This window comes from Solitalea koreensis, from assembly GCF_900182575.1.
GTDB lineage: Bacteria > Bacteroidota > Bacteroidia > Sphingobacteriales > Sphingobacteriaceae > Solitalea > Solitalea koreensis.
This window is the reverse complement of record NZ_FXSZ01000008.1, coordinates 65,094-122,764: the sequence shown is the minus strand read 5'-3', so window position 1 is coordinate 122,764 and position 57,671 is coordinate 65,094. Positions and strand designations below refer to the sequence as shown.

Genomic DNA, 57,671 nt, shown 5'->3' with positions numbered 1-57,671 from the left:
TTGATGCCGCATCACATGTGGGGGTTGCCCGTGATATTGCTGCTTTCTTGCAATCAAATGTGATCCTGCCATCAGTTGCTGATTTTAAGGTTGATAACCATGAATCAAAAATTAGTGTAGAAGTGATTGACACCGAAGACGCACCACGTTACTCTGGTGTTTCCATTAATAATGTTACGGTTGCTGATTCCCCTGAATGGTTACAGAATAAATTGCGTGCCATTGGTCAAAAGCCAATCAATAACGTAGTGGATGTAACCAATTATGTATTGCATGAATTAGGTCAGCCGTTACATGCTTTTGATGCTGATCAAATTAAGGGAGGAAAAGTAATTGTTAAGAAATTAGCGGAAGGAACTCCTTTTATTACCTTAGATGGGATTGAGCGTAAGCTGTCAGCCGACGATATGATGATTTGTGATGAGACTGAAGGTTTATGTCTTGCAGGAGTTTTTGGAGGTATCAAATCAGGCGTAACAGCCGTAACCAAAAACGTTTTCCTTGAATCAGCTTACTTTAATTCAGTTGCTATTCGTAAATCAGCTAAGCGTTACGGACTGAAAACGGATGCGTCTTGGCGCTTTGAACGCGGAACAGATCCGGCAGCAACGGTGTTCGCATTGAAGCGTGCTGCCTTGTTGATTAAAGAAATTGCTGGAGGGACCATTTCTTCTGAAGTTATAGATATTTATCCGGTTGAAATTAAGAATGCAGCAGTTGAGGTTTCTTACAAAAACGTAAAACGCTTAATTGGAAAAGAGATCGCTGCTGAACAAATAAAAGCAATTTTAACCGGCCTGGGAATTGAAATCTTAAGTGAAGATGCCTTAGGGATTAAAGTTAGTGTTCCTACAAGTAAGGTGGATGTAACGCGTGAAGTGGACATTGTCGAAGAAATTCTTCGTATCTACGGATATAATAATATCGAGATTCCTGCATTAGTGAATTCATCACTTTCGTATGCGGTTAAACCTGATCGTGAGAAATTACAAAATGCAATAGCTGAGTTTTTAACGGCAAACGGATTTGCTGAAATCATGTCGAATTCTTTGACCAAATCAGCATATTCTCATCTTACAGCTAATATTAACCAGAATGAGAATGTCGTAATCTTGAATCCTTTAAGCAATGATTTGGATGTGTTGCGACAATCGTTGATTTTCTCCGGATTGGAAGCGGTTGCCTACAATCAAAATCGTCGTCAGGCAGATTTAAAATTATACGAGTTCGGTATAACGTATCGTAAAACGGAGAATGGCTATGCAGAAAATGCTCGTTTAGCTGTTTTTGTAACCGGCCGTTTGGAGTCGGAGCAATGGAATGCGGCCAACGCTATGGCTGATTATTACGCAATCAAAGGATATGTGGATGCGATTCTGAATAAATTGAATGTTCAGGTGGCCTCTTCTGAGCGAATCGTAGATGATCAAACTTCTGAAGGACTTTCATACAAAAAAGGTAAAAATATAATTGTTCAATTTGGTTCCGTTTCAAAAGCTATTCTTAAGAAACTTGATATCGATAAACCGGTGTTCTATGCTGATTTCAACTGGGATTACATTTTGAAAACCCAAATGAATAATAAAGTTGATTATACAGAGGTAGCTAAATTCCCTGCTGTACGCCGTGATTTATCAATGTTATTGGATAGCTCTGTTAATTTTGCTCAATTGAGAGATCTTGCCTTCCAAACGGAACGTAAATTATTAAAAGAGGTTAATATTTTTGATAAGTACGAAGGAGATAAATTGCCTCAGGGTAAAAAATCATATGCATTGAGTTTTGTTATTCAAGATGATGAGAAAACGCTTACTGATAAGCAAATTGATAGTGTAATGCAGAAAGTGATTGCCAATTTTGAGAAACTGGGAGTGGAAATCAGAAAATAGTTTATCACAATAAATGTTTAATTTTAAATGTTGAATTATGAATTATTGTTTAATTCATAAAGAATTGAGTAGTTTTAGCTAATTCGTATTTATTTTATATTCAACATTTATAATTTAGAATTTAAAATTAATTGAAAATGCCTTCTCTTGGTAAATCATTGGATGGATTGCATCTTAAAGTCGAGCGACTCATTACTGTTTGTGAATCGTTGGAGGCCGAGAATGCTCGTTTGAAAGCTAGTTTTCATGAAATGAAGCAACTGGCAGAGGAAAGAGATCAAACCATCGAAGAGTTAGAGGAGAAGTTGAAAGTTGTACGTTTAGCAGGTTCGTTGTCAGGTAGTAACGAAAAGACACTTGACATCAAACAAAAAATTAACGATTTTGCGAAGGAAATAGATAGGTGTATTGCGCTTTTGAATAAATAACCTTAATGATTTAATGCTCAATGGGAGTAATTTCCATTAAAATAAATATTGCCGATAGGGTATATCCATTAAAAGTGGATGTGGCTGAGGAAGAAATTGTACGGAAAGCCGCCAAAGATATAAATGAACGCATAAAAACGCTAACGCAGAATTATGAGGTTCGTGATAAACAAGATTTATTATCAATGTGTGTTTTGCATTATGCAACAACAGCGCTTAAACTAGATAATAAGAATTTAATTCCTGATGAAGGTATAACCGAAAAAATCATGGAATTAGACCATTTACTTGATGCTTTTTTGGCAAAGCAATAAAAAGATATTTAAGAGCAAACAAATAAATTTAACCGCAGTTAAATTTTATATAAATCATTAATGTTAGGCTTATTCAAGTTTAATAGACTGACTATATAAATTTTAGAAGCGGTTTTTTATTTAGAGAGAAAAATGGAAATTATTTTATATGCAGTAATTGCATTAGTAGCAGGTGTCGGGATAGACCGTTTCCTGCTTAGGAAAATGTTCAACACCCAAGAAATACAGGCAAAAAATAAAGCAAAGCAATTTCTTAGAGATGCAGAAGCTCAAGCTGAAATCTTGAAAAAAGATAGATTACTTGAGGCTAAGGAGAAATTCCTTCAAATGAAGGCTGAGCATGAAAAAGAGATTAATCAGAAGAACAATGCCGCTCTTCAACGTGATAATCAAATCAAGCAAAAAGAACAATCGCTTAATCAAAAGTTAGAGAATGTGAACCGCAAAGAACAAGAACTTGATGCGGTTAAACAAAATCTGAATAAGCAATTAGACGTTGTTGAAAAGAAAAAGATTGAAGTAGATGAATTGAAAAATGAGCATGTTACACAGCTTGAAAAAATTGCAGGTTTGTCGGCTCAGGAAGCTAAAGACCAGTTGATAAATCAGCTTAAAGAAGAGGCGAAATCACAGGCAATGGCTTCCGTTAAAGATGTGATTGAAGATGCTAAACTTACTGCTGCTAAAGAAGCCAAGAAAATTGTTATTCAAACCATCCAACGTACGGCAACTGAATCGGCGATTGAAAACACGGTTTCTGTGTTTAATATCGAAAGTGATGAGGTAAAAGGACGTATTATTGGTAGGGAAGGTCGTAACATTCGTGCACTTGAAGCAGCTACTGGTGTAGAAATCATCGTTGATGATACTCCTGAAGCAATTATCCTTTCTTGTTTCGATCCTGTTCGTCGTGAAATTGCACGTTTATCATTACACCGTTTGGTGACAGATGGTCGTATTCACCCTGCACGTATTGAAGAAGTGGTTGGAAAAACGAAGAAACAACTCGAAGATGAGATTGTGGAGATTGGTGAACGTACAGTAATAGATCTGGGCATACATGGCCTACACCCCGAATTGATTCGTATGGTGGGGCGTATGCGTTATCGTTCATCTTACGGACAAAACTTACTGCAACACTCACGTGAAGTTGCTAATCTTTGCGCCACTATGGCCGCTGAGTTAGGTTTAAATGTGAAGTTGGCAAAACGTGCTGGTTTACTTCATGATATTGGTAAAGTTCCAGAAGATAGTCCTGATACTCCTCACGCTTTGTTAGGTATGCAATTAGCTGAGAAATTTAAGGAACATCCTGAGGTTTGTAATGCTATTGGTGCTCACCATGATGAGATTGAAATGACAAGTATGTTGTCGCCAATTATTCAGGTTTGTGATGCTATTTCAGGTGCTCGCCCAGGTGCTCGCCGTGAGGTAGTTGAAAGTTACATTAAGCGTTTGCATGATCTTGAAGATTTAGCACTTTCATACCCAGGTGTGGAAAAAACCTTCGCTATTCAAGCTGGTCGTGAACTGCGTGTTGTGGTGGATTGCGAAAAAGTTTCTGATCAACAGGCTGAAACATTAGCTTTTGATCTCTCTAATCGTATTCAAACGGAGATGACTTATCCTGGACAAATTAAAGTAACGGTAATCAGAGAAAGCCGTTCAGTAGCGTACGCGAAATAAGAATCAAGATCCAAGAATCAAGGATTTATCAAGAATAGATTTAACAAAGGCTCCACTGTGGAGCCTTTGTTATGTTAATGGCTTTACAAGATTAATACCGTCTATATTTTTGGTAATTCATCAGTGTTTGATAATTTTAAATTTTTAATCCTTAACAATAATAAAATACATGGCAACTAATAATATTGAACGTTCGGAGGTAGACTTATACTTTGACAAGTATGCTGAAAGTCACCAGAATGGCACTAACAAATTAATCCATTGGATATGTGTGCCCAGTATTGTGTTTAGTTTGCTTGGTTTGATCTGGAGTATTCCGGTTCCTTCTTTTTTTTCAACCTATTTAAATTGGGCTTCGTTCGTAATCGCCTTTTCATTGTATTATTACTATAAATTGTCACCTGCTTTGGCAATTGCCATGCTCTTGGTAGTCGGAGGGATGTCTTACCTGATTGTACATATAGAAATGAATTACGGAATGGTTATGTTACGCTGGATTTGCTTAGGCGTTTTTGTAGTATCTTGGATTTTTCAATTTATTGGACATAAAATAGAGGGTAAAAAGCCGTCCTTTCTTGAAGATTTAAAATTTTTGCTCATAGGTCCAATCTGGTTAATCCACTTTATATTTAAGAAATTGGGTATACGCTATTAATTTCAGTTTGTTGGATTGCTGTTGTTAACTTAAAAATAACAGCAGTGTTACCAATAGATAATAAACGCTTAACATTGCGATAATCTCCCCCCTCTACTTTTGCCACGTACAAAAATAAAACGAGGTAAAAGTGAAAAATTTCTCCATTTTAAAATGTGCGGTTTGCTTAATTATATTGTTTGCAGGTTTGTCTGTTAGCAAAGTAAACGCACAACAAACAGGCAAAATTATAGGTAAGGTTACAGACAAAGCCTTTAACGAACCCTTAGTTGGTTTAGCTGTATCAATTAAAGGAAGCTCAAAAGTAGCACCTACAAATGTCGAAGGACGTTACGGGTTTAAACTTGCTCCCGGCAAGTACACGCTAGTGTTTCAATACATTAGCTATCAAACTAAAACTGTAACGGATGTTGAGGTTCGTGCCGGACAGGTAACAGAATTAAATGTGGTAATGAACGATGCAGCAACAGCCTTAAAAGAAGTTGTTGTTACTTCATCCGCTAAAAAGGAATCTACAAACTCTTTAATCCAGTTTCAGAAAAATACAAATTCAATAGCTCAGGTTGTATCTGCAGAGAGTATAAAAAAATCACCGGATAAAAATACCGGAGAAGTGCTTAAGCGCGTGTCAGGTGCATCTTTACAAGATGGAAAATACTTAGTGGTTCGCGGTCTGGCTGATCGTTACAATCAAGCATCAGTAAACGGAGCCTTAATGCCATCAACAGAGCCGGACAGAAAAACATTTTCATTTGATATTTTCCCTTCGGCAATCGTTGATAATATCGTTATCAATAAAGCTGCTACTCCAGAAATGTCTGGTGAGTTTTCAGGAGGAATGGTGCAACTAAATACGAAGGATGTTCCTGACAAAAATTATTTTCAAGTGTCTTTTGGTTCGGGAACTAATACCCAACTATTGAACAATGTTTTTTACACTTACAAAGGTGGAAAATTAGATTTTCTTGGTATTGATGACGGAACTCGTAAACTTCCAGCTAGTTTTCCAACTACTCAAGTGCTTAAAGGAGGTAGTGTAGCTGATAACGCAATTGCAGGTAGTGAATTACAGGATATTTGGAACTATGCTCACTCAACTAAACATGCAAACATTAATTTTCAAGGAAATGGTGGCTTCAGCAAGTCTATAGGTAACGGGTCGGATGTTTTGGGTGGAATCTTTTTATTAAGCTACAATGCTCAAAGTCATTTTGGAGATATTAAGCGTAATAGCTATGATTTACAAAATATTGTTCAGTTTGATAATCACGATAATCAATACAGTACAAATGTTGCGGTAGGCGGATTAGCTAACCTATCTTATAAATCAGGTAACAATAAATTTAGTTGGAAAAACTCTTATAATATTAACAGTACCGATCAGGTTACCACTCGTATTGGTAAGGAGTTTAGTGGCGATATTACGGCTAATATTAAAAGCGAAGAGTTAAGTTTTACATCGAATCGTTTATTAAGTTCTCAGTTTATTGGAGATCATTTTTTACCTGCCAACGGTATAAAACTTAAATGGAATCTTAACTATTCCTTATTAAATCAAGATGTTCCAGATTTAAGGCGATTGAAATATACAATGGATAATAATGGAAATTATTATGCTAATATCACTCCTTCTTCAGGCAATCCTCGTAATGCAGGCCGATTTTATTCGAAATTAAACGATAATATTTATGGTGCGGGCACCGATGTTTCCAAGAGCTTTAAACTGTTTGGATTAAGCCAACAATTAAAGGTAGGTGGGGTGTTTCAACGCAAAGACAGAACATTTGACGCAAGGGGCTTATCAGTTTCGGTTGCACCAGGTGCGGAAGGAAATCAATTAATTTATACTGGCCCGGACCAAATACTAGATAAAGGTAATTACGGTGAAACTAAATTCTATCTGATTGATTTAACCGCTAATTCTGACTCATATACGGCTTATTCAAACCTTGGAGCCGGTTATTTGCAGTTGGATAATCAATTGGGGGCCAAGTTTAAATTAGTATGGGGTGCAAGATTGGAGTCTTTTCAACAATATTTGAAATCGAAAAACTTGCATGCAATTGATGTTGCCGCTACCGATATCCTACCTTCTGCTAACCTTATTTTTAAACAAAGCGAAAAGGTAAACATTCGTTTGTCTGCTTCTCAAACGGTATCAAGACCTGAATTCAGAGAGATTTCTCCATTCTCTTTCTATGACTATGCTCGCAACGGAGCTTTAACCGGAAATCCAGATCTAAAAAGAACTAAGATCACTAACCTGGACCTTCGCTATGAAATATATCCTAAGGCGGGTGAGTTGTTTACAGTGGGTTTATTCTATAAATTCTTTGATAAGCCTATTGAAATGACTTATGATATTGCTCAGGGTTCACCAACTTTTGGTTACTGGAATGCAAAGAGTGCAACCAATTATGGAGTTGAATTCGATATCAGAAAGCGATTAGAGTTTTTTGCAAGCAAATTCCTGGCTGATTTCACCGTTTTCTCAAACGTATCATTAATCAAAAGTAGTATAGCTGTGCCTGATGGATATATAGGAGAGGTTTCTAGGCCGATGCAAGGTCAAAGCCCTTATGTTGTGAATGCAGGTTTGCAATATGATAACAACCACTCAGGAACCAACGCAAGCGTGTTGTATAATATAATTGGAAGAAGAATTTCTCAAGTAGGAAATTCTGATGTGCCGCAGGTTTGGGAAGCTCCACGCCCATTGCTCGATTTTCAACTTTCACAACACATCAATAAAAAGGCAGCTCTTAAATTCAGTGTAATTGATATTCTGGCTCAAAAGTCTGTTTTCTATTGGGATCAAAATAACATAGGCAAATATACAATAGGTAAAAATCAGCCTATTAACCAATTCCAGTCAGGAACCGGCTTCTCTTTACAATTTAATTACAGTTTCTAAAAAATAAAAAAACAAATTAAACTGATCATGAAAAAAATCGTATTCTCAATTGCTGCAGTTTTATTATTAGGCACAGTAGCTTGTCAGAAAAACAATGATGGTGATATTGCTCCTTCAGATCCTTCATTAGACACTTTGAGAGGTCAAATTACTGCTGACCGTACTTTGGATGCTAGCAAAACGTATTACCTTGATGGGCCTGTATTCGTAAAAAACAATGCTACCCTTACCATTAAAGAAGGTGTGATTGTTAAAGCAATTAAAACAGGTAAAACAAAAGCAACAGCAAACTCATCAAGTTTCCTTGTTATTACCAGAGGATGTAAAATTGAAGCAACTGGTACTCAGACTAAACCAGTTGTATTTACATCTGCTCAGCCGGCTGGAAGTCGTGCAACTGCTGATTGGGGTGGCGTTATGCTTTTAGGTAATGCAAAGGTAAACTCTTCTTTCGGTGGTGTTGCCAGCAGAAGGCAAATGGAAGGCTTCTCTGATAACGATGGCGCTGCTTACGGTCAGGATATTGTTGGAGGAGGTGATAATGATGCCGATAACTCAGGTACCCTAAAATACGTACGTATTGAATTTGCCGGTATCGCGCTTTCAAACAAACCTAACTCAGAGTTGAACAGCTTAACTTTTATCGGTGTTGGTAGTGGTACAACCATTGATCACGTACAAAGCTCATTCAGTGGTGATGATTCATTTGAGTGGTTTGGTGGTACTGTAAACTGTAAATATTTAGTGGCTTATCGTGGTCTAGATGATGATTTTGATACTGATAACGGTTTCTCTGGTAAAGTACAGTTTGGTTTAAGTATTCGTGATAAGGATATTTCTGATACAGGTTTACCGGGTAATTCAAATGGTTTTGAATCAGATAACGATGAACTCGGAACTGATAATGCTCCTTTAACAAATCCGGTTTTCTCTAACATTACTTTTATTGGACCATATTCAATAAATAATGGTGCTAATATTCCAGCTAACCACGTATTTACCAGAGCGGCACACATTCGTAGAAACAGCCGTTTATCAGCATTTAACTGTGTATTTACCGGTTATCCAAACGGTATCTACATCGATGGCGATAAATCTGCTACAGCTGCTTTAGGCAATACACTTGAAATTAAAAACAGCTTTGTTGGTACAATTACCGGAACAATTGGTGGTAATGTAGGTAAAAAAGTCTCGACAAATTCATTGACATTTGATGCTCAGGCTTGGTTTACTACTGCCGCGTTTGGCAATGATATTTCAATCGATAATATTGCTGACTTCAAATTTGCTAACATGTCAGGCGATCTCAAAACAATTGATGCTCGTCCGATAGCTGGCTCACCTTTATTGAATAAAGCTTCATTTTCTAGCAGTGCTAAAATTCAAAACGCTTTCTTCAAGCCTGTAACTTATGTTGGCGCATTTGATGTTAACGATACCTGGTTAACAGGATGGACTAACTTTGATCCTAAAAATGCTACCTACTAAAAATTGAATAGCTGAGGGTGATTTTGCAGTAAAAACGATTTTTCACTTCCTCGTTTAAAAATGAGAAGGGTCTTGCAAATAATTGCAGGGCTTCTTCTTTTTTAGAAGTTCTAAAGATTTAGAAAAAGGTTGAAGCCTCGAATAGTGAAAAGTCTTGCATGTAATATGCAAGGCTTTTTCTTTAAAGTGCGAGTAGTCTTGTTAAAATAACGATTTAGTTTCTATATGAATATTTTAGTAGGAAACAATGGACTATCCGGCTATTTTTTTGTTTTAATCATTGCTTTTTATAAATATTAAAATCAAATTTACGACCATTTGAAATTTAAAGGGTTAGTAATAAATGAGGGTAAAATCATAATTCTTCGGTTCGAAGAGCTTCTAATATAGCCCTCCATTCAAAATAAAAACAATGTTAGAATTCGAAGAGCGGTTTAAAACCTTATTCCATCAACATTTTAAACGACTTTGTCAGTTTTCATTCAATATAGTTAAGGATGAAGATGTGGCGAAAGATATTGTTCAAGAACTTTTTATGAAGTTGTGGAATTTATCCAATTCTGATAAACTCGAAGAAAAATTTGAGCCTTATGCCTATACCGCTGTTAAAAATTTGAGTCTAAATTATCTTAGAACCAGAGAAACTTATCATAAATACCAGGATCAGTTAACGGAGGATACTTTTTCTTTTGATCCTTTCCACGAGCAAGCAACGCTTAATCAAAAAGAACTATTCTATATAAAGTTATTAGCTGCCATTGATAAACTCCCCGAGCAGCGAAGGAAAATTTTTTTATTAAGTAATGTTGACGGCTTAAAATATTCCGAAATCGCTGATCAACTTGGTATTTCCATCAATACCGTAAAGACTCAAATAAAACTTGCGTACCAATTTTTAAGGGCGGAATTTAATTTCGATACTCCTTTGGTTTTCGTAATTATCAGATTGCTGAAAAAAAAATAAAAAAAATCTTTTTGCCTTCACCCTTTTTTTACCCTTCCCTGTAATACTATTAGAGATATGATGGAACACTCAAATAAACCTGTTAATTGGGACAAGCTTATTGATATGCTTGATAGCAATTCAACGCCTGATACTTTCTTAAACTTAACAGTAGAGGAAGAAGAGGTGTTGGATGATGTTAAGTCAATACAAAAAGCAATTAAAGAAACTCCTATACTGGAAAACATAAATGCGGAGAATGAGTGGAAGCGTTTTGTTCGTTTGCGAAATGGGGGTGGGGAAACTAAGGTACTGCTAATGTGGAAACAGTTAAGAAAATTTGCAGCCATAGCAGTATTGATTTTAATTTCAGGAGTTACAGGGTATTATTTTTTGAATGATAACAAAATTGGTCATGCCAAAACTATCGCTAGCATTAAGAAAGAAGGACGCGAAAATGAGAAAGTAAGATTGCTGCTTTCGGACGGTAAAGAGTTGGTAATAGCAGATCAGAAACAAGTGCAAAGTGCAGATGGATTGCTTTTGAATAAAAAGGAATTGAATGAATTGCAGTATTCAAACCCTGAAAATAAATCAGTAGAAGTTTATAATACTTTAATCGTTCCTAAAGGTGAAACTTATAAGCTTTTACTTTCTGATGGATCACAAATATGGTTGAATGCCGATTCTCGCTTACGTTTCCCAGTACAGTTTACAGGAACTAATCGTAATGTTTGGTTGGAAGGAGAAGCCTATTTAGAGGTAGTAAAAGATAAAACCAAACCGTTTTTTGTACATGCTAACGATATTGATATAAAGGTTTTAGGAACTTCGTTCAATGTGAGAGCTTACTCTAAAGACGTACAAACGACATTGTTAGAGGGTAAAGTAAAAATGAAGAGTGGAATAGAAAGTGTGGATCAGGAGATTTTTCTAAACCCAGGGCAGCAAGGCTGTTTTGATACAGAAAACAGAAAGTTGAGTCTTAGAAATGTAGACGTGGACGATTTTGTCGCATGGAAAAATGGTATGATTTACTTTAACAATGAGACATTGGTACAGGTAATGCAAGAATTAGGCAGAACGTATAATTATAGTGTTTTTTACGCAGATGAGCAATTGAAAACAATGAAATTAAGCATGAACATAGACAAGCAAAAAGAGGTCGACGGCGTCTTGCGATTAATTGAAAAAACAGCCCATTTACAATTTAAAATAAATAAAAACGAACGAAGTATAGTTGTGACGCAAAAAATGGATTAAAAAAACGGAAATGCTGCGAACATTCCCGTTTAATGTGTAGTACAGATTTTACTGTTAAGAATCTAAATCAAATGTAAAGAAAAACTTTCAATTTGAAATGTCTTTTCTTTGGTTGCTAATTAATGCTCTATTATTTAGCAGGATAACATGATTGCTACCTTTTAAAGCCCAACACTTTCTTCACAAGGTTATTGATGAATTCATTAACCACTTGCGTTCAAATTTTTAACCTAAATCGTTAATAATATGAATCAAAATTCAGCGCCATGAGGCAGTGCCAATGGGGTTTTAACACTCCATAACTCAACTGGTTGAGTGTGATTAGTTAAGATTATCATTTCAATTTACTGATCCGAATTAATGAAGAAACTTTACATGATGAGCGTGGCTTTGCTATGCTCCACCAATTTTCAAGTAGCACTTTGGGGAGGCATAACCCTTACCGCCTCCACAATTTCTGCCCAGGCACAAGAGGTTACTAAAAATGAGCCTCGTATAACCTTAAATGTGCAAAATATTACGGTTACTGAACTGCTTAATCTGCTTAAATCGCAGGTTAAACTTAAGTTCATTTACAATGCCGATGAGCTCAATAAATTACCACTTGTAAGTGTAAACACAAAGAATGAATCCTTGAGTTTAGTTTTAGCAAGAGTATTCAAGGATACGAGATTATCATATTCTATTGATAATGGTGTTTTACTGATTTCTGCCACCAAGATTTCACAATCTAAAAATTCTTTGATAGAAGCAATATCGGGGATAGTTATTGATGAGGTAAAATCTCCGATGCCTGGTGTAGGCATAATCATTAAAGGTACCAAAAAAGGTACTCAAACCGATGCAGATGGTAAGTATAAACTTAATGCAGAACCAGGTGATGTATTAATGTTTTCTTTCATAGGCTATAACACGACTGAAATAACGGTTAAGCCTAATCAACTTGTTATAAATGCCAACCTTACTCCAGCGATGAATACGATTAAGGAAGTAGTTGTAAGTACAGGTATCTTCAAAAAGGTAGACCAAAGCTTTACGGGTGCGTCCACCACTGTTACCGCTAAAGAATTACAACAGTTCGGAAACCGTAACATTATTACTGCTCTGCGGAATGTAGATCCTTCTTTTAACATTGTTGAAAGCAATTCATTTGGTTCGAATCCAAATCGTTTGCCCGAGGTTCAAATCCGCGGTAATTCGAGCTTGCCAAATATAAATCAATTGCAAGATCAAACTCGTGTGGGTTTAAATACGCCCTTGATCATTCTGGATGGGTTTGAATCTACTTTGCAAAAAATGTTGGACATCAACGAGAACGAAGTTGAATCTATCACAATTCTAAAAGATGCTTCTGCAACAGCTATTTATGGTTCACGCGGCGCCAATGGCGTGGTTGTAATCACTACTAAAGCACCAACGATGGGTAAATTGCGTATTAATTACCGCGCGGATGTTAATGTTGAAGCGGCTGATTTAAGTGCTTACAGTGTATTAGACGCACGTGACAAATTAGCCTTGGAAGAAACAGTAGGTTTGTATAACGCTGCAAGAGCTGAGAATGAGGTGCCTCTTAAACGTTATTACAGCTTTCTCTTAAATGAGGTAAACAGCGGGGTGAATACCTATTGGCTTTCTAAACCAATTAATACCGGAGTTGGTCAGCGCCATAACCTTCGTTTAGAAGGTGGAGACCCAACCTTTCGCTACTCAGCTTCCATTCAGATGAACGACATTGAAGGGGTAATGAAAGAGTCGAATCGCAGAACGTACAACGGTACCATCAACCTTGCTTATACTTACAAAAAGATAAAGTTTAGCAACAGCTTAATGATTGCAAGCGGTAGCTCGGCAAACTCGCCTTATGGCAATTTTAGCGATTATGTAATAATGAACCCCTATTGGAGGGCTTATGATGCCAATGGAAACGTGTTAAAATTCTTAGGTGATCCCGGTAGTTTAGATTATACCAACCGTTGGGGAAGCTTGCCAACTAATCCGCTATACAATGCCACACTGAATGTATTTGATACAGGGAAATCTTCAGAAATTACAAACAATACCTCTGTTGAATTTCCGGTTTTTCAAGATTTAATTATGAGAGGCCGCATAGGTATCACAAAAGGCGAAACACAGACCGATAAGTTCAGGCCAGCCGAACATACCGCCTTTGCTAACTATTCTGATATAGATATCTTTAGAAAGGGGGATTATCATTATGGCATTTCTAACAGTTTGTCATATGACGCTTCCTTAAACTTAAGCTATTCTAAAACATTTGGAAATAACAATACTCTTTTTGCAGGTCTTGATTATAACGTGCGTCAAAGCCAATCTTCAGATTATAGCTTTTTAGCAGAAGGCTTTACCAATGCCAATTTAGACTTTATCTCAATGGCACAACAATACGCCAAAGACGGTAAACCTACCGGCTCAGAAGGTTTGTCGAGAGCGGTGGGTGTAACCGGTAACGTGAACTACATCTTTAACAATCGCTACTTTGCTGACGGATCCTTTCGTGTAGATGGCTCTTCTCAGTTTGGTTCAAAAAAGCGTTTTGCTCCATTCTGGGCAGCAGGTATGGGCTGGAACCTGCACAATGAGGATTTTCTGAAAGATTCAAAGATAATTAACCGATTTAAGCTTCGCGGATCTTTTGGGTTAACCGGTTCTCAGAACTTTAGTTCTTACCAAGCCCTTTCTACATTCCGTTACTATACAGACGATCGATACTTCAATTGGAATGGGGCCTACCAAATAGCATTAGGCAATGAAGATTTGCAATGGCAACAAACCATGAACTACGATGTTGGTTTTGATGCGGAGGTCTTAAACAGACGTGTTAAATTAACTGCCGATTATTACATCGAACAAACAAAAGATCTTGTTTCTTCTGTAAACCTTCCTGCTTCCAACGGATTCACCAGCTATATTGAAAATATTGGTAAAATGGAGAACCGTGGTTTTGAGTTGAAAGCAACAGCATTCTTAATTCGTAACCAAGAAAAAGGTCTTAGCTGGAGTGTATCCATGGCCATGATGCACAACAAGAACAAGATTGTGCAAATATCTCAAGCGCTGAAAGATGCACAAAAGGCAATTGAAAACGCTACAGGGGCGGCTCCAAGCACTTTGTATAAAGAGGGGTATTCTACTAATGCTATTTGGGTGGTTCCTTCATTGGGTATCGATCCTAGTACCGGTAAAGAACTGTACCTAGGCAAAGATGGTTTACCAACCTACACTTGGAATTCTGCGAACCTAATTGCTGTGGGAAATACTGATCCTAAAATTCAAGGTAATTTTAGCAGCATGGTGCGCTATAAAAGCTTGTCATTGAATGTAGCTTTTGGATACCGTGCCGGCGGACAACTGTATAATCAGACTCTGATTAACAAAGTGGAGAATGCCGATTATAAATACAACGTTGATTCTCGCGTTTATGATGATCGTTGGAGAAACCCTGGTGATAATGCAGCGTTCAAAGGCCTGTTAGTTACGACAGCAACCAACAGGACTTCCCGCTTTGTACAGGATGAACGCACCATTAACTGTCAGAATATCAATTTAACATATGACCTTCGGTCGAAGTACCTTATGCAACACCTAGGCTTGAGTAACCTGTCGGTTTCAGGAAGCGTTGCAGACGCATTCTATTTGTCGACAGTTAAGCAGGAGCGCGGAACGCTGTATCCATTCTCCAGACAGTTTTCATTAAGAATTAGTACAATATTTTAATCTAGGACAGGATGAAAAATCTAAAATATATCATTGTTACCGTGCTAGCCTTGATAAGCACATCTTGTAAGGATTTTTTAACAGTAAATCCGAAGACTGAGATGACCAAGGACCTGTTTTTTTCAACAGAGGCAGGGTTTAAAGATGCTTTAAGTGGCGTTTACATTCAAATGAAAGGGAATAATGTGTATGGCCAGGCCATGACCATGACTGCCATTGAGCAATTAATTTCAAGCTGGGATGTAACAGCCAACACTGTTGAACAGAAATTAGGCCTATTCAATTTTACTGATGCAACGGTTGAAAAATCTTTATCCAGCATTTATAGCGGAGAATACAAGGTTATAGCAAGTATCAATGCAATTCTGAATCAAATTGATGAAAGAAAGGATGTCTTTAAAACACCTGGAATGTATGAAACCATTAAGGCAGAGTGTTTGGCTTTACGCGCGTATTGCCACTTGGACATCTTGCGCTTATTTGGCCCTATTCCTACAGACCCAAGCACCGGGAACATGCTTGCCTATGTGACGCTACTTTCCAAGACCCCCAATCAGTTGATCCCATTTGCCCAATATCAGGAAGCGCTAATAAAAGATTTGACTGATGCAGAATTTTTATTGAAGGATATCGATCCAGTTATTAAATACTCTCTGGCCGAACTCAGAAATCCGAGTCAGACCGCAGCGTTTAATCCAGCTGATACCTATTTTGCCTATCGTTATTATCGCATGAACTATTATGCGGTGAAGGCTTTACAAGCACGTGCTTATTTGTGGTTTAACAATAAAGAAAAGGCTTTCGAATGTGCAAAATTAGTGATCGATGCTAAAAGTAATGATGGTTCAGCAAAGTTCCGTTTAGGTACTGCAACCGATATGACCAACAAAGATTATGTGCTCACCTGTGAACACATTTGCGGACTGTATGATTTCAATCTTTATAAAAAATACAATGATTTATATGCAGCCGGCACACTGAAAAAGGGTTCAACGGCCACAACCGTTACTACTCAACTTTATGGAAATACAGGTACCGATATTCGTGAGGCCAACCTTTGGGAATTGATCACTTTAGCCAATCAATCTAAATGCTATGTATTGAAGAAATATCAAATGGTCGAAAAGCCTCAAAACTTGGCAGCTGATATCAAACAGATTCCATTATTGCGAATCAGCGAGATGTATTTGATCGCAATAGAAGCAGGCACTCTGGCAGATGCACAAGCATTATGGGCAACCTTCCGTACGTCAAGAAATATTGCGGTAACTACGTTGCCAGCTGATCCGACGGCGTTAAAATACGAGTTGTTAAAAGAGTACCGTAAGGAGTTTTATGCAGAAGGACAGGCATATTTTGCCTATAAGCGAATAAACGCACCAAAGGCGAACACACTGTTTATTCCTGCTGCAGCGGCAATCAACTACTTAATTCCATTGCCTAAAACAGAAACCATTAACCTTAATTAATTCTGACGAATGAAAAAACTGAAATATTTTGTAGTAGCTCTGGCATTAATTAGTCTGGCTTCTTGTAAAGAGGATGATTATTACCTTTTTAATGACACAGCAAGGTTGCAGTTCGGTCCGGATATTTCCCGGATTTATCAAACCAGTTTTAACCTAGCAGATACATTAAAGCCATTTACTTTCTATTATGAAAATCCGGACGTAAAACAAGATACGGTGTTTTTCGATATCTATGCGATTGGAGGAGTCTCATCCAAAGACCGAAGCTTTACTTTAGAGCAAGTACAGGTTCAGGGTGTCAATAATGCCGTTGCAGGTACACATTATGTGGCTTTTAATGATCCTCTTGTGAGCAAAAATTATGTAATCAAAGCAGGGCAGGTACACAGTTTTGTGCCTGTAGTGGTTTTGCGTGACGCTTCATTGAAAAATTCGAATGTGGTTTTGAAATTTAATGTTGTTGCCGATAAGAATTTTCAATTAGGAGAGGCTAATAATCTATGGCGCAAAATTGACTTAACTGATCGCTTGAGCCAACCTGCTGCCTGGAACGCTTCTGCTTCCCAGTATTATTTTGGAAAATACAGTATAGTAAAACACAGGTTCATGATTGAGAGTACAAGTCAAAAGTGGGATCAGGAATTTATTTCCTTTGTAATGGCTGATTATGCATTGCTTCAATATTACACAGGCACCCTAAAAACGGCTTTGGTTAATTATAATAATGCACACCCTGGAAATATGCTTAAAGATGAAGTTGGCGATCTGGTTGTATTTCCATAATTCTAAAGAATTTATCTCATGAAGAAATTATATATAATAATGAGTTTGGCAATGGCATTGTTTATTGCCGGCTGTTCAAAAGATATTGGTAATTATGAATATTCGTCAAAAGAAGTAATCACCATTACGGGAATCGAGAATTCATATACGAAACTTTCAGGAGTGGAAAGAATTACGCTGGATCCGGAAATTTCTTCTAGTAATTCAGAAGCCGATTTTGAGTACTTCTGGGGAATTTATGAAACCAATGTTCAGGGTTCTGTTCCGAAAATCGATACCATTGCCAAGACCAAAGCATTGGATTATTTGGTGAAACAGCCCGCCAAGGGCTGGGTATTGGTTTTCCGTGCAAAGAATAAAAAAACCGGATATTTTAAATACACTACCTCAAGCATTAATGTAATAACACAATACACTCGAGGTTGGTATGTTGTGAAGGACGATGGTAGCCAAACAGATGTAGATCTGTTTAAAACGCCTGCCAGCATTGTTCCGGATACAAAAGTGGAGAACGTATTTAGCTCGGTAAATGGTAAAAAACTAAATGGCAAAGCCTCGCTCTTTAGTTTTCTTACGGCTTATAAATCAACTGTTACAGGTGTACTTGGAAATACCAGAGCCCTATTCTTGCTGAGTGATAAGGACGCGACGGTTGTTGATATCAACACATTTAAGGAAATCAGGGGCTTTAACAATTTGTTTTATGAATCACCATCTGTAAAAGCGCCCAATTTTGTAACATTTGCTTCTCAGGCCAACTACTTTGTGAACGATGGGCAAATTTATGGGATTTATACCATGAGTAGCAATACCGGCCAATTCGGGGTAAGAAAAATGCGAGACAACTTGAACTCTCCTTACAAAGTGTCCAAGTACTTCATGGCCTATGGTTCTAGTGATCCGATTTTTTATGATGAAATTAGTAGCTCTTTTATTTCTTCCGGGGCTACAGGAAGTTTGGTGAATGCCCTTTCAGATGCAGCCGCTACAAAGATGAAGGCAAATAATAACAACAAGAAGTTATTATTCATGGGTAATAAGAATACATCTCCATTTTCGGGCTACGCTGTTTTTCAAGATAAAACCGATCCGTTATTGAAGATTTTATCTTTAATTACTCCTACATTACCAACCCTTACCATCGTAAATGATACTTTAAAAGTTGCCGATAAACTTTACAATGCAGACAACTATACGCTTTTGCAAGGGGATGAGAATATGCTCTACTTTACGGTTGGTAACGAAGTTTGGTCGCGTAATTTGTCGAATAAGTTCGAGCAGAAGCAATTTACTGTTCCGGCAGGTGAGGAAATAACGTTTATCCGTCACAGAAAATATACGGGCAGCGGTGTTGAGGCTCCTTATTCATATAATTTTGTGATGATCGGGACAAAGATTGGAGTCAGTTACAAGGTTCGTATGTTTACCAAAACATCGGGTAACCTTTCTGCAAGTCCTGTTTTTACGCTTGATGGAACCGGTTCTGTTGGCGATGTTATTTATGTTTCACCTTCAATAAGTGAATCTACCTACACTAATACATTTTAGAAATTAAAAAACTGATGGTGGTTACATTTTAACCATCATCAGTTTCTATCTGGATTAAATCATTTTAAATATGAATAAAATACTAGTGCAAATGGTGCTTGTCGTTTGTGGATGGATATTTACTGCCCAGGTTTTTGCTGCCGATGGAATAAAAACCGTTGTTAAGGGCTCACTCACAGGGACAAAAGGGAAGATATTTCTTTTTATACGCGGAGGCATGATGAAAACAAAGGCTGCTGACTCAATTAATAATGGCCGGTTTAACTTAGAAACTACATTGGATAAACCGGGATTTTACCTGATTTCAACACCGGTCAAAGCGTTAAGTGGCTTCGATATTTACCTGAGCCCGGGAGATGATCTTACCATGAAAATGGAGAAAGACGGTTTGGTAATGACGGGAAAGGGAAGCAGGTTAAATCAGTTTCTTTTTGATTTGAACAAAAAGTTTCCTTATAGTTATCAAGCAGATCAAGCTACCATCAGCCAAACCTATAAAAACAGAATTACAGAAATTAATGCCTCTACAAATGAAGAAGTTTTGCGAAACAAGGCCATCCTTTTAGGCTATGCTCAAGGGGAATACCTCGATAAAGTTTATGGAGAATATGTAAACTCAAAGGTGTTCGGTTCAACAGATGAAATCAAAGATGTGAACTTTACTGATTACAACATGACCCTGTTGCCGGAAATTGTGAATTACTATAACTGGAGAGAAACGATTTCTGAATTGATGTATTCTAAAATGAGTGCCGGACAGCTAAAAGTTCGAAACATGAACACTTGGGTGGCTGATTTTGGGAGTCTCATTGAGAATCAAAAATTGAGGGAGGATTATATGGTTGCTTTAATTAAATTCTCTGTATTGCTTGGCGACTTTACATCTATACACGATGTGATAAAAGAAGCCTTGCCATTAATAAAGGATCCAAAAAATATAGCTGCTCTAAATGAGTTGAATGGCAAAATTTCAGAAGGTGTAAACCGATATAAAAATGCCTTACCAGGAACTGATTTGAGCGCATTTACCTTTGTTAATGCGGATGGTAAAGAAGTGGCCATAAGGGATTATAAGGGTAAATATATTTTTATCGATATCTGGAATACTGGATGCCATCCCTGTGTTGCCGAAATGCCTTTTCTGAATAAAATAGAACATGAAATGCAAGGAAAGGATATTGCTTTTGTGTCAATCTCATGCGATACGGATACTGAATTATGGAAAAGCTTTTTGAAAAAGCGTAACCTGAAGGGAGAGCAACTATTAATGAAAGGCGCTTTTAAGGATCCTTTCTTTAAACAAATCGGCTTGTCTGGTATTCCTCGCTTCCTCATTCTGGATAAAGCAGGTCGAATGGTTGATTATAACAGCTGTAAACGTCCTTCGAACCCATTGTTAAAAAAATACCTCACCGAATTACTTAATCAATAAACATGAAGAAATACTTTTCCTTTCTTGCGCTTACAGCAAGTACAATTTTAGGGGCCCATGCCCAAAATTTCACCGAAATAAAAGGGGTTTCTAAAAAGTCGAAACCCTCTGAAGTTAAACTTTACAGAGTTGTTTACGGTCGGATGGAAGAATTTGCCTCGACTACGCCTTCTGCTAATGGTGCTTTCGGATTTAGTTTTCAACCGGATTACAAAGGTTTTTATGTAATTGGTATTGGCAATCCTACTCAAGGTACCCAAGACAAGTTTAAACTATACGTTAAAGGTAATGACAAGATCAATTTGGAATTGAATGATTCTACTTATGTTCTTACCGGCGAAAACACCAAAGAAAATCAGGTGTTGGCTCAATGGCAAAAGTTTGCCTATAAGATTGAGCGTAAATCCGTTTACTTTAATAAGACCAGAAGTATATATGTTGATTTTTTTCCTGATTTAGAAGCGGTTGCGACTCAAGTAAAAACCTGGACGAACGGCAAAGCAACTGGGAATGTGGAGTTTGATAAGTTAATGAAGCAAACTGTAGATTACGATCTTGCCTACTTCGCTTTGACGTTTTTAAGTACCCCACGAACTGTCCATCCAAAGGTTGAAGACTATACCTCATATTTGAAAAACTTTAATGCCGACCGGTTTATGCAAACTGAGGATCTATTGAAATTTCCTTATGGAACAAGGGTGCTTAGTAGTTTGATCAGTTTTAAAAATAGAGAATATGGCAAGTATGATTTGGATAAATATGTGATGTCTATTCCCAATGACAAACTAAAGGGGGAATATGTATTATCAAATGCTGTTAATACAAAGTCTTATACCAATTACCTTGAACTAGCTGAGAAATATGGCAAATACTTTTTAACCGAAGATCAAAAGGCTCGTGAAAAAAAAATTGCTGCCGGATTGGCCACGTTCAAACCAGGGGAGAAAGCCATCAACTTTACCTATCCTGATGCCGCAGGAAAACAAGTTTCCTTGACGGATTTCAAGGGTAAAATAGTGTTAGTGGATGTTTGGGCAACGTGGTGCGGTCCTTGCAAAAGGGAATTACCCTCACTAAAGCAATTGGAACAAGAATTTCACGGCAAAGATGTGGTGTTTTTGAGTGTTTCGGTGGATGAAGACAAGGATAAAGAAAAATGGTTGAAAATGATTAAGGATGAGCAATTGGGCGGAGTGCAGTTGTTTGCCAGTGGCTGGTCTCAAATCGCACAAGCTTATGGCATCAAAGGCATTCCTCGTTTCATGCTGTTTGATAGAAACGGAAATGTTATTAATGTGGATGCTCCTCGCCCAAGCGATCCTGCTCTTAAAGCAGTATTAGAAAATCAATTAGGTTTAAATTCAGCAAAGTCATTAGGCACAAAATAATAATTTATACCCCAGGTTTACGCTAAAAGAGCAACCAGCTTTTATGAAGGTTGCTCTTTTAGCTTTTTAGCTTGTTTAGGTTTTGTTATTCTGCAGGTTTTTGAGCAAGATTATTTTCTTGCTCAAATTTGTTTCGCTTTAAGTCGAACTCGGTTTGAGTTTCGTTAATGTGATCTACCATGTTTATTGCTTCCGAATAAATATCAGACAATTTCGTGTCGAGCATTTTGTCGCTTAATGTCATGTTATCGATTTCAAGTTTAGCAATCTTTTGAACAACAGCAGTTTCACTATTTTTCAAATCATCTAATTCTCTTAGGATTTTATCCATTAATTCTAATTTTTGAGTCGCTTCCATAAAATCTATTTTTTATTTTGGTTACTAAAAATCAACAATAGGGTAAGTGCTTTTATTTAAAACAAGATGATGATAAGTTTGTTTCCTTAATTACCCCAATAGCTACAAACAAAAAAGAGAGAAGCCGCCATAGCAGTTTCTCTCTTTTTTAATTTGTTCAATTATTACTTATAGATTCTGGGTAAACTTCTCCATTTTTTCATCTGGAATATCTTTTAAATCGAGTAAAAGGAATCCGTCCAGTGAATTTTCAAATTTAGGATCAATATTAAAGCATATGATGCGTGCGTTTAATTGTATGTATTGGCGCAACAACACAGGTAGCTTGTTTCCGCTTATTTCAATATCCGAAACGAGGTTATCAAGACTTTTGATTGATTTACTTTGCTCTACCAAAATATCGGTATCAACATTTTGATGCTTAGGTTGGAAACGGGTTTTAGGAGTAACGTACTGAGCAAGTTCTTCGTTCCAAAAGTTTTTTCTGATAACATCAATGATCAAGCTTTGTGAAAGATTGGTAAAGCTATTACTGATACTTACAGGTCCCATTAAATAACGATACTCAGGATTTTTCATCACATATGATCGAATCCCTTTCCAAAGCAAGAATAAAGGAAGTGGTTTTTGCTGATACTCTTTTACAATAAAAGAACGACCCAATTCCAGGGCCTCTTTCATAATATGGGTAAGAGGCTCCTGTATATTAAATAAGGTGTTAATATAAAAGCCTTTCTTTCCATATGCATAGTAAATGTCTTTTCCTTTCCCTATTCGATAAGCACCTACGATTTTACGACCTTCCTTATCCCAAATAAATAAATGGTGATAGTAAAGATCAAATTCATCAAGGTCGATCTTTTTGTTAGTTCCTTCGCCAACCGCACGGAAAGTAACCTCTCGTAAACGGCCAATCTCTTTTATAATATTCGGAATAACACTGGTTTTCGCGATAAAAACCTCATAGTTCTTCTCAGTATACACCAGAGAACTTTCTCTTACAGCTTCAATATCCTGCTCAATGAGTTGTTGCGGGACGGGATCAATGATATCTTCAGGTTGTTTTAGTACATTGAAAATGTCGGTTGAGAAAAAGAACTTACGAACTTCATCATTTTCGGTTAAGCTTGAACTTAATGCATAAGTTCTGGCGCGCAAATAACGCAATAAATTATTCGGATGATCAAACTGTTGAATCTCGTTAGTTGTAATCGGTTTTCCGATACGAACCTTTACTGTACGCCCTTTTTTATTTAGTAATTCATGAGGTAAACGAGCCGTACGCAGGGTAGGATGAATCATGTTGAGCAAATTGAACAGCACGCCGTTATTGCCATGAAAATAAACAGGCACCACCGGAACTTTACATTTACTGATGATTTTACCGATGGTTGGACTCCATTTTTTATCGGTTACCGTTTGTGTTTCTGCTTGATATGTGGATACCTCTCCTGCTGGAAATACCGCTATAGGTGTACCGTTTTTTAAAAGCTCCATAGTGGTTTTCATGCCTCCTAAACTCGAAACACTTTTCACCTCTTCAAATGGATTTACTGCAATAAAGTAATCGGAGATATTGGGGATTTTTTTGAGTAGAAAATTCGCCATCACTTTGGTGTCAGGGCGAACTTTCGAGAGCAACTTTAACAGAATCATGCCTTCTATACCACCATATGGATGGTTCGCGATGGCAACAAATCCACCTTCTTTGGGGATATTCTTCAAATCATCTTCGTCAAATTCAATATTTAAACCTAATGAATCGACTACTGCATCAACGAATTCAAGTCCTTGTCTATCTTGTATTTTAGCGTAAAAATCGTTTAGCTTATTCAGTTTTAACAAGCTCATTACCAGTTTGGACAATCCTGGCATTTTCAATTTGTTAAGTTTGGTTGCTGAAGCAAATTCTTCAGGTGTAATTAACTTCATCCTTTATATCAATAGAACCTCAAAAATAAAACTAAACTGTTACTATAGAAAACTTCCATGATAAATATAATGAAATTAATATTTCCTTATGTGTTTATCTTGTTATCTTAAGCTTACATTTTACACTATGCTTGAGTCATAAACGCATTTTGAATTTGATCGATACGGTACCTAAGTCAAATTTGCTATGACGATTAAAAAAAAATAATTCTATCCATGAAACAGTTTTTAAGACTTTGGTTTTCTTTCTCCAGAAAAGAGTTGAATGGTATTTTAGTACTCTTTGTTTTTATAGTACTGCTTATCTTTTCTAACTTTTACTTAGAAAGGATATTTATAAATGAGCCAATCGATTTTAAGAAATTCAATACAGAAATAGCGGCATTTGAAGCACAGTGTTCTCAGGATAGTAAACTTGAGGTAAAACAGGGTAGCAAGGTTTCAGAAAAAAAAGTAGAAGTAAAACGCTCGGTTAAGCTTTTTGCTTTCAATCCCAATAATTTATCAGAGGCCGATTGGAAACTATTAGGGCTCTCTGATAAGCAAATTCATGTTATCAAAAACTATGAAAGTAAAGGAGGACATTTTTACCGTAAAGAAGATCTCAAAAAAATGTATTCAATTTCGGCTGAAGAATATGCCAGATTAGAACCGTATATAACACTCAGTTCTAAAGAGAAATCGAAATCTCAAACTATTCCTTCAAATAAAGCTCAACAAATGAAGATTATTGAATTGAATGCTTCGGATTCTCTTGCATTGGTTGGACTCCCTGGTATTGGTCCTGCGTTTGCAACACGTATTATTAAATATCGCAACCGGTTAGGAGGATTTTATCAAAAAGAGCAGTTAATGGAAGTCTACGGTTTGGACAGTATGAAGTACAGTTCCGTTGAAAATTTAATAAAAGTAGATGCATCAACAATTAATAAAGTCAATATCAATTCCGCTGAATTTAGTGATCTTAAACGTTTCCCGTATTGGAGTTATAAACAAATCAATGTGCTGTTAAATTACAGAAAACAACATGGTTCCTTTAAAACGGTAGATGATTTGATGACAACAGGCGTAATTGATAAAAATACTTTAGTTAAACTTGCTCCATACTTACTCAGCAATTAAGCAATGACCATAGAACAAAAGTTGAAATCGGTTGTGAGAGATATAATCGATTTTCCTAAGGAAGGAATTGTTTTTAAAGATATTACGCCAATACTTAAAGATCCGGGTTTATGTCGCGAAATAGTTGACGAATACGTTCGTCAATTAGAAGGAATTCATATAGACGAAGTTGCCGCCATTGAAAGCAGGGGGTTTTTCTTCGGAGTGCTTATAGCGCAGCGATTAAACGTGCCTTTTGTCCCTATTCGAAAAAAGGGAAAACTTCCGTATAAAACCATCGCTCAATCTTATAAATTGGAGTACGGAGAAGCAATTATTGAGGTTCATGAAGATGCAATTGTTCCAGGGCAGTCGGTTTTAATCCACGACGATTTATTAGCAACCGGAGGCACAGTAGGGGCTGCAGCAAAATTAATTGAAAAGTTGGGTGCAAAAGTAGAAGCGGTGTCATTTTTGATTGAATTAGATTTTTTGAATGGAAGAGAAAAGCTAAAAGCTTGTTCTGAAAATATAATATCTTTGATTAGATATCCATAAGTCTAATTAATAACCCTGTTAATCAATTTATTATGACCAATTCAATGTATAATGCCTCTTTGGAAGGGGTTGACTTTTTCATTTCTGAAAATCTCAGAATGGTGAAGGAAACCGCAAGGGATTTTGCTGAGAAAAACATCCGACCGCATGTAATGGAATGGGATGAATCACAATATTTTCCTATAGAAACATTCAAGAAATTGGGAGAACTGGGTATGATGGGGGTTCTTGTGCCTGAAGAATACGGAGGGGCAGGTCTCGGTTATTTCGAATATGTGGCTATAATAGAAGAGATTGCTAAAGTATGTGGTTCAGTAGGACTTTCATTAGCCGCGCATAACTCACTTTGTACAGGCCATATTTTGTATTTCGGCAATGAAGAACAAAAAAAGCGTTGGTTACCTAAATTAGCTTCCGCTGAATGGATTGGGGCTTGGGGGCTCACCGAGGCTAACACCGGTTCAGATGCCTTACATATGAATACAACCGCTGTAAAAGATGGTGATTATTATATAATTAGCGGAGCTAAAAATTGGATTACCCACGGCAAATCAAGTAGCGTGGCTGTTGTAATGGCACGAACAGGGGAGAAGGGTAGTTCAAATGGCATTTCTGCTTTTGTAATTGAAAAAGGAACAGATGGGTTTGCACATGGTAAGAAAGAAAATAAACTCGGTATGCGTGCCTCCGAAACGACTGAGCTTATTCTCGATAACGTTCGCGTTCATAAGGATAATTTACTAGGAGAGGAAGGCGATGGGTTTAAACAGGCGATGAAAGTACTGGATGGCGGCCGGATTTCCATTGCTGCTCTTGCATTGGGTATTGCAAAAGGAGCTTTTCTTGCCGCCACCGCCTATTCGAAAGAACGTCATCAGTTTGGACAGCCAATTTGTGAATTTCAAGGCATCAGTTTTAAACTGGCGCAAATGGCTACCGAAATTGAGGCGGCCGAACTATTGATCCTTCATGCTGCCGATTTAAAAAATAAAGGAAAAAAATTAACCAAAGAGTCGGCCATGGCCAAATACTATGCTTCTGAAGTTTGCGTAAGAACAGCAAATGAAGCAGTGCAGATTTTTGGAGGATATGGTTACACTAAAGATTTTCCGGTTGAGAAATATTACCGAGATGCAAAACTATGCACTATTGGTGAAGGAACCTCTGAAATTCAAAAGATTGTGATTTCGCGCGAAATATTGAAATAAGTGCATAGGATGAGTTCTGAAAAATAAAAAGATAAATTATTTTTGATAATCAAGGTATTCGGCTTATCTTTGTCGTCCTTACGATTGGAGGTATATAAAAGGCTATGATCATTATTAATTTAAAAGATAACGAAACTATCGACAAAGCGCTTAAGCGTTTTAAGAAAAAATTTGAAAAAACTGGTGTTCTTCGCGAGTTGAGAAGTCGTCAGGCTTACGAGAAAAAGTCTGTAGCACGTCGTAACGTGGTTAAAAAGGCTGTTTACAAACAAACCTTACAACAAGAGAATCAATAATAATTCTGTTGTTTTATAATATTAATGGTCGTATATTTCACTAAATATACGACCATTTTTTTTTGATGCATATCGACCGTTTTCTCCGTTATTTAGAGTTCGAAAAGAGATTTTCTCCTCATACAATAGTTTCTTACAGTAGTGATTTACAGCAGTTTGTTGTTTTTCTTAATAGGTTTGAAATTAATGACCTTGCTCATGCAAATCATGAATTTATACGTTCATGGATTGTTGAACTCATGGATGAAACCATTTCCACTCGTACGATCAATCGTAAACTTTCAGCGCTTCGCACTTTCTACAAATTTCTTCTCAGGGAAAAAATAATAGAAACCGACCCTTTTTTAAAAGTTCAAACACCTAAAATGCAAAAACGGCTACCTGTTTTTGTTGAAACGCAGCATATGGATATGTTATTAGATAACATTGAGTTTACTGAAGGATTTGAGGGTATAAGAGATAAAATAATTATTGAAACCATCTATCAAACAGGAATACGTTTGTCAGAGTTGATCGGTTTAAAAGAGAGGGATGTTGATTTCTATAATAAAAGCATCCGAGTGTTAGGTAAGCGTAATAAAGAACGGCTTATTCCTTTTACAGAAACTTATCAACAATTACTTGCTAATTATTGCACTTCAAAAAAAAATACTGATTTTAATACACAAAATGAGTATTTATTCGTTACCAATAAAGGTGATAAGTTATATCCCAAATTTGTTTATAATTTGATTAATAAGTACCTTTCCTATGTATCGACAATAGAAAAAAAGAGTCCGCACGTGTTGCGTCATACATTTGCCACTCATTTACTCAACAAAGGAGCTGATTTAAATGCAATTAAAGAGTTACTCGGTCATGTAAGTCTTGCAGCTACTCAAGTATATACGCATAACTCTACTGATCGGTTAAAAAACATTTACAAACAAGCCCATCCAAGGGCATAATTTTAAAAAGGAGGAAATATGAAAATCCGTGTTCAATCAATTCGTTTTGACGCCGACATTAAATTGTTGGATTTTATCCAAAAAAAAGTAGATAAGCTCGACTCCTATTACGACCAAGTAATTGATGGTGATGTGTTCTTGAAATTAGACAGAGCAGAAGATACTGCAAATAAAATTGTGGAGATCAAATTGAATATACCCGGAAACTCATTATTCGTTAAAGAGCAACGTCAGTCATTCGAAGAAGCTACAGAATTGGCCTTGGATTCAATGTCTAAACAAATTAAAAAACACAAAGAAAAGCAACGTACGCACGCAGGTAAAGCTAAAGCTCCGATTATTGAGGAAGAAGAAGTATAAGTTTGAATCATTAAAATACTTATAATTTAAAATGCTCGGCACTTAGTCGAGCATTTTTTCTTACTGATAATCAGTAAGAAGAAAAAAAGGCGTGTTTTTTTTTATAAAATATTTTTGCGAATTGATCTAATAGTTTACTTTTGCAGCCGCTTCGGCGAGGTTCTTTGATGTACAAAAACAGATAATAGGGTTTATAAAGCCCGTTTTTCTCAAAAAAAATCTGAAAAAAATTAAAATAAATTTTGAACAGTATTTAAATTTTGTACATTTGCATTCCCTTAACAAAAGCACCTGTTAAACGGAAATGAAAAAAAAGAGAGTTCTTTAAATAATTAAATAATAAGCCTCCTTAGCTCAGCTGGTAGAGCAACTGACTTGTAATCAGTAGGTCATTGGTTCGATTCCGATAGGAGGCTCAAAAGTTTTGCGTGTAAATTCAAAACTTGGTCAGGGGGGGTTCCAGAGCGGTCAAATGGGACGGACTGTAAATCCGTTACTTCGGTTTCGAAGGTTCGAATCCTTCTCCCCCCACACCATTGGTTTTTGTGCAGATGGATTGAGTGGTTTTCAGATCATGTCAATTTTCGGGCTTCAAAAATGTTTGCGGGAGTAGCTCAGTTGGTAGAGCGATAGCCTTCCAAGCTATAGGTCGCGAGTTCGAACCTCGTCTCCCGCTCTTTAGTTAAATGTTTAAGTTAGCAGTTATACGTATTTTTGTAACAGAAGTACAGTAGCGGTTAACAATAAACTATTGACTGATGCCTTTGTAGCTCAGGGGTAGAGTGCATCCTTGGTAAGGATGAGGTCGGGGGTTCAATTCCCCCCAAAGGCTCTGGATTAGTTTAATCTAATTTTAATCAATTTATAAAAACTACATTAAGTAAATAATAAAATGGCAAAAGAAAAATTTGACCGTTCCAAAGAACACTTAAACATTGGAACTATTGGTCACGTTGACCACGGTAAAACTACCTTGACTGCCGCTATCACTAAAGTTTTAGCCGATGCAGGTTTGTCAGAAGCTCGTTCTTTCGATTCTATCGACTCTGCTCCGGAAGAAAAAGAACGTGGTATCACTATCAACACTGCACACGTTGAGTACTCAACAGCTACTCGTCACTATGCACACGTTGACTGTCCAGGTCACGCTGACTACGTGAAAAACATGGTAACTGGTGCTGCTCAAATGGACGGTGCTATCTTGGTTGTTGCTGCTACTGATGGTCCTATGCCACAAACTCGCGAGCACATCCTTTTAGCTCGTCAGGTAGGTGTACCTAAAATTGTTGTATTCATGAACAAAGTTGACATGGTTGACGACCCTGAGTTGTTAGACCTTGTCGAAATGGAAATTCGTGAATTGCTTTCATTCTATGAATTTGATGGTGACAACACTCCAATTATCCGCGGTTCAGCTCTTGGTGGCTTGAATGGTGATGCTAAATGGGTTGCAACTATCATGGAATTGATGAGCGCAGTAGATTCATACATCCCTGTTCCTCCACGTTTGAAAGATCTTCCATTCTTGATGCCTGTTGAAGACGTATTCTCGATCACTGGTCGTGGTACTGTAGCAACTGGTCGTATTGAGCGTGGTGTGATCAACTCTGGTGATCCAGTTCAAATCATTGGTATGGGTGCAGAAGATTTGAAATCAACTGTAACAGGTGTTGAGATGTTCCGTAAGATCCTTGACTACGGTGAAGCTGGTGATAACGTAGGTTTATTGTTACGTGGTATTGAGAAAACTGATATCCGTCGTGGTATGGTTATCGTGAAACCAGGTTCAGTAACTCCTCACGGTGATTTCAAAGCTGAGATCTACGTATTGAGCAAAGCTGAAGGTGGTCGTCATACTCCATTCTTCAACAAATACCGTCCACAGTTCTATTTCCGTACAACTGACGTAACTGGTGAGATTTCACTAGAGCCAGGAGTTGAAATGGTTATGCCAGGCGATAACGTTACTATCAATGTTAAATTGATTAGCCCAATCGCGATGGAAAAAGGTCTACGTTTTGCTATCCGTGAAGGTGGTCGTACCGTAGGAGCTGGTCAGGTAACTGAAATTGTTAAGTAATTTTAACAAAATATATTAGCAGAAGTGTTCCTTCTTTTTAACGGAACACTTCTGTTTTTAATCTTATACGGGTGTAGTTCAAGGGTAGAATGTCGGTCTCCAAAACCGCTGATGGGAGTTCGAATCTCTCCACCCGTGCTTAATATAGTTAATAGTTAATTTTCATTGTTTTAAAAGTACAGTGCTGAATTAACTATTAACTTTTTCATATATAAGAAAAACTTCAATGAGTAAGTTAGTAGAGTACATCAAAGGTTCTAAAGAAGAATTATTACACAAGGTAACTTGGCCAACATGGTCGGAGCTTCAAAACAGCGCAGTGGTAGTACTGATTGCATCTGGTATTGTTGCAGCTCTTGTATTTGCAATGGATCAAGTATTTGGTCATTATGTAATTCAATCCTTTTACAATTTGTTTTCATAATTGAGGAGCGTTAGGAAATGAGCGATCAATTAAAGTGGTACGTAGTTAGAGCTGTAAGCGGAAAAGAAAAGAAAGTTAAGCAATACATCGAGTCTGAAGTAAATCGTCTTGGCATTAACCACCTTATTCCTCAGGTTCTTATTCCAATGGAAAAAGTCTTTACAATGCGTGATGGCAAGAAAATTGCTAAAGAACGCAACTTTTTTCCAGGTTATGTACTTATAGAAGCACAGCTCGATGGCGAATTGGAACACATTATTAAAAATGTAAATAGCGTGATCGGTTTTCTTGGCGACAAGGGCGGTCAGGCAGTACCATTACGCCAATCAGAAGTTAACCGTATCTTAGGTAAGGTTGATGAGATGACAGAGAAAGGTGAAGCGATGAACGTTCCTTATTATGTAGGTGAAAACGTAAAAGTAATGGACGGTCCATTCAATGGCTTTACTGGTGTTATTGAAGAGGTAAACGAAGAAAAGAAAAAATTGAAAGTTATGGTTAAGATTTTCGGGCGCCGTACGCCACTTGAACTTAACTATATGCAAGTAGAAAAAGAATAGTACAATAAGTACATGTAAAAAAAAACTGAAAGTCGTTGGCTTTCAGTTTTTTTTATATTATCTTTGCGCTCCAATTAATTTTTAGTTGGCTTACAAATGTTACTTATTGCTTCCAACAATTGTTTAACATTTATTAACAAACAGAAAAATGGCAAAAGAAGTAGGTGCGATGGTTAAGTTGCAAATCAAAGGAGGAGCTGCCAATCCTTCACCTCCAGTAGGTCCCGCTCTAGGTGCCAAAGGGGTGAATATCATGGAGTTCTGTAAGCAATTTAATGCTAGAACCCAAGATAAACCAGGCAAAGTACTCCCTGTTGTAATTACTGTTTATGTTGACAAGTCATTTGAGTTTATCATCAAAACTCCTCCGGTAGCTATCCAGTTATTGGAATTGAGTAAATTGAAAAGCGGCTCAGCAGAACCTAATCGTAAAAAAGTAGCATCTGTTACTTGGGATCAGGTTAAAACGATCGCAGAAGATAAAATGCCTGACTTGAATGCATTTACGATCGAATCGGCAATGAAAATGGTTGCCGGAACAGCACGTAGTATGGGTATTACCGTTAGTGGTAATGCACCATGGAACTAATTTTTTAATTTATTAAGGGTAAAACAGTGGCAAGATTATCAAAAAATCGTAAAAAAGTATTATCCAAGTTGGAGCAAGGTAAAGCCTATACTCTTACTGAAGCCTCTGCCTTAGTTAAAGAAATCACCACTACTAAATTCGATGCTTCTGTTGATTTAGATATACGTTTGGGTGTTGACCCGCGTAAAGCTAATCAAATGGTAAGAGGTATCGCCGTATTACCTCACGGTACTGGTAAAACTGTTCGTGTTTTGGTACTTTGTACTCCAGATAAAGAACAGGAAGCTAAAGATGCCGGAGCTGATTACGTAGGATTGGATGATTATATTACTAAGATTGAGCAAGGATGGGTTGATGTAGATATCATCATCACCATGCCTAGCTGCATGGCGAAGGTGGGTAAATTAGGACGTGTCCTAGGCCCTCGTAACTTGATGCCTAACCCTAAGTCGGGTACTGTAACTAACGAAGTTGGTAAAGCAGTAACTGATGTTAAAGGGGGTAAAATTGACTTTAAAGTTGATAAAACCGGTATCGTTCACGCTTCAGTTGGTAAAGTATCATTTGCGCCGGAAAAATTATACGAAAATGCGTTAGAAGTAATTCAAACAATTTCTCGTTTAAAACCTTCAGCTGCAAAAGGTACATACTTTAAAAGCATCCACATGTCGAGCACGATGAGTGCAGGCATCCATGTTGAAACTAAATCTATAGCGGGGATCTAAGATATGAACAGAGAAGAAAAAAACGAAATCGTTCTTGGTCTTAAAGATAAGATTGAATCATTCGGTAGTTTTTATATTACTGATACTTCAAACCTCACTGTAGCGCAAGTTAACGTAATCAGAAGAAAATGCTTTGAAAAAGGTATTGCCTTCCAAGTAGCAAAAAACACCCTTATTCGTAAGGCAATGGAAGCTACTTCTGTTGATTATTCTCCATTATTCGGTTCTTTGAAAGGTACTTCAGCAATTATGTTCACCAATACTGGTAACGAACCTGCTAAGTTGATCAAAGAACTTCGTAAACCTAAAGGTGTTGAGAAGCCTATTTTAAAAGGAGCTTCAATCGAAACAGCATTCTTTATCGGCGATAATCAATTAGATACTCTTTCTAATATCAAATCTAGACAAGAGCTTATTGGTGATATCATTGGCTTGTTACAATCTCCTGCTAAGAACGTGGTTTCTGCGCTTCAATCAGGTGGTGGCAAGTTGGCTGGTATTGTTAAAACATTATCAGAGAGAGGTGCGTAAGCAGCCTAAAATAGCTTACAATTAATTTATTATAGTATTTAACCCAACAAAATTATATTAAAATGGCTGATTTAAAAGCGTTTGCTGAACAGTTAGTAAACTTGACAGTTAAAGAAGTTAACGAACTTGCTCAAATCATGAAAGATGAGTACGGTATTGAGCCTGCTGCTGCTGCACCTGTAATGGTTGCTGGTGGTGGTGCTGCTGCTGATGCTCCTGAAGAAAAAACTAAATTTGATGTAATTTTAGCTGAAGCTGGTGGCCAGAAATTGGCTGTTGTTAAGTTGGTAAAAGACTTAACTGGTCTTGGCTTGAAAGAAGCTAAAGACTTAGTTGACGGTGCTCCTAAACCTTTGAAAGAAGGAATTGCTAAAGACGAAGCAGAAGCTTTGAAAAAGCAATTAGAAGAAGCTGGTGCTAAAGTTGAAATTAAGTAATTACTTAATTCAAATATTCTAGGTAAAGACTCTCCCCAAAAAGGGAGGGTCTATTCCTATTTTTAGTATTGTAATCTCTACACGAAAGCCAGCAATTAATCCGTGGGTTCGTGAACACATACAAGTTGAAACTAATAGTAGTTTTTACTCTCAAATTAAAAACCCTTGACAAAGAACACTAATAATTCGCAAAGAGTAAGTTTCGCTAGAAGCAAGCACGTACTTGACTACCCGGATTTCTTAGATGTTCAATTGGAATCGTTTCGTCAATTCTTCCAATTGGATACAACGGCTGATAACCGTCACACAGAGGGCCTGTTCAAAGTGTTCAGCGAAAACTTTCCGATCTCTGATTCTCGAGGCATTTTTGTGCTCGAGTTCCTTGATTATTTCATTGATCCACCTCGTTATGATATACAAGAATGTATCGAACGCGGTTTAACGTACAGTGTACCTTTAAAAGCTAAACTCAGGTTGTATTGTACCGACCCTGAGCATGAAGATTTTGAAACAATTGTTCAAGATGTTTATCTGGGTACCATTCCTTACATGACGCCGAAAGGTACGTTTGTAATTAATGGTGCTGAACGTGTTATTGTTTCTCAATTACACCGTTCTCCAGGTGTGTTTTTCGGTCAGAGCCGTCACACCAATGGTACTAAATTATACTCTGCCCGTGTAATTCCTTTCAAAGGTTCATGGATCGAGTTTGCTACCGACGTTAATAACGTGATGTATGCATACATCGATCGTAAGAAAAAGTTCCCGGTTACCACCTTATTACGTGCTATCGGTTACGACTCTGATAAAGACATTCTTGAACTATTTGATCTTGCTGATGAAGTAAAAGTTAGCAAATCAGGATTGAAGAAATATGTTGGCCGTAAACTGGCTGCAAGGGTTCTTCGCAAATGGGTAGAAGATTTCGTGGATGAGGATACCGGTGAGGTTGTTTCTATCGACCGTAATGAGGTTATTCTTGAACGCGAAACTATTCTTGAAGACGATCACATTGACATGGTGATCGATGCTGGCGTAAAATCAATCATCTTTACAAAAGATGATACCAGTACCGCTGATCATGCCATTATTTATAATACGCTCCAGAAGGATACTTCTAACTCGGAGAAAGAGGCGGTAGAGCATATCTATCGTCAGTTGCGTAATGCAGAACCACCTGATGAAGAAACTGCTCGTGGTATCATTGAGCGTTTGTTCTTCTCTGATAAACGTTACGATTTAGGTGATGTAGGTCGTTACCGCATTAACCGTAAATTGAAATTAGATACGCCTGATGAAGTAAAAGTATTAACTAAGCAAGATATCATTGCTATCGTGAAGTACTTGATCAAATTGATCAACTCTAAGGCTGAGGTGGATGATATTGACCACTTATCGAATCGTCGTGTTCGTACAGTAGGTGAGCAGTTGTATGCACAATTTGGTGTTGGTTTGGCACGTATGGCACGTACAATTCGTGAGCGTATGAACATTCGCGACAACGAGGTGTTTACTCCAACTGACCTTATCAATGCACGTACACTTTCATCGGTAATTAACTCGTTCTTCGGAACCAACCAGTTGTCACAGTTCATGGACCAAACCAATCCACTGGCAGAGATTACGCATAAGCGTCGTCTGTCGGCCCTTGGACCTGGTGGTCTTTCTCGTGAGCGTGCTGGTTTCGAGGTTCGTGACGTTCACTACACGCACTACGGTCGTTTGTGTACCATCGAAACTCCAGAGGGACCGAACATTGGTTTGATTTCATCTCTTTGCGTTCACGCGAAGATCAATAATTTAGGTTTCATTGAAACTCCATATCGTACCGTTGATAATGGTAGAGTCGTGGTTGAAGAGCCGGTTACTTATCTTTCAGCTGAAGACGAAGATGGAAAAACCATCGCTCAGGCAAATGCACAGTACGATGATAAAGGTAATTTCCTTACTCCACGTGTAAAAGCACGTTTTGAAGGTGACTTCCCAATTATCGAGCCTGAGAAACTGGATATGATTGACATTGCTCCGAATCAGATTACTTCTATCGCAGCATCGTTAATTCCGTTCCTTGAGCATGATGACGCCAACCGTGCCCTGATGGGGTCCAACATGCAGCGTCAGGCAGTTCCTTTGTTGAAACCTGAATCTCCAATTGTGGGTACGGGGCTGGAAGGCCGTGTAGCTACCGATTCACGTGTATTGATGAATGCAGAAGGTGACGGTGAAGTAGTTTACGTAGATGCTAACAAGATCACCATTCGTTACGACCGTAACGAAGAAGATCGTTTAGTTTCATTCGACGGAGACGAAAAATCTTACACGCTTACTAAGTTCAAGAAAACAAACCAGAGTACCTGTATTAACTTGAAACCTATCGTTAAGAGAGGCCAACGTGTTACTAAAGGTCAGGTATTAACTGAAGGTTATGCTACTCAAGATGGTGAATTAGCACTAGGTCGTAACTTGAAAGTGGCATTCATGCCATGGCAAGGTTTTAACTTTGAGGATGCGATTGTAATTTCAGAGCGTGTTGTAAGTCAGGATATCTTTACTTCTTTACACATTGAAGAATTCGAACTTGAAGTTCGTGATACTAAACGGGGTGAAGAGGAATTAACTCCAGATATTCCTAACGTTTCTGAAGAAGCAACCAAAGATCTTGATGAAAACGGTATTATCCGTGTTGGAGCCGAAGTAAAAGAAGGAGATATTCTAATTGGTAAAATTACTCCAAAAGGTGAATCAGATCCTTCTCCAGAAGAAAAATTACTTCGTGCTATCTTCGGTGATAAAGCTGGTGATGTAAAAGATGCTTCATTAAAAGCTTCTCCTTCTATCAGTGGTGTTGTTATCGATACCAAATTATTCTCACGTGCTAAGAAAACTTCGAAGAGCGATGAGAAAGCACAATTAGAGAAGGTTGAAAATAGACATAATAGCAATAACGCTAAGTTAAAAGAAACCTTGATTGAAAAACTGTTCGAAATTGTGAACGGTAAAACTTCTCAAGGTATTTACAATAACTATAAAGAGTTATTAATTGCTAAAGGAGTGAAGTTTACCCAGAAAATGCTGGCTGAACTTGTCTACGAAAATATTAACCCTACTAAATGGACAACCGATAAGGATAAAAACGACCAGATCAAGTTATTGATCCATAACTATGGTATCAAAATGAACGAAGAACTGGGAGAATATCGTCGTCTTAAATTCGCTATCAGCGTTGGAGATGAGCTGCCTTCAGGTATTGTTCAAATGGCTAAAGTTTATGTTGCTAAAAAACGTAAACTGAAAGTGGGTGATAAAATGGCGGGTCGTCACGGTAATAAAGGTATTGTAGCTCGTATCGTTCGCGATGAAGATATGCCATTCCTTGAAGATGGAACTCCTGTTGATATTGTATTGAACCCTCTTGGTGTACCTTCGCGTATGAACTTGGGACAGATTTACGAAACTGTTCTTGGTTGGGCTGGTAAAGAGTTAGGTGTGAAATTCGCTACTCCGATTTTCGATGGTGCAAGCCATACCGAAGTTGAAGAGTGGGTGAAAAAAGCCGGTGTTCCTGAGTCAGGTAGAACTTACTTATACGACGGTTTATCAGGTGAGCGTTTCCACCAACCAACTACTGTAGGTATCATCTATATGCTGAAACTAGGTCACATGGTTGATGATAAGATGCACGCGCGTTCTATCGGACCATATTCACTTATTACTCAGCAACCATTGGGTGGTAAAGCACAGTTTGGTGGTCAGCGTTTTGGTGAGATGGAGGTATGGGCACTTGAGGCATTCGGTGCAGCAAACATCCTTCAGGAAATTCTTACCGTTAAGTCTGACGACGTTATCGGACGTGCTAAAACTTACGAGGCAATTGTTAAAGGTGAAAACTTACCAACTCCAGGTGTTCCTGAATCATTCAACGTATTGGTTCATGAGTTACGCGGTTTAGGTTTAGAAATCACATTAGACTAATTATAGAATGAAGAATGATAGGATAGTGAATCATCACTATTCTATCATTTAATAATTCGCTCATTCAACAACAGATTATGTCATACAAAAAGGATAATAAGATCAAAAGTAATTTCACCAAAATTACTATCAGCCTTGCTTCTCCGGAGTCAATCCTGGAGCGCTCAAGTGGCGAGGTTTTGAAGCCTGAGACGATCAACTACCGTACTTACAAGCCTGAGCGTGATGGTTTGTTCTGCGAACGCATTTTCGGTCCTGTAAAGGATTACGAATGTGCCTGCGGAAAATATAAGCGTATCCGTTACAAGGGCATTGTGTGTGACCGTTGTGGTGTGGAAGTAACTGAGAAAAAGGTTCGTCGTGAACGTATGGGGCACATCAACCTGGTTGTTCCAGTTGCTCATATTTGGTATTTCCGTTCGTTGCCGAACAAGATTGGTTACTTATTAGGTCTTCCTACTAAGAAATTGGACTTGATCATTTACTACGAACGTTATGTGGTTATTCAAGCCGGTATTAAAGGAAATGACGGTATTCAGTATTTAGACTTCTTAACTGAAGAAGAATACTTGGATATCTTGGATACCTTACCAAAAGAAAACCAATATTTAGATGATAAGGATCCTAATAAATTTATCGCTAAGATGGGTGCAGAAGCACTACAAGATCTTCTTGGTAGATTGAAATTGGATCAGCAATCATACGACTTACGTCACCAAGCTGCTAATGAGACGTCTCAACAGCGTAAGAACGAAGCGCTAAAGCGTTTGCAAGTTGTTGAGGCCTTCCGTGGAGCTAACGATCGTATCGAAAATCGTCCTGAATGGATGATTGTTAAGATCGTTCCTGTAATTCCTCCTGAATTACGCCCATTGGTTCCTTTGGATGGTGGTCGTTTTGCTACTTCTGATTTGAACGACCTATACCGTCGTGTAATCATTCGTAACAATCGTTTGAAACGTTTGATCGAGATCAAGGCTCCTGAAGTGATTTTACGTAACGAAAAACGTATGCTTCAAGAGGCGGTTGACTCTTTATTTGATAACTCACGTAAAGTTAATGCCGTTAAAACTGAAGGTAACCGTGCATTGAAATCGCTTTCAGATATTTTGAAAGGTAAACAAGGCCGTTTCCGTCAGAACTTGTTAGGTAAACGTGTTGACTATTCTGCTCGTTCTGTAATTGTTGTAGGTCCTACGTTGAAACTACACGAGTGCGGCTTGCCAAAAGATATGGCGGCAGAGTTGTTTAAACCATTTATCATACGCAAGATGATTGAGCGTGGTGTGGTTAAAACAGTAAAATCAGCTAAAAAAATTGTTGACAGAAAAGATCCTTTAGTTTGGGATATCCTTGAAAACGTGTTAAAAGGGCATCCGGTTATGTTAAACCGTGCTCCTACACTTCACCGTTTGGGTATTCAGGCTTTCCAGCCAAAACTTATTGAAGGTAAAGCGATCCAGTTGCACCCATTAGTGTGTACAGCGTTCAACGCCGACTTTGACGGTGACCAGATGGCGGTACACGTACCACTAGGTCATGCGGCAGTTTTGGAAGCTCAAATCTTGATGTTGGCTGCTCACAATATCTTGAACCCTGCTAACGGTACTCCAATCACGGTACCATCTCAGGACATGGTATTGGGTCTGTACTACATAACCAAAGGAAGAAAATCAACTCCTGAACATCCAGTAATTGGTGAAGGGTTGACATTCTATTCTCCTGAAGAGTTAATCATTGCTTACAATGAAAAACGTGTTGCACTTCACGCCTTTATCAAAGTGAAAACTAATGTTAAAGATGAGAATGGTAACATTGTTAAGAAAATAATTGAAACTACTGTTGGTCGTGTGCTCTTCAATCAGGTAGTACCTACTGAAGCTGGCTATATTAACGAATTGCTTACCAAAAAATCGCTTCGTGATATTATTGGCGGTATCGTTAAGCAAACTGGTATGGCACGTGCAGCACAATTCCTTGATGATATTAAGGAATTAGGTTTCCAAATGGCGTTCAAAGGAGGGTTGTCGTTCAATTTGAAAGACGTTACTATTCCGGCTGAAAAGAGTACCTTGTTAAGTCAGGCGCAAGAAGAGGTTGATGAAGTAATGAATAACTATAACATGGGTTTCATTACCAACAACGAGCGTTACAATCAGGTAATCGATATCTGGACTCGTATCAACTCTCGCTTAACTGATAACGTGATGAAACAATTGGCTAACGATAACCAAGGTTTCAACTCTGTGTACATGATGCTTGATTCAGGAGCCCGTGGTTCTAAAGAGCAGATTCGTCAGCTTTGCGGTATGCGTGGTTTGATGGCTAAGCCTCAGAAATCAGGTTCAGGTGGTGAAATTATTGAAAACCCGATTCTTTCAAACTTTAAAGAAGGTTTGTCGGTACTCGAGTACTTTATTTCAACTCACGGTGCGCGTAAGGGTCTTGCGGATACGGCTTTGAAAACTGCCGATGCGGGTTACCTTACTCGTCGTTTACATGACGTAGCGCAAGATATGGTTGTTTCTGAGCTCGATTGCGGTACCTTACGTGGGGTATTGACTTCAGCATTGAAAGATAACGAAGAAATCGTTGAGCCATTGTACGAGCGTATTCTTGGTCGTGTATCTCTGAATGATGTAGTTGATCCATTAACAAATGAATTGCTCGTGTCAGCAGGGGAGGATATTTCCGAAGAGATTGCTAAGAAAATTGAAGATTCAGCAGTTGATGCTGTTGAAATACGTTCAGTTTTAACTTGTGAATCTAAACGCGGTACTTGTGCTAAATGTTACGGTCGTAACCTTGCGACTGGTAAATTGGTTCAAATTGGTGAAGCAGTCGGTGTAATTGCTGCACAGTCAATCGGTGAGCCTGGTACACAGCTTACACTTCGTACGTTCCACGTCGGTGGTACGGCATCGAATATTGCTGCTGAGTCACAAATTATTGCTAAGTTCCCTGGTAAACTGGAATTCGAAAACATTCGTACCGTTACCTTGAAATCTAAAGGTGCTGATGATATTCAAGTTATCTTAGGTCGTGCCGGTGAGGTTCGATTAATTGAAGAAACTACCGGTAAGGTGATTATGACCAATAACATTCCTTATGGAGCTCACTTGTTTGTTCAAGATGGTCAAAAGGTTGAAAAAGGTGCACCTATCTGTAGCTGGGATCCATACAATGCTGTAATCGTTTCTGAATATACTGGTAAAGTTGAATTTGAAGCTATAACTGAAGGTATTACCTTCCGTGAAGAATCAGATGAGCAAACTGGTCACAAAGAAAAAGTAATCATTGACAGCCGTGATAAAACCAAGAACCCGATTATTCGAATTGTTGGTAAAGATGGCGAGAAATCATACAGTATTCCTGTAGGTGCTCACATCGCGGTTGATGAAAACGAAAGCGTTTCATCAGGTCAGGTACTTGTTAAGATTCCTCGTTCGGCGGGTAAAACCCGAGATATTACCGGTGGTCTTCCGCGTGTAACCGAGTTGTTCGAAGCTCGTAACCCATCTAACCCTGCAATCGTTACGGAAATTGACGGTGTTGTTACTTTAGGTGGTGTGAAACGTGGTAACCGCGAAATCACTATCGAATCAAAAGATGGTGAAGTTAAAAAGTATCTTGTTTCCTTGTCGAAACACATCCTTGTTCAGGATAATGACTTTATCAAAGCAGGTATGCCGTTATCAGATGGTTCTATCAGTCCTACCGATATTTTGGCGATCAAAGGTCCGGGTTCGGTGCAAGAATACCTGGTAAATGGTGTACAAGAGGTTTACCGTTTGCAAGGTGTGAAGATCAACGATAAGCACTTCGAGGTGATTGTTCACCAGATGATGCAGAAAGTGATCATTGACGATGCTGGTGATACTCGTTTCCTAGAAAAAGAAGCAGTTGATAAACTTGACTTTATGCATGAGAACGACTATATCTTTGATAAAAAAGTTGTAGTTGATCCGGGAGATTCTCCTAATCTTAAAGCAGGTCAAATTATCACCGTACGTAAACTACGTGATGAAAACTCAGTGCTGAAACGTAAGGATATGAAGCAAGTTGAGGCGCGCGATGCAATCGCAGCTACTTCAGGACCATTGTTGCAAGGTATTACCCGTGCTTCATTAGGTACGAAGAGCTTTATCTCAGCGGCATCGTTCCAAGAAACTACAAAAGTACTGAACGAAGCAGCTATCGCTGGTAAGTCTGACGGTTTGTTAGGTTTGAAAGAGAACGTTATCGTAGGTCACTTGATTCCTTCAGGAACAGGTATGCGTATGTACGATCGCATGATCGTAGGTTCTCAAGAAGAATACGACAAATTGTTAGCTTCTAAAGACGATGAATAAGCTTTTTGCTTAAAAATAACAGAACAGGCTACTCCAAAAGGGTAGCCTGTTCTATTTAATCATATCAATTCGGACGGTTTTAAAACCTTATAAAATGAAATTTAAATTAGGTGATTTTGTACGTTTTATTGACGAACGATTAGAAGGCTATGTTACCAAAATTATCGACAGTCATACTGTAGGCGTAACAGGGGATGATGATTTTGAAATACCTGTTTTAGCATCGAAGATCACATTGGTGCAAGGCGAAGATGCTGATCGCAGAGAGGATTCTAATTTAGAAGGATCGTCTAAAATCATTGAACAGGCACAAACGAAGGGTGTGTTTTTAGCTGTGGTTGAAGATCCGAAGGTAAAATCGGTAGTACATTTACATTTGGTGAATGATACCGATTTCCAATTGTTGGCTACCTTGACCACTGAAAGGCAATTTAAATATAAAGGGGAGTATGCAGGGATCATTGCTCCAAAAGCATCGGTAAAGCTGCATTCCTTATCTTTGTCTGAATTAGATATTTGGCCTAAAATGACGGTTCGTTTATTGTTTCATTCGTCTCAAAACCTTAAACCGCTTGAACCTTTAGTAGCTGATTTTAAGTTTAAAGCCAAAGATTTTGCTTCCGCCAAGAAACAAGTGGCCAAGTTAAATCAGCAAGGTTGGGTTTTGCAATTAGATGAACCTGAGCTGGCCATTGATACCGAAAAGCTAAAGGAGAGCTTTTATAAGCCGGCCGTAGAAAAACAAAATATCGAAAAACCTTCCAAGGAGGTCGATTTACACATCGAAAAATTAAGAGATGATTATCAGTTTATCAGCAATGGCGATATTCTGAAAATTCAAATGGCTCATTTTCGAAAAACACTTGATGCTGCAATCGTCCATAAATTGCAATCTATTGTATTTATTCATGGGGTTGGTAACGGTACTTTACGTCATGAAATACATAAAACAGTTAGCGGACATCCGCAGGTCCAAACCTATAAAGATGCACGTAAAGAAAAGTTTGGTTACGGAGCTGCTGAGGTGTTTTTGAAATAGTATCTTTTTTGCAATTATTCTATATTTGATCAAAAGAAATGAATCATGGAAGAGAATCAAGAAAACCAATTAAATATTGAATTGTCTGAAGAAGTAGCAGAAGGCATTTACTCCAACTTGGCTATTATAACTCATTCAGCGACTGAATTTGTACTCGATTTTATTCGTATTATGCCTGGAGTTCCGAAAGCAAAAGTAAAGTCTCGTGTTGTGCTTACTCCTGAGCATGCAAAACGTTTACTCAATGCAATGGCTGATAACATTCAGAAATATGAAATGGTAAACGGAAAGATTAAAATGCAGGAAGGGAATCAGGGTTTACCCATGAATTTTGGTGGGCCAACTGCTCAGGCATAATCAAAAACTTTTACACATGAAATTATAAAGCTGTTCTCTTATGGACAGCTTTTTGTTTTAGGATGATTTTGTTGTTCATGGTTTTATTCGCAGATTTATAATAATCCCCAATAATCCCCTATGTAAAATGTTATTGGAAATCAATATTTCAGAGGTAGTATTAAATACCTATTTGCTAATAATTTACATGTTTGCTGTGGTTGTGGCGGCTAGAATACTATTGGAGAATCGAAACCCTGCTAAAACAGTTGCTTATTTGTTGTTATTACTATTTATTCCTTTTGTGGGCATAATTGTTTACATTTTTTTTGGTCTTAACTACAGAAAAAAAAGGTTATATAAGAGAAAGTTGAAGGCCGATACAGAGCTTTTTGGATATGTACGCAAACAAATTGTCAAGGAGTCAGAACAAGTGATGGCTGAGCATAGTGAATGGATGAAGGGGAGAGAAAGTATTGTCAGATTATTACTCAATGATTCATTGGCAAAACTTACATCCGATAATCAAATAGATTTATTAATCAATGGAGAAGAAAAATTTCCGGCTGTTTTTGCAGCGATGGAAGCTGCAGAAAAATTCATCCATCTTGAATATTTCATCTTCGAAAATGATAAAATCGGGCATGAAATAAAAGAGCTTTTAATACGCAAATCAAAAGCAGGGGTAACAGTACGATTTATTTATGATGATTATGGAAGCAGACATCTGCATTCAAATTTTATTAATGAATTGAAAGCAGCCGGCATTCGTGTATTTCCTTTTTATCGTATTTATTTTCCGTTATTAGCCAATAGAATTAACTATAGAGATCATCGGAAAATAATAGTGGTCGATGGCAAGGTTGGTTTTATAGGAGGGATCAATGTTTCAGATCGATACATCAATTTAAGAAGAAAGCACAGAAAAGGTAAAAAAGGACTTTATTGGAGAGATTCGCATATACGTATTGAAGGTTCGGCGGTACAAGGGTTGCAATATTTATTTATTTCCAATTGGAATTTTTGTTCTGAAGAAGACTTACAATTAACCAATCATCTTTTTCCGCAACAAACAGGCCATGGGAATGAATTGGTTCAAATTGCCAGCAGCGGGCCTGATTCTAAGCACTCTACCATAATGATGTCCTTTGTCGCAGCTATAAATTCCGCAATCCGTTCCATCTATATAACAACTCCGTATTTTATTCCAAATGATGCTTTAATAGATTGTTTGAAGAGAGCCGCCATTTGTGGGTTGGATATACAATTATTGATTCCTGGCATAACCGATACGTTATTAGTTAATGCTGCAGCGCGTTCTTTTTATGAAGAATTAATGGAGGTAGGGGTGAGAATATTTACCTATCAAAAAGGTTTTGTACATGCAAAAACCGTTGTGATTGATGATAACTTATCAATAATCGGGACGGCCAATATGGATGTTAGAAGTTTCGATTGTAATTTTGAAGTTAATGCTGTAGTGTATGGTACCGATTTAAATCTCAAGTTAACTAATTCCTTTAAAAATGATCTTTTAAATAGTAAAGAATTGGATTTGGCCACATGGCGACAACGAAGCAGATGGAAGAAGTTGGGAGAGTCTATTGCGCGTTTGCTTGCCCCACTGCTTTGAGATTTAAGACACAAGAATCAAGATTAAAAGAGCTTACATTAAGGAATCTAGGTAAGCCATTATGTTTTCTTCTTCATCGGGCTTGAACCAAACCGTGTTTTTATCGCGATTGAACCATGTCAGCTGCCGTTTTGCAAATCGGCGTGTATTTTGTTTAATGAGTTCAATTGCACGTTCTAAGCTTTGTTTTCCTTCGAGATAATCAAATAATTCAGTATAACCCACTGTTTGAAGCGCATAAGTGTCTTTATGAACAATCACCTTTTTAACTTCCTCTAATAATCCAGCTTCCATCATTAAATCAACCCGGTGATTGATGCGGTTATATAATTCTTCCCGATCTAAATTGATTCCTATTTTGATGATGTTAAACGGACGCTCTTTTTTAATATTTGATTTGAAGGAAGAAAATGGTTGGCCTGAAATCAAACACACCTCTAATGCCCTTATTACGCGTTGTGAGTTGCTCAAATCAATAGAGGTATAGTATTCCGGATCCAGTTCTTTTAATCGTAGCTGAAGCGGTTCAATTCCGTTTTCTTCGAACTCTTTATTCAACTGAGTACGGATCGTTTCATCACCTTTAGGTAAATTGTCAAAACCCTCACAAACCGCATTGATATATAAGCCCGAGCCCCCAACCAGAATTAATTGATCGTGTGTTTTAAAAAGCTTGTCGATCACTATTAATGCTTCTCTTTCAAAAGAACCTGCATTGATATCATCGAAAATGGAGTGAGAATTAATAAAATGGTGAGGAGCCTGCGATTGCTCTTCAAGGCTGGGTTTGGCTGTTCCAATACTAATTTCTTTAAAGAATTGACGTGAATCAGCAGAAATAATCTCAGTTTTATAGTGTTTCGCCAATTCTATAGCCATTCGGGTTTTGCCTGAAGCAGTGGGCCCAACTATTACAATAAGTGTTTTTGAGGTCAAAAAAGATTAATTATAAGTGTTGAATGATGAGTTGAAAGGCTAAATTTAAATGTTGAATTATGAATGTTGAATTAATTCATGAAAAAGTTTCTTTAAATCTAAGAATTGAATATTATTCAATATTCAACATTCATAATTTATTAAAGAAAAGATTAGTAGTCATCACGATTATTACCGTACTCTTCGTCACCATCTCCGTAGCCCATATCACCAAACTCGTCTTCACCATCCGCCGACTCTTCACTTTCCGGATTCTCATCATCTTCAGAGGTTTCAGTGTGAGCCGATAAGTCTTCAACATCAATTCCGAAAACATCCAGTTCTCCTGGTTCTTCAATATCAAATTCATCTGCTACACTATCAATTGCACTTGTACCAGCTGCAGGAGCAGTAATACGGAATTGTTTAGGAGCGTCACCGGTAGCGCGTACACAAACAGGATAGTCAATATTAGGATCAGCTTCCAGGGAAATTTTGATCAATTGAACATGGAAATCAAAAGGCTTTTCGAAGTTTGAAACATAATAAAACTTCTGATGAGGATCGTCGATAAACTTACTTAGCTTAACGTCTTTCATCAGTTTTATACCATTTTCAATTTTTCTTTCTGATGGCAGAAAGGCAATTTCTTCACCTTTAATCCAGTGATCATTACTTACATAAAACGATGAAGAATTTTCCGGATTGAAATTTATTGCTTTATGAATGGCATAGTGAAACTCTTCGAACGTTTGGTTCGATTTGATATCGATCTCACGAACAACATCATAATCATCAAAAGAAACTTTGAATCGATAAATAGCCATTGTTATATAGTTTTTTAAACAAAAATAGGAAACAGCATTCACTGATTAAAAGATCATTGTCAAAAAGTGCCTATCCCTTTGATTTACAAATGTAAAATTTGAAGTTAAAAACTAGCGAAAATATGTTTAAATGAATTTATCCGAAAATAACTTGCAAATGAAATTTTAATATTTAACTTTGATATGCAAAGTACTTTTAAAAACATGACCAAAAATATAGACCAACATCTTGAATCTTTGACCGAGATTAAATGTTTTATGGAACGCTCTTCAAAGTTTATATCATTGAACGGATTGTCGGGCGTTTTTGCAGGAGTTTATGGCTTACTAGGCGCTTTTGCTGCCTGGTATTATTTTAATTTGGGAGTTTTTTCTACATCTAATTCAAATCAGGATAGCCCTGAAGCACTTCGGTTTTATATTCTTGATGCATTGTTGATTTTAGTTTTATCATTATCAACAGCCATTTGGTTGAGTAGCCGAAAAGCGAATCGTCAAAGCAAATCCTTATTTGATAAAACAGCTCAACGCTTGGTAATCAATTTGTGTATCCCTTTAGGAGTAGGAGGGATATTTTCACTTTCATTAATCCTGCAAGGAAATTATGGACAACTAGCGCCGGTCATGCTTATTTTTTATGGATTAGCATTGGTAAATGCCAGCAAGTATACCTTTGGGGATATTCGTTATTTGGGCTTGGTTGAGATTGTTCTTGGACTAATCAATTTGTTCATGATTAGATACGGGTTTTGGTTTTGGTGCTTTGGCTTTGGTTTTATGCATATAATGTACGGACTATTGATGTACAGAAAGTATGATGCCGAGTAGAAAATCTATCCATAACATTGAAAGTTAACAACCGTGATTGAACTACTACAACAATTCAATAAAGCCTTTGAGAGCAAAGCAAGGCTAGGTATTATGTCGGTGCTGATGGTTAATGAGAGCGTTGATTTCAGCTCACTAAAAGAACTTTTACAGGTAACTGATGGTAATTTGGCAAGCCATGCTAAAGCATTAGAAGAGCTTAAATACATTGTTGTGCACAAACAATTTATTGGCAAAAAGCCAAATACTACCTATACAGCTACTGAATTGGGAAAACAAGCTTTTATAAATCATTTAAACAGTCTTGAAATGCTTTTGAAAAGCAATAAATAGAAATCTAATTTTTTTATGCGTATACTTTGAAATGCAAAGTACTTTTTATTTTAAATCTAAATCAAAAATATGGAAACATCAAACAATGAAAATTTTAATGATTCACGGCAATTGGGCTTCTGGGAGAAGAATGCGGTAATTGTCAAACTATCTATGATCGGTTTCTTGTCCTTACTGTTATTAGTTCCATCTGCAATGATTCAAAACCTGATATCAGAGCGAACTCAAACACGTGATGAAGCCGTTAAAGACATTTATGCTAAATGGGGGAAAGAGCAAACCGTAGCTGGATTGATATTAAATGTTCCTTATCGTGTTGTAATGAAAGACAGGGACGGAAAAGAGGAGGTTTCGCTAGCATTCCTCCATTTCTTACCAGAGCAATTAGCAATAAGTGGGAAAATTGTACCGACCATCCGTTATCGAGGTATTTACAAGGCCATATTGTATAATGCCAGGTTAAAGTTTGGCGGTAGGTTTTCGCAACCCGATGTGAAAGGTTTGAAGGTGAATCCGGAGAGCATTTTATGGGAAGACGCTTTTTTAACCCTTGGTATTAGCGATTTAAGAGGAATTAAAGATGTAATCAAATTAACCATTAATGGTAAAACCTATGGAGTGAATCCTGGGGTTGAAAACGGCGGAGTATTCCATTCAGGTGTTACTATTCCGTTTGCTATTGATCAATCCATGGTTGTAAACGCATTTAATTTCAATTTTGATATGGATTTAAACGGAAGTAAAAAAATCAGTTTTTGGCCTTTAGGTACTGAAACCAAGGTTGTAATTAACTCTAATTGGAATTCCCCAAGTTTTTCTGGGGCATTTCTTCCGGAAAAGCGAGATATAACAGAGAACGGATTTAATGCAGAATGGAAGGTTCTTGAATTGAATCGTAATTTTCCGCAGAAATGGGTAGGGGATCAATATGGATTTGAAGATGCCAGTGAAAAAAATGTAGTTTTAGAAGACTCCTCAAGAAAAATAAATACAGCTACTGATTTTACTTTTGGGGTTAACCTTATCATGCCAGTTGATTTTTATCAAAAGGTTTCCCGCTCGGCCAAATATGCCATAATGTTCATCGCTCTCACATTTACTGCATTTTTCTTTATTGAAATAGTGAACAAAAAACGTATTCACCCCATCCAATATATTTTGGTTGGAATGGCGTTGGTGATATTCTATTCTCTCTTATTATCACTTACTGAACAAATTCCATTCAATTTCGCTTATATGATTTCATCCGGAGTAACCATTGCTTTAATTAGTTGGTATTCTTATACCATTTTAAAGAGTCTGGGGCTTATGATGTTAATGGGTATTATTCTTTCAGGACTTTACGTTTTTCTGTTCGTTTTATTGCAGTTACAAGATTATGCCTTATTAATGGGTAGTATTGGTTTGTTTGTCATTCTTTCGTTAATCATGCTTGTTTCACGCCAGATCGATTGGTATAACATCAAACAACTGAATTTGGGCTAAATAGGTTGATAAGTAGAAAGTAAAAAAGGTGGCAAAATCAACCTTTGTCACCTTTTTTATAACTAACCTTTAGTAACCATTAATTATTATCAATAATCATTACACCTGTTTTTGATCACTCTCTTCAGGTTCCGGAGCACGATCATATACTATAAGTCCCATGGTGACTCCTTTTTCAAGGATGAATTCAAGGGCTTGTTGGCGGTCGTTTTTGATATCACCTTCTAAAATGGCTTCACGAACAAGATTTTTAAGGATGCCAACATCTTTTCCTGCTTGCAAATGAAACATTTTCATAATGTCGTTACCGGTAACTGGCGGCTGCCAGTTGCGCATTCGGTCGCGTTCTTCTACATCTTTCAGCTTCTGTTTTACCAGTTCAAAGTTGTTTTTGTACTTCTTAATCTTGTACTCGTTTTTGGTGGTTACATCAGCATGACAAAGAATCATTAACGATTCAATATCTTCACCGGCATCAAAAAGTAAACGACGTACAGCTGAATCGGTAACAATTTCTTGCGCAAGTACAATGGGACGAAGGTGAAGCTGTACCATTTTCTCCACAAACTTCATCTTTTCATTTAAAGGCAATTTAAGCTGACGGAAAATTTTAGGAACCATACGGGCTCCTCGATCTTCGTGTCCATGAAAAGTCCATCCTTGTTCCGGATCAAAACGTTTGGTAGCCGGTTTGGCAATATCATGTAAAATTGCTGCCCAGCGAAGCCATAGGTCATCAGTATCGTGACAGATATTGTCAAGAACTTGTAAAGTGTGGTAAAAATTATCTTTATGAGAACGACCGTTTATGGTTTCCACACCGTAGAGGGCTACCATTTGAGGGAAGATCAGTTCCAATAAGCCGGTATCAAACAATAGTTTAAAACCGATAGAAGGTTTTCTAGCTAAGATGATTTTATTCAGCTCGTCGGTTACGCGCTCAGCGGACACTATTTTTATGCGCTCTTTATTTTCAGTTATGGCCAGGAGCGATTTTTCTTCAATTTGAAATTCAAGCTGAGTGGCAAAACGAATTGCTCGCATCATGCGTAATGGATCATCAGAATAGGTAATGCCAGGTTCTAACGGCGTGCGTATGGTTTTATGATTCAGATCGTCAATACCATTAAATGGATCAACCAGCTCGCCAAAACGTTCAGGATTCAAACGAATAGCCATTGCGTTGATGGTAAAATCCCTGCGATTTTGATCGTCTTGTAAATTGCCTTCTTCAACAATGGGTTTACGGGAATGGGAGCGGTAGGATTCTTTACGAGCTCCAACAAATTCTACTTCCAGGTCATCCAGTTTCAGCATGGCCGTTCCGAAGTTTTTAAAGATAGCAAGCTTTTTTTCCAGTCCAACTCTTTTTGCTATTGCTGTGGCAAATTCAACGCCGTTGCCTAATACCAAAATGTCCACGTCTTTTGAATTGCGCTTTAGAAAAATGTCGCGTACAAACCCTCCAATGACAAACGCTTCGACCTTAAGTTTTTGCGCTTCTTCAGAAATGATTTTAAATATGGGATTTGTTAGATGAGCTTTCATTTGATTCTCTGTTGTTGGTTACGAATTGCCTGAAATTGCTATTAACCGTTAACCATCAACTAATTATTATTTTCTAATGATTTTTACCTGTCCGCCCACGCCAAGTTTAATGATGCTTGACGGCTGTCCGCTTTTTTTAACCTGTTCGAAATCCACAACATAATCAACACTTGTAATGATTTCTTCATCGATATCGGAAAAACTTTTAGGAGAAGGTTCTCCGCTTAAATTTGCAGAAGTTGAAACGATGGGTTTACGGAATTTACGTAAAAGATGCTCGCAAAAAGGATGTTTTACAACCCGAATGCCAATGCTGCCATCTTCATTAATTGCATTTGCAGCTAAGTTTTTAGCTCCGTCATAAATAATAGTAAGCGGTTTATCACTGTATTCTATTAAATCATAAGCAATAACCGGAACTTCTTTTACGTACTTATCAATATCATTAATATTGGATACGAGTATAATAAGGCTTTTCGTTTCAGATCTATTTTTTAGCTTGAAAACCTTTTCTACTGCCTCCGGATTTGTAGCATCGCACCCAATTCCCCAAATTGTATCGGTGGGGTAGAGGATAGTTCCTCCTGCATTTAAAACTTCTAATGCATTATTGATTTCTTTCTGCATATTTCCTTAACGTAAATCTATTGCAAAACTAAAAATAAAAAAGGTATGAAGTCTGAAACGCTGTTCTTCCTTCATACCTAATTAAAGAAATTTCTTTAATTATTAAACAGCAACGTTGTAATCACGTAATGCGTTGTTTAACGAAGTTTTTAAGTCAGTACTTTCTTTACGCTTACCAATGATAAGGGCACAAGGTACTTGAAATTCGCCAGCATTGAATTTCTTGGTATAGCTACCTGGAATTACTACTGAACGGGCCGGAACTACTCCTTTATACTCTTTAGGTTCAAATCCGCTTACATCAATAATTTTAGTTGAAGCAGTAAGAACAACGTTTGCACCTAAAACAGCTTCTTTTTCTACACGAACACCTTCAACAACAATTGCACGTGAACCAAGGAAACAGCCATCTTCAATAATCACTGGTGCCGCCTGAACAGGTTCTAATACACCACCAATGCCAACACCACCACTTAAATGGACATGTTTTCCAATTTGTGCGCATGAACCAACAGTTGCCCAAGTGTCAACCATGGTACCTTCGTCAACGTAAGCTCCAATGTTAACATAGGAAGGCATCATAATCACACCTTTGGCTAAGTAAGAACCATAACGCGCTAGGCCATGAGGTACCACACGAACACCGGTTTTGGCGAAATCTGTTTTTAATTTGATCTTATCATTAAAAACAAATGGTCCCGCTTTGATTTCTTGCATCTCTTGAGTTGGGAAATACATGATCACAGCTTTCTTGATCCAGTCATTTACATGCCACTGACCTACAATAGGTTCAGCAACGCGTAATTCTCCTTTATCTAATCGTTCTATAACGTCTTCAATCGCAATTACAAAATCGCTGTAATTAAGCAATGAACGATCTTCCCAAGCTTTTTCTATTTTTTCTTTTAAAGCAGTTATTGGCATTTTTTGATTTTTATAGAATGTATGTAATTAATTATTTAGGAGATTAAAAGGTAATCTTAAATTAAGAAAATGCAAATAACGCAATTTTTCTTGAGTAACGCTAGAGAATGAGAGTGTGTTTGCTAAAATTGCAGGTTTCATCTTAATATTTAACTAATTTCGTAATATGAATGAATCAGAGAAATTACGGATCGATAAGTATTTGTGGGCAATCAGAATCTTCAAAACCAGAAGCCTGGCGGCTGATGCATGTAAAGGTGGAAAAGTGAAGCTAGATGGACATAACGTAAAGCCGGCAAGCGTAGTAAAGGTTGGAGAGGTGTATTCTGTTCAAAAAGGAATTGAACGAAAGATTATTAAAGTAACCGGACTCTTAGATAAAAGAATGGATGCTCCAACAGCTGTTTTGTATTATGAGGACCTTACACCACCTTCAGAAACGCCAAGACATATGTCGGTTTTTACTTCTCCTGTTTTTACCAGAGATCGCGGTACCGGACGCCCTACCAAAAAAGACCGACGCACTCTTGATGATTTGCGCGATAGCGGAGATTAAGTTTTCATCAACTTCAGTTCATAACATAACTCATCTTAAAAATAAAAAAGCGAGTGTCCCAAAATTTTTGGGACACTCGCTTTTTTTAGAAGCTATTAGAATTTAATACATAACTGTTACTCCTCCTGCAAATGGTTTCAACTGATCTTTATTTGGTTTGAAAATGAAATAGTAAGTAGCGGTCGGAACCGGTTTGCCATCTACACGTCCATCCCATCTTTGATTTTCGCTGTATCCATTTGAATAGAATATCTTTTCTCCATAACGGTTAAATACATACACTTCTGCATTTGGATATTTTTCAGCGCCTGGTATTTCCCAATAATCATTTTTACCATCACCGTTTGGTGTAAATGCGTTAGGAGGATTGATGTTTGGCAACACATTTACATGAACATGACATTGAGATATACATCCTTCTGCATTTGTTACGGTTACGGTATAATCCATATCCGCACTTGGAGTAAGTGTCGGATCTGCAATAGTAGGATCGCTTAATCCGGTCCCCGGTGACCATTGATAAGTGTAGCTTTTGCTTTCGGATGATTTCAATGCCACATTTAAGTTAATTGAATTGCCTATTAATACATCAAAGTCTTTGCAATCAATTACCGGTAAATCATTAACCACAATGTCTTGTGATTTAACGTCGGCGCAATTATACTCATTGGTAAAGGTGTAATAGATTTTCTGTACACCAGGTCCTACCATATACGGTTTGAAAATATTATCCACCACACCGGCTCCGGAGTAGAAACCTTTTCCGACTACGAATCCGCTAACACCCATACCTCCGGTAAGCACTACCTGATCTTGATTCAAGCAAACCGGGGCAAAAGGAGCTAATGAAGCAATTGGGTTTGGATTAACCGTAAACAGTTGATCTTTTATTGTGAAGCAGGTTCCTGCACTGTAAACGGTCAACCTCGCCATGTAATTTTTAGGCGTAGTACTTGAAGGCATATGAGCAATGATTCGTTTTGTGCCATTGTTTTCAATTACCACATTATTGGTTATATCTACACCACCTTCAAAGAATTGCCATTTCCAAGTTGTAATAGCACCGAAAGCAATTGTTGAACGGTCTTCAAAGATCAACCCATCGTTCACACAATAAGGCTGCTGCGATTTGATTACAAAGTCGGCCTGAGGTTGAGCATTGATATCAAAGGTGTGTATCTGTTTGTCCTCGCAATGAGGCGATTTAACTGTTAACGTCACCGTTTTTGTTCCAGCGGTTTTATATTGATGAACACCAACTTTTGAAGTTGAAGTAGTGCCATCTCCAAAATCCCACAGATAAGTAAGTACCGATCCATCTGCAATGGTGCTGTTGTTAACAAATGTTGTTACATCAATCACACAATCTGAAGGAGAAACAAAAGCTGCAATAGGTTTTGCCCAAACAGTAACATTAATTGAATCAGTGGCGGTACAACCTCCTTGATTGTACGCAATCACAGAATATCGAGCACTATCAAGAGCAACAAATGTATCTTTCGTTGCGCCGGCAATATCTACGTTGTTTTTTCTCCACTGGAATCTGTAGGCTAATGGACTCGCTTTTAAGACAACACTATCACCTTTACAGAATTGTGTAGAACTGCTGGCTGAGATTTTCACGGTTGGCAAATCGAACACCGTTATGGTATCAAGTTTAGAAGTACTACAACCAGTGAGCGGGTCAGTATAAGTATACATAATTTCATGAATACCGGCACCTGCAGAATCAGGGTAGAAGGTTGATTTGTAAATACCCTTGCCTCCATTCAGCATCGAATAGATACCTGGGCCAGGTGCTCCACCAGTAAGCGGGAAGGCAGGAACATTTATACAAACTGTATCCTGAGGTATATTAAGTGATACCGTTGGTTTAGCAAAGACTTGGAATGGTTTAGAAGTACTATCGGCACATCCATACTCTGTAACAAGTTTCATTTTTGCTGTTAACGTTTTTCCAGCCCAAGCAGGATCCAGATAAATACTCACCTGATTTCGTTTATCTATCGTTAAGTTCAGATTAGTAGGTCCATCATAAATAGCCCAGGTAAAATCATAAGCTACACCAATTTTATTTATACTGGTATCACGCATCACAAGCGAATCTCCGGCACAAGCATTGGCTTTACCTTTGAAGTAGAAGTCAGCTTTTGGTTTTGTGCCCAACATAATGAACTCTTTAGTTAAGCTATCAACGCAACCATTAATACTAGTTACTATTAATTTAACCTGTTTTTTGCCCGGTCTATCATATTGATACTTACCGTCTTTAGCTGTATAAGTGTTATTCAGATTATCTGGTTCACCGAAACTCCACTTATAAGTCAGAGGCGAAAGATTACTGATTGTACTGTTGTTAATAAATGTTGCAGTATCAACTACACTACAGTTAGCTGGTACTGTAAACGCAGCAACTGGTTTTGGCCAAATAGTAATTGTATATGGCGAAGATAATTGCATACAACCGTAAACATTGGTTACTGCAACTGTGTAATCAAAAGTGCCCACTTCTGAAACATTTAAAATTGAATCAGTAGCCCCTGTTATTATGCTACCGTTTTTAAACCATTGATAAAAAGCAGCAAGCTCTGTTTTAAGTTTAATCGTCTCGTTTTGACAGGTTTCATCACTGCTTGCCGTAATGGTAGGGGATGGCAGTGGCCGAACTGTAATGGTGTCGGTAATTGAATTAATGCAGGTTGTAACAGGGTCAGTATAAGTGAATCTGATACCATGCTTACCTACACCTGCAACCATTGGATCAAACTGATTCGTACCTGCCACTATTCCGGCTCCTGTTAACACTCCACCCGTAGCTGGTGTTACATTAATAGTAATGAGCCCTGGAGTGAAACAAACCTCTTTATTAGTAATATTTATTGCGATTTTTGGTAATGCCTTAATTGTAAATGGTTTCAATGCGGAACTATCCACACATCCTCCTTCTGTAGTAATCACTAATTTTACTTCATAGTTTCTATCTACCGAATCTTTAGGGAATGTAGCGTACACATCAGGTAGATTCTTAACAAGGACCCCTATTCGTTTACCACTCTCAAAGAATTGCCAATCGTAAGTTTTAATAGTACCTACTGCAACTGTTGCGGTGCTTTGTAAATGAATTGAATCCTGAGAACAAATTGCATTATTTGTTATGTTAAAATCAACAACAGGGCTTGTTCCAACAAAGTTGTACATCTGAGTAGTTGGGTTTGAACAACTCGGCGTTTGATCTGTCTCCACAGTTAAAGTAACATTATACTGACCAACCGCTGTGTAGGCATGCGTTACGGTAGGAGTTGTTACCGTTGCAGTGTTGCCATCACCAAAGTTCCAAATATACCTTGCAATGTTTGCCGGAGCTACGACTGTACTTGCAGAAGCATCGAAAACAGTACCACTTACTGAAGAACATGAACTTGGAACCTCAAATTTCGCTTCAGGTATAGGATTAATAATTACTGAAGCCGTGCTTGATGTTATTGGGCAAGCGAAGTCACTCATCACTTCTACATAATAAATACCAGGTGTATTTACCACTAAGCTTGAACCAGTTTGGCCAGACAATTTACCTAAGGTTTGTTCGTACCATTGATAATATAAAGACCCTGATGTGACGCTTGTTGTTACTGATAATGTTGTAGTACCGCCTGCACAGATTGTTTGTCCTAAAGGTTGTGTTGTGATGATCGGTAAAGGACGTACATTGATCACAAACGATCCGCTGGTCGTACAGCTTCCGTCGTTCCCCGTTACCAGGTAATTGATTGTATTGGCCCCGTCCATAACCAGCCCCGGAGTGTTCGGGTCAAAGGTAGTACCCGTCACGCCGGTGCCGCTGTAGGTAACCGTGCCGGCAACATTGTTTGTTATCATAACCCAGTTGGTTAAGTCCACAATTTTTCCAGCTACTGCACATACATTAGGCTCTTTAACAGTTGCGATTGCATCTGGCATCGGATTAACCGTTATATCTTGAACAGTTGAAGTATTGGTACATCCTGCAGCCGTTGTTACTGTTAACTGCACCTGATAGGTTTTACTTGTAGATAGAACAGGGAATGTAAATTGCTGAATCGGATTAGAACCATTAACTGTTCTTACTACAACTCCTCCATCTAATACTTCAAAACGGTAATCTACTATCGGACTGACGCCTGTCGAAGAAGTAGCGGCATCCAGCTGTACAGCAGCACCTTGACATACCGGACTAGGCGCCGTGAATGCAGCCACCGGCACGGTACCATTGTATTGG

Annotated in this window: 45 protein-coding genes and 5 tRNA genes (1 of these 50 only partly in view); 42 read left to right on the top strand and 8 right to left on the bottom strand. The window is 37.8% G+C overall.

Annotated elements, in window-relative coordinates:
• The 15 genes from pheT to FN756_RS14580 form a co-directional block, all read left to right on the top strand.
• A protein-coding gene (gene pheT, locus FN756_RS12230; RefSeq protein WP_142604392.1) for a phenylalanine--tRNA ligase subunit beta crosses the window boundary here: on the top strand, positions 1-1,889 show its 3' portion. 523 nt of this gene lie to the left of the window's left edge; only the last 1,889 of its 2,412 coding nucleotides appear in the window; the start codon falls outside the window, past its left edge; the stop codon is at positions 1,887-1,889.
• Between the two features lie 137 nt (positions 1,890-2,026).
• Positions 2,027-2,317: a hypothetical protein gene (locus tag FN756_RS12225; RefSeq protein ID WP_142604391.1), complete on the top strand. Its 291-nt coding sequence runs from the start codon at positions 2,027-2,029 to the stop codon at positions 2,315-2,317.
• 20 nt (positions 2,318-2,337) lie between these two features.
• The gene (locus FN756_RS12220) at positions 2,338-2,631 is read left to right on the top strand and encodes a cell division protein ZapA (RefSeq protein WP_142604390.1); all 294 of its coding nucleotides are present in this window, start codon (positions 2,338-2,340) and stop codon (positions 2,629-2,631) included.
• A 132-nt stretch (positions 2,632-2,763) separates the two neighbouring features.
• Positions 2,764-4,317, top strand: a complete 1,554-nt coding sequence (gene rny, locus FN756_RS12215; protein WP_142604389.1) for a ribonuclease Y — start codon at positions 2,764-2,766, stop codon at positions 4,315-4,317.
• Between the two features lie 169 nt (positions 4,318-4,486).
• Positions 4,487-4,972, top strand: a complete 486-nt coding sequence (locus tag FN756_RS12210) for an Mpo1 family 2-hydroxy fatty acid dioxygenase (protein ID WP_142604388.1) — start codon at positions 4,487-4,489, stop codon at positions 4,970-4,972.
• A 130-nt stretch (positions 4,973-5,102) separates the two neighbouring features.
• Complete coding sequence (locus FN756_RS12205; RefSeq protein ID WP_142604387.1) at positions 5,103-7,886, top strand: TonB-dependent receptor; 2,784 nt, start codon at positions 5,103-5,105, stop codon at positions 7,884-7,886.
• A gap of 27 nt (positions 7,887-7,913) precedes the next feature.
• Positions 7,914-9,374: a hypothetical protein gene (locus tag FN756_RS12200; protein ID WP_142604386.1), complete on the top strand. Its 1,461-nt coding sequence runs from the start codon at positions 7,914-7,916 to the stop codon at positions 9,372-9,374.
• Positions 9,375-9,786: 412 nt separating this feature from the next.
• A complete protein-coding gene (locus tag FN756_RS12195; RefSeq protein ID WP_142604385.1) occupies positions 9,787-10,338 on the top strand; it encodes an RNA polymerase sigma-70 factor in 552 nt (183 codons plus the stop codon).
• A gap of 57 nt (positions 10,339-10,395) precedes the next feature.
• Positions 10,396-11,580 carry a FecR family protein gene (locus FN756_RS12190; RefSeq protein ID WP_142604384.1) on the top strand — a complete coding sequence of 395 codons (1,185 nt, stop codon included), beginning with the start codon at positions 10,396-10,398 and terminating at the stop codon, positions 11,578-11,580.
• Positions 11,581-11,940: 360 nt separating this feature from the next.
• The gene (locus tag FN756_RS12185; RefSeq protein WP_142604383.1) at positions 11,941-15,315 is read left to right on the top strand and encodes a SusC/RagA family TonB-linked outer membrane protein; all 3,375 of its coding nucleotides are present in this window, start codon (positions 11,941-11,943) and stop codon (positions 15,313-15,315) included.
• An 11-nt stretch (positions 15,316-15,326) separates the two neighbouring features.
• On the top strand, positions 15,327-16,784 hold the full coding sequence (locus FN756_RS12180; RefSeq protein ID WP_142604382.1) for a RagB/SusD family nutrient uptake outer membrane protein: 1,458 nt from the start codon (positions 15,327-15,329) through the stop codon (positions 16,782-16,784).
• A 9-nt stretch (positions 16,785-16,793) separates the two neighbouring features.
• Positions 16,794-17,567, top strand: a complete 774-nt coding sequence (locus tag FN756_RS12175) for a DUF4843 domain-containing protein (RefSeq protein WP_142604381.1) — start codon at positions 16,794-16,796, stop codon at positions 17,565-17,567.
• A gap of 18 nt (positions 17,568-17,585) precedes the next feature.
• Positions 17,586-19,115: a PKD-like family lipoprotein gene (locus FN756_RS12170; RefSeq protein WP_142604380.1), complete on the top strand. Its 1,530-nt coding sequence runs from the start codon at positions 17,586-17,588 to the stop codon at positions 19,113-19,115.
• A 70-nt stretch (positions 19,116-19,185) separates the two neighbouring features.
• Positions 19,186-20,547: a TlpA disulfide reductase family protein gene (locus FN756_RS12165; protein ID WP_142604379.1), complete on the top strand. Its 1,362-nt coding sequence runs from the start codon at positions 19,186-19,188 to the stop codon at positions 20,545-20,547.
• Between the two features lie 2 nt (positions 20,548-20,549).
• Positions 20,550-21,935, top strand: a complete 1,386-nt coding sequence (locus FN756_RS14580; protein ID WP_221929056.1) for a TlpA family protein disulfide reductase — start codon at positions 20,550-20,552, stop codon at positions 21,933-21,935.
• Positions 21,936-22,020: 85 nt separating this feature from the next.
• Here FN756_RS14580 and FN756_RS12155 read toward each other — a convergent pair whose 3' ends face one another.
• Positions 22,021-22,293 carry a hypothetical protein gene (locus FN756_RS12155; RefSeq protein WP_142604378.1) on the bottom strand — a complete coding sequence of 91 codons (273 nt, stop codon included), beginning with the start codon at positions 22,291-22,293 and terminating at the stop codon, positions 22,021-22,023.
• Positions 22,294-22,461: 168 nt separating this feature from the next.
• On the bottom strand, positions 22,462-24,225 hold the full coding sequence (locus FN756_RS12150) for a lysophospholipid acyltransferase family protein (protein WP_142604377.1): 1,764 nt from the start codon (positions 24,223-24,225) through the stop codon (positions 22,462-22,464).
• A gap of 216 nt (positions 24,226-24,441) precedes the next feature.
• On the opposite strand from FN756_RS12150, the gene FN756_RS12145 reads away from it, so the two are divergent.
• The 23 genes from FN756_RS12145 to cls all read left to right on the top strand — a co-directional run bounded on the left by FN756_RS12145 (position 24,442) and on the right by cls (position 45,373).
• Positions 24,442-25,347, top strand: coding sequence for a ComEA family DNA-binding protein (locus FN756_RS12145; protein WP_142604376.1), 906 nt, complete (start codon positions 24,442-24,444; stop codon positions 25,345-25,347).
• A gap of 3 nt (positions 25,348-25,350) precedes the next feature.
• Positions 25,351-25,884, top strand: coding sequence for an adenine phosphoribosyltransferase (locus tag FN756_RS12140; protein ID WP_142604375.1), 534 nt, complete (start codon positions 25,351-25,353; stop codon positions 25,882-25,884).
• A 32-nt stretch (positions 25,885-25,916) separates the two neighbouring features.
• Positions 25,917-27,092, top strand: a complete 1,176-nt coding sequence (locus FN756_RS12135; protein ID WP_142604374.1) for an acyl-CoA dehydrogenase — start codon at positions 25,917-25,919, stop codon at positions 27,090-27,092.
• A 104-nt stretch (positions 27,093-27,196) separates the two neighbouring features.
• Positions 27,197-27,388, top strand: coding sequence for a 30S ribosomal protein S21 (gene rpsU, locus FN756_RS12130; RefSeq protein ID WP_142604373.1), 192 nt, complete (start codon positions 27,197-27,199; stop codon positions 27,386-27,388).
• A gap of 65 nt (positions 27,389-27,453) precedes the next feature.
• The gene (gene xerA / locus FN756_RS12125) at positions 27,454-28,335 is read left to right on the top strand and encodes a site-specific tyrosine recombinase/integron integrase (protein ID WP_142604407.1); all 882 of its coding nucleotides are present in this window, start codon (positions 27,454-27,456) and stop codon (positions 28,333-28,335) included.
• 18 nt (positions 28,336-28,353) lie between these two features.
• A complete protein-coding gene (gene hpf / locus FN756_RS12120) occupies positions 28,354-28,695 on the top strand; it encodes a ribosome hibernation-promoting factor, HPF/YfiA family (protein ID WP_142604372.1) in 342 nt (113 codons plus the stop codon).
• Between the two features lie 343 nt (positions 28,696-29,038).
• Positions 29,039-29,111, top strand: a tRNA-Thr gene (locus tag FN756_RS12115).
• A 34-nt stretch (positions 29,112-29,145) separates the two neighbouring features.
• Positions 29,146-29,226 (top strand) — tRNA-Tyr (locus FN756_RS12110).
• A 72-nt stretch (positions 29,227-29,298) separates the two neighbouring features.
• Positions 29,299-29,371 (top strand) — tRNA-Gly (locus FN756_RS12105).
• An 84-nt stretch (positions 29,372-29,455) separates the two neighbouring features.
• A tRNA-Thr gene (locus FN756_RS12100) sits at positions 29,456-29,527 on the top strand.
• A 60-nt stretch (positions 29,528-29,587) separates the two neighbouring features.
• Complete coding sequence (gene tuf, locus FN756_RS12095; protein ID WP_142604371.1) at positions 29,588-30,775, top strand: elongation factor Tu; 1,188 nt, start codon at positions 29,588-29,590, stop codon at positions 30,773-30,775.
• 67 nt (positions 30,776-30,842) lie between these two features.
• A tRNA-Trp gene (locus FN756_RS12090) sits at positions 30,843-30,913 on the top strand.
• A gap of 88 nt (positions 30,914-31,001) precedes the next feature.
• On the top strand, positions 31,002-31,199 hold the full coding sequence (secE, locus tag FN756_RS12085; protein ID WP_142604370.1) for a preprotein translocase subunit SecE: 198 nt from the start codon (positions 31,002-31,004) through the stop codon (positions 31,197-31,199).
• A 17-nt stretch (positions 31,200-31,216) separates the two neighbouring features.
• A complete protein-coding gene (gene nusG / locus FN756_RS12080; RefSeq protein ID WP_142604369.1) occupies positions 31,217-31,759 on the top strand; it encodes a transcription termination/antitermination protein NusG in 543 nt (180 codons plus the stop codon).
• Positions 31,760-31,907: 148 nt separating this feature from the next.
• Positions 31,908-32,348 (top strand): 50S ribosomal protein L11, encoded by a 441-nt coding sequence (gene rplK / locus FN756_RS12075; protein WP_142604368.1) that lies wholly within the window; start codon positions 31,908-31,910, stop codon positions 32,346-32,348.
• Between the two features lie 26 nt (positions 32,349-32,374).
• Entirely contained in the window at positions 32,375-33,073 is a 699-nt protein-coding gene (gene rplA, locus FN756_RS12070; protein ID WP_142604367.1) for a 50S ribosomal protein L1, read from the top strand.
• Between the two features lie 3 nt (positions 33,074-33,076).
• On the top strand, positions 33,077-33,604 hold the full coding sequence (gene rplJ, locus FN756_RS12065) for a 50S ribosomal protein L10 (RefSeq protein WP_142604366.1): 528 nt from the start codon (positions 33,077-33,079) through the stop codon (positions 33,602-33,604).
• A gap of 62 nt (positions 33,605-33,666) precedes the next feature.
• A complete protein-coding gene (gene rplL / locus FN756_RS12060) occupies positions 33,667-34,041 on the top strand; it encodes a 50S ribosomal protein L7/L12 (protein ID WP_142604365.1) in 375 nt (124 codons plus the stop codon).
• A gap of 165 nt (positions 34,042-34,206) precedes the next feature.
• Positions 34,207-38,013: a DNA-directed RNA polymerase subunit beta gene (rpoB, locus tag FN756_RS12055; RefSeq protein ID WP_142604364.1), complete on the top strand. Its 3,807-nt coding sequence runs from the start codon at positions 34,207-34,209 to the stop codon at positions 38,011-38,013.
• Between the two features lie 77 nt (positions 38,014-38,090).
• The gene (gene rpoC / locus FN756_RS12050) at positions 38,091-42,365 is read left to right on the top strand and encodes a DNA-directed RNA polymerase subunit beta' (RefSeq protein WP_142604363.1); all 4,275 of its coding nucleotides are present in this window, start codon (positions 38,091-38,093) and stop codon (positions 42,363-42,365) included.
• Between the two features lie 94 nt (positions 42,366-42,459).
• Complete coding sequence (locus FN756_RS12045; protein WP_142604362.1) at positions 42,460-43,404, top strand: Smr/MutS family protein; 945 nt, start codon at positions 42,460-42,462, stop codon at positions 43,402-43,404.
• 45 nt (positions 43,405-43,449) lie between these two features.
• The gene (locus FN756_RS12040) at positions 43,450-43,761 is read left to right on the top strand and encodes a DUF3467 domain-containing protein (protein WP_142604361.1); all 312 of its coding nucleotides are present in this window, start codon (positions 43,450-43,452) and stop codon (positions 43,759-43,761) included.
• Positions 43,762-43,888: 127 nt separating this feature from the next.
• On the top strand, positions 43,889-45,373 hold the full coding sequence (gene cls, locus FN756_RS12035; RefSeq protein WP_142604360.1) for a cardiolipin synthase: 1,485 nt from the start codon (positions 43,889-43,891) through the stop codon (positions 45,371-45,373).
• Between the two features lie 33 nt (positions 45,374-45,406).
• Here cls and miaA read toward each other — a convergent pair whose 3' ends face one another.
• Both miaA and FN756_RS12025 read right to left on the bottom strand, forming a co-directional pair.
• Positions 45,407-46,309, bottom strand: a complete 903-nt coding sequence (gene miaA, locus FN756_RS12030) for a tRNA (adenosine(37)-N6)-dimethylallyltransferase MiaA (protein WP_142604359.1) — start codon at positions 46,307-46,309, stop codon at positions 45,407-45,409.
• A gap of 152 nt (positions 46,310-46,461) precedes the next feature.
• Positions 46,462-47,115, bottom strand: coding sequence for an IS1096 element passenger TnpR family protein (locus FN756_RS12025; RefSeq protein WP_142604358.1), 654 nt, complete (start codon positions 47,113-47,115; stop codon positions 46,462-46,464).
• A gap of 204 nt (positions 47,116-47,319) precedes the next feature.
• Here FN756_RS12025 and FN756_RS12020 point away from each other — a divergent pair, with 204 nt between their 5' ends.
• From FN756_RS12020 to creD, 3 genes are all read left to right on the top strand, one after another.
• On the top strand, positions 47,320-47,943 hold the full coding sequence (locus FN756_RS12020) for a hypothetical protein (protein WP_142604357.1): 624 nt from the start codon (positions 47,320-47,322) through the stop codon (positions 47,941-47,943).
• Positions 47,944-47,976: 33 nt separating this feature from the next.
• Entirely contained in the window at positions 47,977-48,276 is a 300-nt protein-coding gene (locus FN756_RS12015) for a winged helix-turn-helix domain-containing protein (RefSeq protein ID WP_142604356.1), read from the top strand.
• 69 nt (positions 48,277-48,345) lie between these two features.
• Positions 48,346-49,761 (top strand): cell envelope integrity protein CreD, encoded by a 1,416-nt coding sequence (gene creD / locus FN756_RS12010; RefSeq protein ID WP_142604355.1) that lies wholly within the window; start codon positions 48,346-48,348, stop codon positions 49,759-49,761.
• A 99-nt stretch (positions 49,762-49,860) separates the two neighbouring features.
• On the opposite strand, the gene FN756_RS12005 is transcribed toward creD, so the two are convergent.
• From FN756_RS12005 to FN756_RS11995, 3 genes are all read right to left on the bottom strand, one after another.
• On the bottom strand, positions 49,861-51,309 hold the full coding sequence (locus FN756_RS12005; RefSeq protein ID WP_142604354.1) for a CCA tRNA nucleotidyltransferase: 1,449 nt from the start codon (positions 51,307-51,309) through the stop codon (positions 49,861-49,863).
• A 66-nt stretch (positions 51,310-51,375) separates the two neighbouring features.
• Positions 51,376-51,936 carry an L-threonylcarbamoyladenylate synthase gene (locus FN756_RS12000; protein ID WP_142604353.1) on the bottom strand — a complete coding sequence of 187 codons (561 nt, stop codon included), beginning with the start codon at positions 51,934-51,936 and terminating at the stop codon, positions 51,376-51,378.
• Positions 51,937-52,038: 102 nt separating this feature from the next.
• On the bottom strand, positions 52,039-52,860 hold the full coding sequence (locus FN756_RS11995) for a 2,3,4,5-tetrahydropyridine-2,6-dicarboxylate N-succinyltransferase (protein ID WP_142604352.1): 822 nt from the start codon (positions 52,858-52,860) through the stop codon (positions 52,039-52,041).
• A gap of 166 nt (positions 52,861-53,026) precedes the next feature.
• Between FN756_RS11995 and FN756_RS11990 the strand changes: the two genes are divergently transcribed.
• A complete protein-coding gene (locus tag FN756_RS11990; RefSeq protein WP_142604351.1) occupies positions 53,027-53,416 on the top strand; it encodes an RNA-binding S4 domain-containing protein in 390 nt (129 codons plus the stop codon).
• Between the two features lie 102 nt (positions 53,417-53,518).
• Here the strand turns inward: FN756_RS11990 and FN756_RS14505 are convergent.
• Positions 53,519-57,671: PKD domain-containing protein (locus tag FN756_RS14505; protein ID WP_185955273.1), on the bottom strand; the 4,153-nt coding region annotated here is incomplete at its 5' end.

Excerpts from the sequence above, each read along its gene's own strand:
- FN756_RS12150 (WP_142604377.1), bottom strand. The coding sequence starts at position 24,225 with ATGAAGTTAATTACACCTGAAGAATTTGCTTCAGCAACCAAACTTAAC.
- FN756_RS12175 (WP_142604381.1), top strand. The coding sequence starts at position 16,794 with ATGAAAAAACTGAAATATTTTGTAGTAGCTCTGGCATTAATTAGTCTG.
- xerA (WP_142604407.1), top strand. The coding sequence starts at position 27,454 with ATGCATATCGACCGTTTTCTCCGTTATTTAGAGTTCGAAAAGAGATTT.
- FN756_RS12225 (WP_142604391.1), top strand. The coding sequence starts at position 2,027 with ATGCCTTCTCTTGGTAAATCATTGGATGGATTGCATCTTAAAGTCGAG.
- FN756_RS12200 (WP_142604386.1), top strand. The coding sequence starts at position 7,914 with ATGAAAAAAATCGTATTCTCAATTGCTGCAGTTTTATTATTAGGCACA.
- FN756_RS12185 (WP_142604383.1), top strand. The coding sequence starts at position 11,941 with ATGAAGAAACTTTACATGATGAGCGTGGCTTTGCTATGCTCCACCAAT.
- creD (WP_142604355.1), top strand. The coding sequence starts at position 48,346 with ATGGAAACATCAAACAATGAAAATTTTAATGATTCACGGCAATTGGGC.
- FN756_RS12000 (WP_142604353.1), bottom strand. The coding sequence starts at position 51,936 with ATGCAGAAAGAAATCAATAATGCATTAGAAGTTTTAAATGCAGGAGGA.
- rplK (WP_142604368.1), top strand. The coding sequence starts at position 31,908 with ATGGCAAAAGAAGTAGGTGCGATGGTTAAGTTGCAAATCAAAGGAGGA.
- rny (WP_142604389.1), top strand. The coding sequence starts at position 2,764 with ATGGAAATTATTTTATATGCAGTAATTGCATTAGTAGCAGGTGTCGGG.
- rplL (WP_142604365.1), top strand. The coding sequence starts at position 33,667 with ATGGCTGATTTAAAAGCGTTTGCTGAACAGTTAGTAAACTTGACAGTT.
- rplJ (WP_142604366.1), top strand. The coding sequence starts at position 33,077 with ATGAACAGAGAAGAAAAAAACGAAATCGTTCTTGGTCTTAAAGATAAG.
- FN756_RS12190 (WP_142604384.1), top strand. The coding sequence starts at position 10,396 with ATGATGGAACACTCAAATAAACCTGTTAATTGGGACAAGCTTATTGAT.
- FN756_RS12210 (WP_142604388.1), top strand. The coding sequence starts at position 4,487 with ATGGCAACTAATAATATTGAACGTTCGGAGGTAGACTTATACTTTGAC.
- FN756_RS12155 (WP_142604378.1), bottom strand. The coding sequence starts at position 22,293 with ATGGAAGCGACTCAAAAATTAGAATTAATGGATAAAATCCTAAGAGAA.
- hpf (WP_142604372.1), top strand. The coding sequence starts at position 28,354 with ATGAAAATCCGTGTTCAATCAATTCGTTTTGACGCCGACATTAAATTG.
- FN756_RS11995 (WP_142604352.1), bottom strand. The coding sequence starts at position 52,860 with ATGCCAATAACTGCTTTAAAAGAAAAAATAGAAAAAGCTTGGGAAGAT.
- FN756_RS12040 (WP_142604361.1), top strand. The coding sequence starts at position 43,450 with ATGGAAGAGAATCAAGAAAACCAATTAAATATTGAATTGTCTGAAGAA.
- FN756_RS14580 (WP_221929056.1), top strand. The coding sequence starts at position 20,550 with ATGAAGAAATACTTTTCCTTTCTTGCGCTTACAGCAAGTACAATTTTA.
- FN756_RS12220 (WP_142604390.1), top strand. The coding sequence starts at position 2,338 with ATGGGAGTAATTTCCATTAAAATAAATATTGCCGATAGGGTATATCCA.
- FN756_RS12140 (WP_142604375.1), top strand. The coding sequence starts at position 25,351 with ATGACCATAGAACAAAAGTTGAAATCGGTTGTGAGAGATATAATCGAT.
- FN756_RS12135 (WP_142604374.1), top strand. The coding sequence starts at position 25,917 with ATGACCAATTCAATGTATAATGCCTCTTTGGAAGGGGTTGACTTTTTC.
- tuf (WP_142604371.1), top strand. The coding sequence starts at position 29,588 with ATGGCAAAAGAAAAATTTGACCGTTCCAAAGAACACTTAAACATTGGA.
- FN756_RS12145 (WP_142604376.1), top strand. The coding sequence starts at position 24,442 with ATGAAACAGTTTTTAAGACTTTGGTTTTCTTTCTCCAGAAAAGAGTTG.
- FN756_RS12025 (WP_142604358.1), bottom strand. The coding sequence starts at position 47,115 with ATGGCTATTTATCGATTCAAAGTTTCTTTTGATGATTATGATGTTGTT.
- nusG (WP_142604369.1), top strand. The coding sequence starts at position 31,217 with ATGAGCGATCAATTAAAGTGGTACGTAGTTAGAGCTGTAAGCGGAAAA.
- FN756_RS11990 (WP_142604351.1), top strand. The coding sequence starts at position 53,027 with ATGAATGAATCAGAGAAATTACGGATCGATAAGTATTTGTGGGCAATC.
- secE (WP_142604370.1), top strand. The coding sequence starts at position 31,002 with ATGAGTAAGTTAGTAGAGTACATCAAAGGTTCTAAAGAAGAATTATTA.
- rpsU (WP_142604373.1), top strand. The coding sequence starts at position 27,197 with ATGATCATTATTAATTTAAAAGATAACGAAACTATCGACAAAGCGCTT.
- cls (WP_142604360.1), top strand. The coding sequence starts at position 43,889 with ATGTTATTGGAAATCAATATTTCAGAGGTAGTATTAAATACCTATTTG.
- FN756_RS12195 (WP_142604385.1), top strand. The coding sequence starts at position 9,787 with ATGTTAGAATTCGAAGAGCGGTTTAAAACCTTATTCCATCAACATTTT.
- rpoC (WP_142604363.1), top strand. The coding sequence starts at position 38,091 with ATGTCATACAAAAAGGATAATAAGATCAAAAGTAATTTCACCAAAATT.
- FN756_RS12020 (WP_142604357.1), top strand. The coding sequence starts at position 47,320 with ATGACCAAAAATATAGACCAACATCTTGAATCTTTGACCGAGATTAAA.
- FN756_RS12005 (WP_142604354.1), bottom strand. The coding sequence starts at position 51,309 with ATGAAAGCTCATCTAACAAATCCCATATTTAAAATCATTTCTGAAGAA.
- FN756_RS12180 (WP_142604382.1), top strand. The coding sequence starts at position 15,327 with ATGAAAAATCTAAAATATATCATTGTTACCGTGCTAGCCTTGATAAGC.
- FN756_RS12165 (WP_142604379.1), top strand. The coding sequence starts at position 19,186 with ATGAATAAAATACTAGTGCAAATGGTGCTTGTCGTTTGTGGATGGATA.
- FN756_RS12045 (WP_142604362.1), top strand. The coding sequence starts at position 42,460 with ATGAAATTTAAATTAGGTGATTTTGTACGTTTTATTGACGAACGATTA.
- FN756_RS12170 (WP_142604380.1), top strand. The coding sequence starts at position 17,586 with ATGAAGAAATTATATATAATAATGAGTTTGGCAATGGCATTGTTTATT.